The sequence below is a fragment of the Lacinutrix chionoecetis genome (assembly GCF_053604665.1).
Map to the genome: position 1 here is coordinate 230,686 of NZ_JBSHNQ010000084.1, position 57,671 is coordinate 288,356.

The following is a 57,671-nucleotide window of genomic DNA, read 5'->3' on the forward strand; positions in this document are numbered from 1 at the left end:
TTATAATACCTTGCTTTTCAGCTTGCTCAATGATGTATAATGCTATTCTATCTTTTGAAGAGTGCCCTGGATTAAAAGCTTCAACTTTAGCTAAAAAGTTACCTTTAAATTCCGAAGTCATTTTTTTTAGTTTTATCAATGGTGTATTGCCAATGAGGTCTAATACATTATCAAAAACTTGTTTACTTTGTGCCATAAAAAATAATTTGTTATGCTACATGAGATTATTAAATGTAACATAAAACCTCGCAAAAATAAGAAATTTTTATTTAATGAGTAATTCCTTCTAAATCGAGTAAAAAAGCATATTCCAAAGCGACTTCTTTTAAACTTTCAAAACGTCCAGATGCACCACCATGTCCTGCTTCCATATCTATATGAAATAATAATTTATTTGAGTCTGTTTTTAATTCTCGTAATTTGGCTACCCATTTTGCTGGTTCGAAGTATTGTACTTGCGAATCATGCAATCCTGTTGTTACTAATAAATGAGGATAATTTCTCCTTTTTACATTATCGTACGGCGAATACAATTTCATGTAATTATAATATTTTTTATCGTTTGGGTTTCCCCATTCATCATATTCACCTGTTGTTAAAGGAATAGTATCATCTAACATTGTTGTAACGACATCTACAAAAGGTACTGCAGCAATCGCACCATTATAGAGTTCTGGATTTAAATTAATTATAGTGCCTATTAATAAACCTCCAGCGCTTCCTCCCATTGCATACAAATGTTCGGGCGAGGTATAGTTTTGGGCTATTAAAAATTTAGAACAATCTATAAAATCGGTAAACGTGTTCATTTTTTTTAATAATTTACCATGTTCATACCATTCTCGGCCTAAATATTCGCCACCTCTAATATGCGTAATAACGTAAATAAAGCCTCTGTCTAATAAACTTAATCTAATGGTTGAAAAATAAGGGTCCATAGTCGCTCCATAAGATCCGTATGCATATTGTAAAACTGGGTTCTTACCATTTAAAATTATCCCTTTTTTATATACAATAGACATTGGTATTTTTACTCCATCTCTGGCGGTTGCCCAAATACGTTTAGATTCGTAATTATCTTTATTAAATTGTCCACCTAAAACCTCCTGCTCTTTTTTAATAGTTTTAGTTTTCGTTTTAAAGTTATAATCTATTACAGAATTGGGTGTTGTTAGTGAATTGTAGCTATACCTAAGTTCATTACTATTAAAATCTGGATTATTACCCAGACTTGCTGTATAGGTTTCATTATCGAATGGTAAATAATAATCTTCTTGGCCATTCCAACTTATAATCCTTATGTTATTTAATCCGTTTTCACGTTCGTTAACAACCAGATAGTCACTAAAAATTTCGATGTCTTCTAATAAAACGTCATTTCTGTGTGGTATTACATCTTCCCAGTTTTTTATGTCGGTGTTAGTTTCTGGTGTTTTTTGAAGCTTAAAATTAGTCGCTCCATCTTTATTAGTGATAATATAAAAACTCTCTTCATAATGTGCTATAGAATATTCAAGTTCTCTTACTCTTTTCTGAAATATTTTAAACTCTTCATCTGGTGTATTGGCATTTAATATGCGATATTCTGAAGTAAGCGTACTCGAAGAGCCAATAATAATGTACTTTTTTGATTTAGTTTTATAAACAAAAGAATTAAAGGTTTCATCCGTTTCATTATAAACTAACTCATCTTTAACAACATCTGTGTACAGCTTATGTTTATAGATCTTGTTAGAACGTAAGGTCACTTCATCTTTTTTGGTGTAAAACAATGTTTTGTTGTCATTTGCCCAAGTAGAACTCCCAGTTGTATTTTCAATTTTATCTGAAAAGATTTCTCCAGTATTTAGGTTTTTAATTTGAAGTGTATATTGTCTTCTACTTACAGTATCTATGGCAAAACTCGCCATGGTATTATCTGGGCTAACAGAAATACCACCTAATTTAAAATAAGCATGTTCTTTTGCCATTTCGTTACAATCGAATAAAATTTCTTCCTTCGCATTTAACGATGCTTTTTTTCTTGTGTAGATTGGGTAATCTTTGCCTTTCTTGTATTTTGTTACGTACCAATAACCATTTAATTTGTAAGGTACAGAACTATCATCTTCTTTAATTCTACCTTTCATCTCTTCAAACAAATCTTTCTGGAATGCTTCGGTATGTTTTAGTACTGACTTGGTATAAGCATTTTCTGCTTTAAGATGGTCAATCACCTCTTGATCTTCTCTATCATTCATCCAGAAGTAATTATCAACACGTATATCGTTATGCTTGTTTAATTTCCTTTCTATTTTTTTTGCAATTGGAGGACTTACTACTATTGTTGACTCAGACATGTTTTGATTTTATTTTCAATAAAAGACAAAAGTAAAACTTAAAGCTAATATAAATATGAGATTTTTCAATAGATATTAAATTGGTTATTAACTTATCTATTTAATAAATTTGTAGCTTTAACACCTAAAATAATAGTTTATGTTTGGAGATTTAATGGGAAAACTTAAAGAAACCCAAAAAAAAGTAGAAGATACTAAAGAAAGATTACATACTGTTTTAATAGATAAACAAAGTAATGATGGTTTATTAAAAGTAACTGTAACCGCTAATAACACCATAAAATCGATTGTAATGGATGATACTTTATTAGAAGATAAAGATCAACTTGAAGATTATCTTATTTTAACTTTAAATAAAGCTATAGCAGAAGCAACAAAGGTTCATGAAACAGAGGTTGCTGCAGTAGCAAAAGATGGTATGCCAAATATTCCAGGTATGGATATGTTTAAGTAAAAGGTATCTACTGTATCTATTTTATAAAGCCTCGTACAACTTAAATTGTACGAGGCTTTAATTTATATTAATCTCATTCATGACATCATCCACTTTGAGCTTAACATGCTAAACTCAAAATTAAGATTTGGTTTTTGATTTATTCTATTTTAAACAGAAACAAAAAAGAAGCCCGAAGGCTTCTTTTTATATATAAATGAAATAAGAATTACAATTTAATTAGCATTGATAACTCTAAACTGAGTTCTTCTGTTTGCTAAGTGCTCGCTTTCTGTACAAGATACACCATCAGAACATCTGTTAGCTAATCTTGACTCACCATATCCATTAGAAACAATTCTTGAAGAATTAATTCCTTTAGAGATTAAGTAGTTAGTTACAGCTTGTGCTCTTCTTTCAGATAAAGAACGGTTTGAAGCAGCAGAACCTCTTGAATCTGTATGAGAAGCAATTTCTACTGATACACCATCTTGTAATACTGGTAATAATTTAGCATCTATTTCAGCTTTAGCAGCACCAGTTAAAGTTGCAGAACCTAAGTTCCAGTTTATGTTAAGATCGTTATACTCAACAATTTTACAGTCAACTTCTTTCCAAGTCGTTAAACCACCTTTTGTTTGTAAAACTTCTTTAGTAATCGTTTTATTAACTGCTGGTATTGTAACTTCTTCTACTCTAGCATCGCTCGCTAAAACAGTTCTTTTTAAAGATGCTGTTTTTTGCGCAACGTCAATAGCTCTTGTAGTTGGAGGTGCAGTCATTACGGTACGCTTCATCGTTTCTGTTACGGCTGGAATATCTACCACTCTTGTTGTTTCTGGAGAAACAATTGTTTTTCTAATAGTTGTAGTTTTAGCTGGAACATCTATAGCTCTTGTAGTTGGTGGTGTCACCATTACAGTACGCTTCATTGTTTTTGTAACTGCAGGAATTTCTGTAACTCTTGTTGTTGCCGGAGTTTGTAAAACAGTACGCTTCATTGTTTTTGTTACTGCAGGAATCTCTACAACTCTTGTTGTTGGAGGTGTTACCATTACAGTACGCTCAACTTGCTTAGTTACTGCTGGAATATCAACCGCTGTAGTTGTTGGAGGAGTAACCATTACTCTTCTTGTAACTTCTTTAGTAACAGCAGGAATATCTACAACTCTTGTTGTTGCAGGAGAAACCATTACAGTTTTCTTAATTGTTTTAGTAACAGCAGGAATTTCAATCGTTCTTGTTGTTGCTGGTTGCGTCATAACAGTTTTCTTAACTGTTTTAGTTACTGCAGGAATATCTATTACTCTTGTTGTTGCAGGAGTTTGTACAACTCTTCTTGTGTATGTTCCCATACCACAATCATCGCTATTGTTACCAGAGGCTGTATCACAACCTGGCTTTGTTATCACCTGAGCATCTGCTGCTAAAGTAGTAGTATTAACCGTAATGTTTTGAGCTGGTACATTTGTGTAACACCAGTATCTACAATCGTTAGGATCGCTTGATGCACAATCTGCAGCTGGAGTATCACTCATTCCCCATTTAGCCGTTGCAGGCTTAGTTTCAATTACTTGGTAATCTGTAGAAAACTTAGCTGGTACTACAGATAATGTGTTACCATATTCTCTTTTCTTATAAGATAAAGTTTCTGTTCCCCATTGTGCAGGAATAACTTCTAAACGTTGACTTGCTTCTTTAACAACAACTTCTACATTTTCTGTACCATATTGAGCTGGTACAATTTCTAATCTTGTAGATGCAGGCTGAATTACCACTTCTACATTTTCTGTAGCCCATTTTGCTGGTACTACTTCCATACGCTGTCCTGCTTCTGTAACAACAACAGTCTCTGTTCTTGTTTCATATTGAGCTGGAACCGTTCTTAACTCTTGGTAAGCCTGTTGTACAACAACAGTTTCTGTTCTTGTCTCATATTGTGCAGGAACAACCTCTAAACGTTGACTTGCTTCTTTAACAACAACTTCAAAAGTTTCTGTACCTAATTGCGCAGGAACTACAGAAAGTGTTTGTCCACCTTCTGAAGATGTTACTTCAAAATTTTGTGTTTCGTATTGTGCAGGTACAACTGATAATTCCTGGTATCCTGGTTGGATTACCATTTCCTCTGTTGTAGTATCTGTAGAACCAGCAACTTTTTCAAGTCTTTGTCCAGGACCTTGAACAGTAACTTCGAAAGTTTGAGTTTCATATTGTGCAGGTACAACTGTTAATTCTTGACCAGCAGATTGAACAACAACTTCTTCGTTTTCTGTCCTGTACTGTGCAGGAACTACTTGTAATTTTTTGTAAGCTGGTGCCACTTGAATAGTCACATCTTGATTTACCCATACGTCTGGTGTTACACAACGCACATAACATTTTCCTGGTTCAGGATTTGTTGGTAAATCTTGTGCGAATGCTACTGTGCAGACTACAAAAGATAAGATTGTTAGTAATGCTTTTTTCATTTTTTTGAGAATTTTAATGGTTATTTTTAAGATTAATTAACTAAAAAGTTGTTTTTAGTCTGTTCACTAATTTCGTGTAAAATTAACTGTTATCAAATTATAAAGACATATAATTGTTAAAATTTCAGTATTAATTCGACAAACGGCATATAATTTCGTTTAAAAATTATTCGGGTAAATTTGTTATTATAATCTGCTAATTTCAAGCGCTCTACAGATTTAAAATGTTTTTAATCTACTTAAAACCACCTCGTGCATTGTAGAATTATAATCCAAATGTGTTACAATTCTTAGCTTTCCTCCTCCCATATTACTAATATGAATATTCTTACTTTTTAATTTAACTAAAAAGTCTTCGTAGTTAAATTCTTTTTTTAATGTAAAAATTACAATGTTGGTTTCTACAGGTTCTACATTATTTATATACGCTGTATTTTGTAAAACAGATGCTATTTCCTTGGCTTTTTTATGGTCTTCATTTAATTTTTCAATATTATTATCTAAAGCATAAAGTCCTGCTGCTGCTAAAAATCCTACCTGACGCATACCACCGCCAAGTATTTTTCTAATTCTAATTGCATTTTTCATAATATCCTCGTCTCCAATTAACACGGAGCCAGCAGGGCATCCCAGACCTTTACTTAAACAAACAGAAATAGTATCGAACACTTTACCATAATCCTTTGTGGATTCTTCTTTTACAACTAAGGCATTCCATAATCTGGCACCATCTAAATGAAATCCTAAATGATGTGTGTTGCATACCTTTCTAATTTTTAAAATTTCATTATAATCCCAACAAGCGCCTCCTCCTTTATTAGTTGTATTTTCTACAGCGACTAATTTGGTTAAAGGACTGTGGTAAAAATCTGGTGGATTAACCGCTTCCTCAACTTGCTGTGCTGTAAACATGCCACGACTGCCATCAATAAGTTTACATGATATGCCACTATTAAAAGATGCGCCTCCTCCTTCGTAATTGAAGATGTGAGCATACTTATCGCAAATTACTTGGTCTCCAGGATTGGTATGTAATTTAATTGCTGTCTGGTTTGCCATAGTACCACTAGGAAAAAATAAGGCGTGCGATTTACCAAACATGTTTGCAAGACGTTCTTCGAGTATGTTAACAGTTTCATCCTCTTTATATACATCATCCCCAACTTTTGCCTGCATCATGGCATCCAACATTTCTATTGATGGTTTGGTAACTGTATCACTTCGTAAATCTATTTTCATGGGTTGTTTTTATTTCAGCATAAAACTATAAAATATGTAAGTAATAGTTTCAATATCCATGTTATAAATTCTATTTTTGTTTTAAATTAAAATATAATGATAACACAGGATCAAATTAAAGATCTCTCACAACGCCTAACTTTGTTAAGGCAATATCTTTGACATCGATGCTAAATTAATAGAAATTAGCAATGAAGAAGAACAAACTTTTGCTCCCGATTTTTGGAACGACTCTAAAGCCGCAGAATTGGTAATGAAATCGCTTCGTACCAAGAAAAAATGGGTAGAAGATTATAATACTGCAAATACATTTGTTGAAGATTTAGAGGTGATATATGACTTCTATAAAGAGGAAGAAGCTACTGCTCAAGACGTTGAACAGAGATTTGAAAAAGCACAAACACTCATAGAAGATTTAGAGTTTAAAAACATGCTTTCTGAAGAAGGTGACAGCCTTAGTGCTGTGCTTCAAATTACTGCTGGAGCTGGAGGTACAGAGAGTTGCGATTGGGCACAAATGCTTATGCGTATGTATCTCATGTATGCCGAAAAAAATGGATTTAAAGTAAAAGAACTTAATTTTCAAGAAGGTGATGTTGCAGGTATAAAAACAGTAACTTTAGAGATTGAAGGCGATTATGCCTTTGGCTGGCTTAAAGGTGAAAATGGTGTGCACAGATTGGTGCGTATTTCTCCATTTGATAGTAATGCTAAGCGCCACACCAGTTTTGCTTCGGTTTATGTTTATCCATTGGTTGACGACTCTATAGAGATTGAAATAAACCCTGCAGATTTAGATATTACTACCGCACGTTCCAGTGGTGCTGGTGGACAGAATGTAAACAAAGTAGAAACCAAAGTTCAACTAACACACAAACCTTCTGGTATTCAAATTTCATGTAGTGAAACACGCTCGCAACACGACAATAGAGCTAGAGCTTTACAAATGTTAAAGTCTCAACTCTACGAAATTGAACTGCAAAAACAACTGGCGCAGCGCGACGATATTGAAGCTGGCAAAATGAAAATTGAATGGGGAAGCCAAATTAGAAACTATGTTATGCATCCCTATAAATTAGTTAAAGATGTTAGGTCTGCTCATGAAACTGGAAATGTGGAAGCTGTGATGGATGGTGATATTACACCATTTTTAAAGGCATACTTAATGATGATGGGACAGCAAACAACAGACTCTAACGAATTATAAATTGATTAAAACCGTTAATTTCCATTAAATAAATTTTAAAATGATTAAAATATACCACAACCCAAGATGTAGTAAATCCAGAGCTGGCGTGGCGCATTTAGACGCTTCTGGGAAACCATTTGAAATTATTAAGTATTTAGAAGATACGCTTTCGGTTAAAGAATTAACCGATATCATTAAAAAACTTGGTATAGAACCAATAGATTTAGTGCGTAAAAATGAGAAAATCTGGAAAGAGAATTACAAGTCTTTAGCATTATCTAAAAACGAGTTAATAAAATTACTTATTGAACACCCAAAACTAATAGAGAGACCTATTATAATAAATAAAGATAAAGCTGTAATTGGTCGCCCAACAGAACTTATAAATACAATATTATGAAAACAAGAGGTTAGTCCCTTAAACTAACACAACACAATTGATTATTAGCAAATCCCTTTATTCCCTTAAACTAAATATGATAGTAATATATCACAATCCAGAATCGAAGGATTCTAAAAAATGCCTTGAAATATTAGAAACGAGTAAACATGATCATCAGGTAATTAAGTATCGAGACAAACCTCTCGATACCTCTAAACTTAAGAAAATAATAAAAATACTTAACGTATCTCCAATAGAGTTAATTAGAACGAAAGATAGTCTATGGATAGAAAAATTTCAACATCTTTTAGATGGAGAAATGAAGTTTACAGATGACGAATTAATTCAAATCATGATTAAATATCCCGAGCTTATTGAGCGTCCTATTATTATTAATGGTGAGAAAGCTGTTATTGGCAAACCTGCTCGAAAAATATTCGATATCATCCCTCAATCTTTAAGTTAACAGTATCCTTTTTTATTTTAACAAACCTTTAACCAAAGACGATTAAACCTTAGGGTATTTTTGCAATCTTATTCTAAACAAACTTAAATAAGATATGCTTAAAGCCACGATGTCTACGCTTTTTATAATTGCTTTTTCACTATTTGCGTCAGCTCAAAAAGAAGTTACTTTAAAAGGAAAAATTATAGATAGGGAAACCAACACACCATTAGAATGGGCAACTGTAGTTGTCTCAGACCCTACAGATGGCAAAATAATTACTGGTGGTACAGCTAACGAAAATGGCAATTTTAACATTACAACAAAGCCCGGAAATTACACTATTTCGTTCGAATTTATAAGCTTTAAAAAAATTACAATTGAAAATAAAGAAGTAAACGATTCTTTCGATTTTGGAACTATTTTCTTAGAAGAAAACACCACTACATTGAGTGAAGTAGAACTTATAGCAGAAAAAACTACCGTAGAAATTAAACTCGATAAAAAAGTTTATAATATAGGAAAAGACTTAACTACCGCTGGTGGCACCGTTAGCGATGCCTTAAACAATGTTCCCTCTGTTACTGTAGATTTAGAAGGCGCTATAAGCCTTAGAGGAAATGAGAACGTTCGAATTTTAATTAATGGAAAGCCATCTGCTATGGCTGGTTTTGGAGACAGCAATATTTTAAGTCAATTACCTGCAGAAGCTATTGAGCGCGTAGAAGTTATTACTTCACCTTCGGCAAGATACGATGCAGAAGGTACAGCAGGAATATTAAACATTATTTTAAGACAAAAGGAAACCTTAGGATTCAATGGCTCTGTTACACTTACAGCTGGTAATCCTGATAATGTTGGTGTTTCTACTGCATTAAATTTTAGAAGAGAAAAGTATAATATATTTTCAAATTTTGGATGGCGTTATTTCGATGCGCCACGAACCTCTTTTTTAGATGTAAATTATTTTGACACTGTAGATGAGGATGGTTTTCTTAACGAGCCTCAATTTAGAAGAATTATAGAAAATCAAGATGTGGACCGCTTAAATAGAAACTACAATGCTAATGTTGGCATTGAGTATTTTTTAAACGAAACCTCTTCTTTAACTGGTAGCTTATTTTATAATTTTAAAAGCGATGCTGACGTATCTTTAAATTTAAGTGAGCGTTTAAACAATAATGTAATTGTAGAAGAAACTCTAAGAAGGGAAAAGGAAACGGAAGGAGAAAACAGTTATCAAATAGCCCTTAATTATGCGAAACGATTTGGTGAAGATAGAGACCACAAATTAACAGTAGATTTTCAATATGAAAAAGATATAGAAGATGGTTTTACTTTTTTAAATGAAAATTATATAACCACCAATCAAACCAATCCAGAACCATTTCAAATCGAGCAGGAATTTACAAACCAAAAACAAAATGAATTTTTATTTCAAGCAGATTATGTATTACCATTAGGAGAAGACTCCCGCTTTGAGGCTGGTTACCGTGGTAATTTTGAAAACAATATTACCGACTACCAATTAGATCAAGAAAACCTAATGACAGGTAATTTAGAAATTAATGAAACAATATCAAATATTTTTGATTATACCGAAAACGTAAACGCATTATATACGCAATACGGATCTAAGTTAGGGAAGTTTTCGTTTTTATTAGGTTTAAGGTTAGAAAACACGCAATTAAAAGGAAAAATAGAATCACTCTTAACAGAGCAAGAATTAAATGATGCTTTTGGTTTTCCTATCGATACCGACTTTAACAACAATTATTTAGGGTTATTTCCTACTGTAAACCTTATTTATAACTTAAATACTACAGAAGGTGGAGACGAAGAAAGTATTACACTCGGTTATAACCGAAGAATAAATCGTCCTCGTGGTAGATTTATTAACCCTTTTCCTTCACGCTCTAGTAGAACAAATGTATTTCAAGGGAACCCTAATTTAAATCCTGCTTTTTCGAGTACATTCGATTTAGGCTATTTAAAACGTTGGGAAAAACTAACATTAACAACATCTGTTTACTACCAACATGAAAACGATTCTTTCGAACGTGTTCAAGAAAACACAGGCCAACAAACCACAGATGGCATAGATATTATTAGAACCATTCCTATAAATTTATCTACTAACCAACGTACTGGAGCAGAACTTGGATTAATGTATAATCCTAATAAATGGTTGCGTTTAAATTCGAGCGCAAATATCTATCAATTTAAAACTGATGGTGCATTTAACGGCGTAGATTATAGTACAGAAAACACAAGTTGGTTTGCAAGGTTTAGCTCCAAAGTTACTTTACCTTTAGAAATAGATTGGCAAACAAGTGCCTTTTATAGAGGTCCAAGACAAGACGCACAATCTGATACGGATGGTATTTTCTCTTTAGATTTAGCATTTAGCAAGGAAATACTTAATAAAAATGCAACACTATCTGTTAACGTTAGAGATCTTTTAAATTCAAGAAAATACCAATCTACAACAACTACAAATTTCTTTGAGCGTTACAGTGAGTTTCAATGGAGGCAACGCCAAATAAATGTATCGTTTACTTACAGATTTAACCAGAAAAAGAAACCACAAAGAAGCAGTGGTTTCGATGGTGGAGATGATGATTTCGAAGGATAGAAATGAATGCCGTTTGTCGCACTTAATTAAGTGGTTAAATTAAATCAATTTATTATTCGTTGCATAAATAATAGCCTCAGAAATATTTTTAACCTCTAATTTTTCAAATAGTTTTTTTCTGTGAAATTTTACAGTATCCGGAGAAACAAATATTGCTTCAGCTATCTCATTTATTGTGTAGCCTCTTGTAGAATGTTTTAAAATCTCTTTCTCTCTACTGGTTAAATTAATGGCTTCTTTTTCTTTCCAAAAATCACCCTCAATATTATAATTGTATGTTTTTTTATCTTTTCTGTTAGTCACTCTAATGTTTCCTGACTGCTTTTTAGAAGAAAGTGATACCAAAGCTATAGCCTTCCATAATTTCCCTTCGGATGTCATAAATAAAGGTGTCATTTCATGATTTATTAACGTTTTCTCACCTTTTTTATTAACTAAATGAAAATCGTAAGATATCGTATAATTTTTTCGCTCTTCCATGGGCACTCTTTCATAAAACTCAAAACCAATTTTATTAATTTTTAAAAGAAGCTCTAAGTCAGATTCCATTACGTGCTTAAAATAAAACGCATAACCCATTTTTTTTACTTCTTCTGCAGTATTACCGCATAAAAATAACGGGTTCTCAGAAACGTAATCAAACCCTTTCTCTTTATAATCAACCACATATAAACTTTGGTATGTAGTTCGTGCAAGGGCATCGATAGATTCTAAGTAATTAATCGCTTGTAATCTATCTTCTTTCGTAACTTCTTGAATTCTATTTACATAAGAAAAGAAATCTTTTACATCAGACATAAGGTTGGTTTTGTATCAAATATAAATATTATTTAAAATGATATTATTTATTTGCTTAGTTTATTTACTCATTAAGCTTATAGACATATTAAAATCTTATAACTACTCTTTTGTGTAATGGATTAACCATTTTATCTTAATAGATTTGAGTTAAAAATTAGATAATCACGAGATTTGAAAAAACCAATAAGTTAATGAGAAATTATATAACCCTTTATTTTGTATTAAGTATAAGCTTTTTAATTGCACAAACGAACGAAAATGTTTGGAAAAGCAATTTAGATTTTGGAGAAGGTGCAATTTTTTCTACATTTTTAAATATTGAAAATACTAAAAATCAGTACTTGATTACGTCACCTAAAAATGCCGATGCCAGAATATTTGGAGGCTTTAAAGCTAGATTAGGAAGGCTGTTAGGAAAGTCTCCCAAAAAAGGAGTTTTATTAAAAATCGATACAAAAAAAATTGGTGACAGTTTATTTGGAAATACTACGTTGCCAATATTTGGAAAGTTAAAATTTAAAGGCATTTTAACGCAACATACATTAAGTGGTGAGTTTATAAAAAATGACTCGATAGTAATTGGATCGTTAAAAGGCTTAAAATCTAAAGAAACTAGTATAAGTTACGCCAGCCTATATCCTAAAATATTAAATATTACTAAAGATAATATCTACTCAAAACAAGTTTTAGAATCTAAAGACTGGCGGAAATTTCAAAATAATTTAAATAGACTCTGTAAAAAAGCTGAAGATGATATCGAATTTTTTATAGGTTTTAGTATGCTTAATTCATCACTTCCATTTTCTCATTATAATATTTTCATCGAAGATAAATTACAAGAAAAAAATATAGTAAATGAAAGTTTAACTAGAGAATCAACAGTAATCTTTGAAGAAAAAAACCCGAATACAGCCTATATTAAAATTAAAAATTTTAGCACAACTCAAAAAGAGTTATCAATAGTTTTGCCTAAAATAACAGAGAATAAAAATTATAAAAATCTTATAGTTGATTTAAGGAATAATGGTGGTGGTGGAATAGATGCTGCATTCGAACTTGCTAAACACATAGCAGTTAAGGATATTGAGGTTGGTTACTTTATAACCAATAAATTACGGTACTCAGGTTTTCAACCAAAATTATTTGAAACGCTGCCAGAGCTTCATCCTAAATCTACTGAAGAGTTTGGCAATGATTTAAAAACAGGAAGAGGCGCTAAATTAGTATTCCGAAAATCTGACAATAAAATTTATTCTGGAAACTTATATGTTTTAACCAATAATAACACGGGAAGTACTTGTGAACCCATTGTTTATGCTTTAAAAAACACTTTAAATGCAACGGTTATAGGCGAAAAAACAGCCGGAGCCATGTTAGCAGCTACCTGGTTTAATTTAGATAGTAAATACCTTTTAATGCTTCCTATTGCAGATTTTTATACTTACGATGGTGAAAGATTAGATCAAAATGGTGTTAATCCTACTATTGAGATAGCATCAGAAAGAGCATTGGAAAAAGCGTTAGAAATAATAAATAATAACCCGTAAAAATATTAAAACGGGATTTCATTTAATGGAAGTGCAATTGATGCAATCGTATAAAAAATGCTTAAACCACAGTGCCAATAGCTCCCATTAAACCATTAAAAAAACAAAAGGGAACCTTAATTAAGGTTCCCTTTTCTATATCGTTTGTATAATGATTATAAATCCTGAAAATTATCAGTGGTTTATAAATTAGCTTCTCTTTTAGCCTTTCTTTCGTCTCTAATTTCTTTTAAACGTTCAATTAAACTGCCACCAATCCAGTAAGGAACAACAAAAGTTAATAAAAAAATCATTAACCAAAAACCTATGGTTAAAATTGTTAAGAATGCTAAAAAGCCTAAATATTGGTCAAATTCGAACATAATTGAAGTGTCTTGTTTTAAATCTTACGGCAAAGATAAGCCAAACTGTTTTTTTATACAATATAAACCTTGTAATTATTAACAGAGTTGTTAACGGCTAATTTAATTACACATTTAAAGCACTGTTTAAAAACCTGTAACCGCAAATAATCGTAAGTAAAATATGAACAAACCTCTCCTCTATCTTATATTTTCATTTTGCTGTATTACAAGCGTTTATGCGCAAAAGATAGACAACATGGCATCTTTTCGCGATATCGATAGCAATACCTATTTTAGGTTTAATTACGATAACGATTATTTCGCTGCCACAGATGAGAATTACACACAAGGTTATAATTTTGAATTATTTTTAGAAAGTCTCGAAAAAAACCCAATCAATAATTTGTTCATAAAAGCTGAAAACAGCACCAAAAAATATGGCTTATCGATAGAGCATATTGGATTTACACCTAACGACTATGTCAGTGAAGCCATCCAGTTTGGAGATAGACCTTTTGCTGCTGCTATTATGCTTAAAAGCATGCAAATTACCACAAATAGCAATAACAAATCGCGAATAGCATCTTCGTTTAATTTAGGCCTTATAGGTCCAGGTGCTTTTGGTGAAGAAATGCAGGTTGGCATTCACAAAGCCACAGGTAATAAAATCCCAAAAGGTTGGAAAAACCAGATTAAAAACGATGTCGTTATTAATTATGAAATAGGCTACGAAAAACAAATACTTCACTACCTCAATTTGGTATCGCTTCTACTTAACAGTACTGTTAAAGTTGGTACATTATTTACAAATGCTTCTATAGGTTTTAATACTACCTTTGGTATTATAGACACTCCTTTTTCTACAGTTAAAAAATCCGACAAACATTTTAAACTCTACGCCTATTTTCAACCCATAGTTTCTGTAATTGGTTACGATGCTACTTTACAAGGTGGCTTAATAAATACAAAAAGCCCTTATACTATAAGCAATAGCAACATAGAACGCTTTACAGGGCAATACCATTATGGTCTTGTACTAAAAACCAAAACATTATATTTTGAATATTCGCGTGCTGCCATTACACGCGAGTTTAAAACTGGAAATTCTGCCAAATATGGTGGTGTAAAGATTGGGTTTACTTTTTAGGGATATGAAGTTAATTTAATCGCTCGCTGATATAAACTCATTGCAATCTTTTATAGCACACTTTAATTTAAGTTAGTTTTTATAGAATTGATACTCAACAACAACTATCTCAATCCTGTTAAAACTTATCAACATTCATTTAAAAATAATCCTCAAATTTTCGTAAATTCGCCATCCTAAAACAAACCAAAAACACATGGAATATAGAATAGAAAAAGACACAATGGGTGAGGTTAAAGTGCCTGCCAATAAACTTTGGGGAGCACAAACCGAACGTTCAAGAAATAATTTTAAAATTGGTGCTCCTGCTTCAATGCCTTTGGAAATAGTATACGGTTTTGCCTATTTAAAAAAAGCCGCTGCTTATACTAATGCAGAGTTAGGTGTTTTAGATAACGATAAACGCGATTTAATCGCACAGGTTTGCGAAGAAATTTTAGATGGTAAGCACGACGACCAATTTCCTTTAGTAATCTGGCAAACAGGTTCTGGTACACAAAGCAACATGAATGTTAATGAGGTCGTGGCAAACAGAGCGCACCAAATTGCGGGGAAAGTTATTGGCGAAGGCGATAAAACCATTCAGCCAAATGACGACGTTAACAAATCGCAATCGTCTAACGATACCTTTCCAACAGGAATGCACATTGCAGCCTATAAAAAAGTAGTAGAAAATACCATTCCTGGCGTTATAAAACTACGTAACACCTTAAACGATAAAGCACAAGCCTTTAAAGACGTGGTTAAAATAGGGAGAACCCATTTAATGGATGCCACACCGTTAACCTTAGGTCAGGAATTTTCAGGATACGTGTCGCAATTAGACCACGGCTTAAAAGCTTTAGAAAACACCTTGCCGCATTTAGCAGAGTTGGCGCTTGGAGGTACAGCGGTTGGTACAGGTTTAAATACTCCAAAAGGTTACGATGTGTTGGTGGCAAAATACATTGCAAAATTCACCAATTTACCATTTGTAACTGCCGATAATAAATTTGAAGCCTTAGCGGCACATGATGCTATTGTAGAAACACATGGTGCATTAAAGCAATTGGCTGTAGCTCTAAACAAAATTGCTAACGATATCAGGATGATGGCTTCTGGACCACGTTCTGGAATTGGAGAAATAGTTATTCCTGCAAACGAGCCTGGAAGTTCTATTATGCCTGGAAAAGTAAACCCAACACAATGCGAAGCATTAACCATGGTTTGCGCGCAAGTTATGGGTAACGATGTGGCTGTAACGGTTGGTGGTACTCAAGGCCATTACGAACTTAATGTCTTCAAGCCAATGATGGCTGCTAACATTTTACAAAGCGCACAATTAATTGGCGATGCTTGTGTTAGTTTCGAAGAACATTGTGCGGCTGGAATAGAACCTAATCACGATGTTATTAAGCAATTATTAAACAACTCTTTAATGCTTGTAACTGCTTTAAACACCAAAATTGGCTATTATAAAGCTGCCGAAATTGCCAATACGGCTCATAAAAACGGAACGACCTTAAAAACCGAAGCTGTAAATTTAGGCTATGTTACTGCCGAAGAATATGACGAATGGGTTAAACCAGAAGATATGGTTGGTGGCTTAAAATAAGTATTATAAACAACATAAATTGAAAAAACCGATTAGCATTTGCTAATCGGTTTTTTGCTTGTAGTTAGTTATTTATAGGGAAAATTATTTAACAGTTACAAGTTTATAACAATCATTCTGTATAATCATTAACATATGTTAAAAAATGTTAAAGTTTTGCTCTAATTCTACTTAATTGCACAGGTGTTATACCTAAACTCGCTGCAATCTGGTATTGTGGAATATCGTTGTCTATATTTGGTATGCGATCTCTTAATAATAAATAACGCTGTTTAGCATCGTTAGAAGAATATTCAATAAAACGTTCTTCACTCCTTAGAATTATAAACTCTAAAAACTTAACGTAAAGTGCCATTAAATTAATATCCTTTTTACATAAATTGTAAAAGTCGTTGTAATCAATTTCAAAAATATGACAATTGGTAAGTGCTTGGTATATTAAATGCGACGGCTTCTTTTTTAACAGCCCTTTAAATGAAGCAAAAAACATTAATGGGTTAAATAATGTGGTTGTAATTTCTTTTCCGTTTTGTAAAATGAGATAAGACCGTATGACGCCTCTGGTAATAAAAAAAATTTTTTGTGGCACTACTCCCAATTCAAGTATTTTATCTCCTGTTTCAATTTCTCTGTAGGTGGCACTATTGTATAAAGTATCGAAAACAGCATTCGAAATGGGTTGAAACGAATTGATAAAATCATGCGCCTCTTTAAAATATGGTTTCATAATTTTGGTCGAAAATATAATCGTGGTTAGTTAATACATTTATATTTACAAATGGGAAAGTAACCATATTATAGATACAAAAAATTTCTTTTCGTTGTAACCATTGCATTAAACGCTATAAAACATAAACTGAAAAGTTATTCAACTCTATGCATTTTATCTATATTTGAACTATGAATATGCTTGTAAACAACCCTAAAAACAATATTATAGCAGTTATTATTTTCGAAATAATTACACTTGCTATAACCTTTACTGCAGACTATTCCGGAGCCGGAATGGCTAAAGTAATTATTAAATGGATTCCTGCACTAATAGGTGTTAGCACATTAATTATTTACTTTGTATCTCGTTTATTTACTAAAAAATACAACTGGATTATAAGCGTTGTTGGCATAGCTGCAATGCTTTTTGCTGCAATTAAAATTTACTTAACAGATTTTACTCAAACCCTCTAAACATGTCATTATTAATTACAAACATAAAAGAGCTGCTTCAAGTTAGAGAAGATACCATTTTAAAAGTGTCTGGAGAAGAAATGAAAACCCTACCAACCATTAAAAATGCATATCTTTTAATAGAGCATGATACCATTGTCGACTTTGGGAAGATGGAAGACAGCAAAGGCATCGAAGCAGATGAAACCATTGATGCCTCAGGAAAAGTAGTGCTCCCAACTTGGTGCGATTCTCATACACACATTGTTTATGCTGGCAATCGTGAACAGGAATTTGTAGATAGAATTAATGGGTTAACCTACGAAGAAATAGCCAACAGAGGCGGTGGCATTTTAAACAGTGCTAAAACACTTGAAAACACCAGCGAAGAAGATTTATACTCACAATCCATAAGTCGCGTAAAAAACGTAATGCAATTAGGAACTGGTGCTTTAGAAATTAAGTCTGGCTATGGACTATCTACAGAAGCAGAATTAAAAATGTTGCGTGTTATTAGACGCATTAAAAAGGAGTTTCCAATAAAAGTAAAAGCCACCTTTTTAGGTGCTCACGCTTTTCCTAAAGAATTTAAAGACAATAAACAAGGCTATTTAGACCTTATAATTAACGACATGCTTCCCAAAATAGCAGCCAGTAATTTAGCACAATATGTAGATGTTTTTTGTGAAAAGGGCTATTTCTCTTTAGAAGATACAGATCACATTTTAACAGCTGCCAAGAAATATCATCTAACACCAAAAATTCACGTTAATCAATTTAATAGTTTTGGTGGTGTTGCACTTGCTGTGAAACATAATGCATTAAGTGTTGATCATTTAGAAGAATTAACCAATGATGATATTAAAGCATTACAAGGCAGTAACACCATGCCAGTTGCCTTGCCTTCCTGCTCCTATTTTTTAAGTATTCCATATACGCCTGGAAGACGCATTATCGACGCTGGTTTACCACTCGCCTTGGCAACCGATTACAATCCAGGCTCTACGCCTTCGGGAAACATGAATTTTGTAGTAAGCACAGCTTGTATAAAAATGAGATTAACGCCAGAAGAAGCTATAAACGCTGCTACTCTAAATGGTGCCTATGCTATGGGTATTGCTAACCAGTATGGTAGTATTACCAGAGGAAAAAAAGCTAATGTAATGATTACTAAAAAAGTACCAAGCTATAATTTTCTACCTTATGCTTTTGGAGACAACCATATCGAAAAAGTGATAATTAATGGAAAACCAATTTAATTTTATTATTGAAAGTGAATTACCCTATTCTAAACTTTCAAAATCTAAGGGTTTATTAGATTTTAAATCGCTCTGCAATTATATTAAACAATTACCCTACGGAAGGACTAAAAACCGAAGTGCTATTGCTTCAGTATTGATTGAGCATACAGGTACTTGCTCTTCTAAACATGCCTTTTTAAAACAGGTTGCCATTGAGAACAACCAAAACGAGGTACAGCTTTTCATAGGTATTTATAAAATGAATGAAGCCAATACCAAAGGGGTTGGTGTTGTTTTAAAAACAAAGCATCTTAGGTATATTCCAGAAGCGCACACCTATTTAAAAATAAATGGTTTGATAGCAGATGTTACCAGAGAAATGACTTCTTTAAAATCGTTTAAGAATGCCCTTTTATTTGAAGAGGAAATTCTTCCATATCAGGTTATTGATTATAAAGTAAACTTACATAAGCAGTATCTAAAACAATGGATAACCGATACTAAAATCACTGAAAATTTCCTGCAAATATGGACTATTCGGGAACTGTGTATAGCCAGTTTAAGCAAATAAAAAAAGCCCGAAAAGTTTAAACTTTTCGGGCCTTTTTAAATTTCAACAATCGATATTATCTTAAAGTAAATTGCGATGTTGAAACTAACTCTTTACCGTTAAATACGTTTACTTTATATGTTCCTTTTTCAAAATCGGTTTTACGATCTGCTTTGGCAATAAATTCGCAAATAGGTAAACTATTGTTTTCGTAATAAAACTTACTAATTACACTATAATTAAGCGTTTCTTCACCAAAATTAACCTGTTGATTAGCACCCAAAATATTGTTTTTAGGGTCTATTACCTGAACAAACAATTCTTTATCTCCTGGTTCTACCAATTTGTTTTTAGCTACAGTAAAACATACGCTAATTTTATCACTACGTCCTGCACGCTCTGTTGGAATTTGCTTTCCAGACGAACGCTCAATAACACCCATTACTTTCATACTGTTTGTAGATAACACTGCTGCACTTTCAACAACATCTGCTAACGCTGTATTTTGTACTAAAAGCGAATCGGTGAACATTGTACGTTCATTTAATTGTGTCTTTAAACTATCAGAAGATACAGCAAGCATCTGGTTTTCTACTTTAAGCTGGTCGTTTTCAGCTAAAATAAAATCCATTTCTTTCTGTAAAGCTAAATACTTGTTTTTGTATCTCCAAAGGCTCTTTAAATTGTTTTCAGACACTTTTAAAGAATCGATTAAGCCCTGAATACGTTCCCTTGCTTCTACCAGATTTTGGTTTGCAACACTATTTTCACTCATTGCAACATCGTACTGTGCTGCCATTTGATTTAACTCGTTAAGTACTTTTGTTTTTTCGTCTACGAGTACTTGTTCGTTTTCTTTCTTCTCACTATATAACGAAGAAGAAAAAACACCTAATCCAATAAATAATGCTACTGCAATACCTAAAGCAACTTTTAATCCTGTGTTACTGGACTTGTTTGTCATAATTTTTTGTTTTTTTAAAGTTCAAATATATTTCTTTTTTCTTTCTGTTGATAGCTTTAATTTACAATTAAAACAGTAATTTTATTATTTAAACGCAGGAAACCACGTTATGAATAAACTTGTTTTAATGTCCAAATCTAATGCGGAAGCACTAATTACTAAACGCGCAAACGAAACTAAATTTGGAGAGCAAATTATTACTTTGCTATCGCTTACAAACATATACGACGACATAAAAAATTTAGACGTTAAATATGTTTTAGTAGGCTTACCAGAAGATGTCGGTGTCTTTGCAAACTACGGAAAATCAGGCACTTGCAAGGCTTGGGATGCTGCTATTAAAGTTTTGTTAAATACGCAAAGTAACCAATACAACATAGCTGGAAAACTGCTCATTTTAGGGCATTTAGATTTTACCGAAGAACAGGAACAACTTTTACAGTGGGACCAAAATGAACCCAAAGACATTAAAAGAGCCCGAAAACTGGTTGCAGAAATAGATAAAGAAGTTAGCGACCTTATTTATAATATTGTAAAAGCTGGAAAAATTCCTATAATAATTGGTGGCGGACACAACAATGCTTACGGGAACATAAAAGGAACCTCCTTAGCCTTGCATAAAAAAATAAACGTTATTAATCTCGATGCACATACCGATTTTCGTGCCTTAGAAGGCAGACACAGTGGAAATGGTTTTAGTTATGCTTTCGCAGAAGGCTTTTTAAAGCGTTATTTTATTTTCGGGATGCATGAGAATTATACCTCACAAACCGTTTTAGACAGCGCTTCGGACTCTAAAGGAAAGATACAATTTAATACGTTTGAAGACTTAGAAATTAAAAAAACCGTAAAGTTTAAGTCTGAACTAAAAGAGGCTTTAGATTTTGTTTCCAAAGATAATTTTGGAATTGAAATAGATTGCGATGCTATAATTAATATTCCAAGTAGTGCGCAAACGCCTTCTGGTTTCTCGGTAAATCATGCGCGCCAATTTGTGCATTATTTTGGTAGCCATAGCCAAGCAAAGTACTTACATATTTGTGAGGCTGCACCAACTAAAAAGACGATAACTCAAGTAGGTAAATTAATAGCCTATTTAATAACTGATTTTATTAAGGCTAATGACAATTAATATTATTCCCTTTAGCAAAGCTTATTCAGCAGACTTTTATAAATTAAATACAGAATGGCTTAAAACTTTTTTTTACGTAGAGCCTTTTGATGAAGAGGTACTCTCTAATCCCGAAAAATATATTATTAATAAAGGTGGCTACATTTTTTTTGCAAAGTATAATGATACTATTGTTGGTACTTATGCGCTTATGCCTTTACCTGCTCAAGATGCCTTTGAGTTAACTAAAATGGCAGTGTTGCCCGATTTTCGCGGACATAACATTGGACAAAAACTATTACACCATACTATTGATTTTGCAAAATCGAAAAAGTTTAATAGGCTACTACTCTATTCGAGTAGAAAGCTCGAAAACGCCATTTATTTATATAAGAAGTTTGGCTTTAAAGAAATTAACGTCGAGGACAATTGCCCATACAAACGTTGTGATATTAAAATGGAGTATTTTAATCTTTAAACATTCTTAATACCCTTAATAAAAAATAAAACGCAACCCAACTAAGGGTTGCGTTTTTTCATATATGTGTTCAATCTTGTAAGATACTCAGTCGAGCTGATGATAAGCGATTCGCGCACTTTTTTTTTCAAAAAAGTGGCTCTCTGAGTTCCCAAAACAAGTTTGGGATAAGCGATTCACTCAATTTTTGTTTTACAAAAATTGGTTTTCTTCTTACTTGACTTCTTCAAAGTCTATACTTCGACTTCGCTCAGCACAGGCTACTTGACTTCTTCGAAGTCTACGTCTTCAACATCGTCTGTAGCATCTGCAGCTTGTCCTTTAGCTCCCGCTCCTGCATCTGTTGGTCCACCTTCTGGTGCGCCACCTTGTGCTTCTGCTTGCGCTTTGTACATCTCTTCACTTGCTACTTTCCAAGCTTCGTTAATTTTTTCTAACGCTGGCTCGATAACTGCGATATCTTTAGTTTCGTAAGCTGCTTTCAATTCTGTTAAAGCTTCTTCAATTGGTGCTTTTTTATCATCAGATAATTTATCACCAAATTCTTTAAGTTGCTTTTCCGTTTGGAAAATCATAGAATCTGCTTCGTTTAATTTCTTAGCATTTTCTGCTGCTTTCGCATCTGCTTCTGCATTTGCTTCTGCATCAGCTTTCATCTTTTGGATTTCTTCTTCAGTTAAACCTGAAGATGCTTCAATTCTAATATCCTGAGACTTGTTAGTTGCTTTATCTGTAGCAGACACTTTAATAATTCCGTTAGCATCAATATCGAAGGTTACTTCAATTTGAGGTACACCTCTTTGAGCTGGTGGAATACCATCTAAATGAAAACGTCCAATTGTTTTGTTATCTCCTGCCATAGCTCTTTCACCCTGTAATACGTGGATTTCCACTGAAGGTTGATTGTCTGCTGCTGTAGAGAATACTTGCGATTTTTTTGTTGGTATTGTTGTGTTTGCTTCAATAAGTTTTGTCATTACATTACCCATTGTTTCAATACCTAACGATAAAGGTGTTACATCTAAAAGTAAAACATCTTTAACATCACCTGTTAAAACACCACCTTGAATTGCAGCACCTAAAGATACTACTTCATCAGGGTTTACACCTTTACTTGGCGTTTTTCCAAAGAACTTCTCAACGGCTTGTTGCACAGCTGGAATACGTGTAGATCCACCAACAAGAATAATCTCGTCGATATCGCTTTTAGATAATCCTGCTGCTTTTAAAGCGGTTTGGCAAGGTTCTATTGTTCTTTTTACTAAATCGTCTATTAACTGCTCGAATTTAGAACGTGTTAATGTACGTACTAAGTGTTTTGGTCCGCTTGCAGTTGCTGTAATGTATGGTAAATTAATTTCTGTTTGCTCAGACGATGATAATTCAATCTTAGCTTTTTCAGCAGCTTCTTTTAAACGTTGTAAAGACATAGGATCTTTACGTAAATCCATACCTTCATCTGCGTTAAACTCATCTGCCAACCAGTTAATTATTTTTTCATCTACATCATCACCACCTAAGTGCGTGTCTCCATCTGTAGCTAAAACTTCAAATACACCATCTCCTAATTCAAGGATAGATACATCGTGTGTTCCACCACCAAAATCGAAAACAACAATTTTTTGGTCTGTTCCTTTTTTGTCCATACCATAAGCTAACGCTGCTGCTGTTGGCTCGTTAATGATACGACGTACTTTTAGACCTGCAATCTCACCAGCTTCTTTAGTGGCTTGTCGTTGGCTGTCGTTAAAATAAGCTGGTACAGTAATTACTGCTTCACTTACATCTTGTCCTAAATAATCTTCGGCAGTTTTCTTCATTTTTTGAAGAATCATAGCCGATAATTCCTGAGGTGTGTATAAACGACCATCCACATCTACACGTGGTGTATCGTTATCACCTTTTACCACTTTATATGGTACACGTTCTGCTTCTTTTTTAGACTCAGAATATTTATTACCCATAAAACGCTTAATTGAATAAACGGTTTTTGTTGGGTTTGTTACTGCTTGTCTTTTTGCTGGATCTCCAACTTTAATTTCTCCACCTTCTACAAAGGCGATTACTGATGGCGTTGTTCTTTTACCTTCAGCATTAGGGATAACTACTGGCTCGTTACCTTCCATTACAGAAACGCAAGAGTTGGTAGTTCCTAAATCGATTCCAATAATCTTACTCATAGTTTTATATTTGTTTTATGTTTTTTCCGCTTTAACGGAAATATTATTTATTAATTATTTACGATAGCATTAAGTCAATGATTATGCCATTGAAAAAAATATGACAGGTTGTCAGAATTAAATAATTAAAAATAATTTTGCATTCTTGTAGTTTGGTACATACTTTGAAGTTATATTTAAAAAAACAAATAATTATGACACGTATTTTATCCTTTTTTGCAGTATTTGCTTTATTACTAACGTCTTGCGAAGGACCTCAAGGCCCTCCAGGGTTTGATGGATTTGATGGCGCTGATGGCGTCAATATTGTAGCACAATCTTTTGAAAGAACAATAGATTTTACCTCCACAAATAATTACCAGGAAACTGTAGAAGTTCCTCTCGATATTGAATTATTTGAATCTGATATGGTTTTAGTTTACCATTTAAGAGGTCAAGTAGATGGTTTTGATGTTTGGAAAGCACTTCCAGAGACCATATATATTAACGCTGCAGAGGAATTTCAATATAACTTTGAGCACAATTTCGATTTTATTACAATATTCATTGAATCTCATCCTAATTTCGATTTTAATTTGTTAACAGACGATGAAAGGATTAACCAAACGTTTCGAGTTGTAATATTACCTGTCGATTTTGTAAATAGTAAGAATATAGATGTCAACAATTATCAAGACGTTAGACAGTACATTAAATAAATACTAAATACATAGTATGTTAAAACAGCTTCATTTTAAAATTGAAGCTGTTTTTTTATGCTTTCAAACCTAAACAAAAAGCTATATTTGTGTAACAATTATTTTTAATAGTTATGGAATGTATTTCGGTTTTCGATATGCTTAAAATTGGTGTGGGACCATCCAGTTCGCACACGTTAGGACCTTGGCGTGCTGCCGAGAGATGGTTGTATGAATTAAAAGACGAAGACGTTTTTAAAAATGTTACGCGAATTCAGGTAGATTTGTATGGTTCATTGTCACTCACTGGAAAAGGCCATGCTACAGATTTAGCAGTCATGTTGGGTTTAAGTGGTAGCGACCCAGAAACTATACCAACAGAAACTATAGACATTATTATAGCTTCTATAGAAAATACTGAAAAGCTTGTTTTAGGGAATGAAAAAATAATTGATTTCGACAAAAATGCCGAAATTATTTTTAATCGCGTTTTCCTTCCATTTCATTCTAATGGCATCACTTTTACAGCGTTTAATTTCAATACCGAAATCCATCAATCTACCTTTTATTCTATTGGTGGTGGTTTTGTTATTAAAGAGGAACGCACCGTCGATGCAGAAAACAAAGAGTTAAAGAAAGAGTTTCCCTTTCCTGTGGAAAAAGCATCAGAATTATTAGCGTTTTGTATTAATGAAAACAAAAAGATTTCTGAAATTGTTTTAGAAAACGAAAGATCTCTGCGAGACGACGAGATTATAGACTACGAGCTGCAACGCATTTGGCAAACCATGCTAGATTGTATGTTTATTGGCTGCCATACCGAAGGTACTTTACCTGGTGGATTAAATGTGAGACGTCGTGCTTTCGATATGCATAAAAATTTAAATATTGAAATGCCATATGTAACGTCTCAAGATTGGTTACAGAGTATTAGACAAAGTGAAGTAAAATTCAGGCAAATTCTTAAATGGGTAAGTTGCTTTGCATTATCTGTAAATGAAGTAAATGCCTCTCTTGGTCGTGTGGTGACTGCGCCAACTAACGGAAGTGCAGGCGTTATTCCAGCAGTATTAATGTATTATCTTGTTATTGAAAATCACGATGCAGATTTTAAACACATTAAACAGTTTTTATTAGTCGCAGGCGAAATAGGAAGCATTTTTAAAAAAGGTGCCACAATATCTGCTGCTATGGGTGGATGCCAAGCCGAAATTGGTGTTTCGAGTGCTATGGCTGCTGGTGCATTAACAGAGTTACTTGGTGGCTCTCCAGAACAGGTAATGATTGCTGCAGAGATTGCAATGGAACATCATTTGGGACTAACCTGCGACCCTATTGCGGGCTTGGTACAGATTCCATGTATAGAACGTAACTCTATGGGAGCAATTAAAGCCATTAATGCCGCAGAATTAGCTTTGGAAACCGATCCTAAAAATGTAAAAGTCCCTTTAGATAAAGTAGTTGACACCATGTGGGAAACAGCAAAAGATATGAATAATAAGTACAAGGAAACCTCTCAGGGTGGTCTGGCAGTGCGTGTAAATATGTCGGATTGCTAAAGCTTGTGTATTATGAAACATATCCTTTTTATACTTTTTAACTTTTGTGTATTTATTGGAATATCACAAAATAAAATGTTTTTAAATGGCGAAACTCGCTTACTTAAAGACTCTAAACCAGACAGCCAAATCTTAGGCTATTTTAAAACTAATGCGCAAGTAAGCCTCATCTCTGAAGCTACAAACGGTTACATTTTAATAAAAGCAGATAATAATGATGTTGGTTATGTTAAAATTCATTTTTTAACATCAAAATACACCTCTAATCCGCAAACTTTACCAGATAATGAAAACCCTATTTTAAATGCTGACAAATACTATGGCAATAGTCATTTATTTGTTACTGCAGCAAATTTGCGAGCAAGAAGTAAACCTAATATAAATGGCGATATCGTTGGGAAATTAACAACTGGTCAAGCAGTACCTGTGAGATATCTTCCCGTTGATAAAGAAAGTTGGGTAAATATCTCTAACGGAAGATTTGTTCAACGAAAATTTTTAAATGAAAGACCTGGATTTGATGCTTTAGTCATTAGCTATCAAAGTATAAATCTTGATAACAAAAAAGAACGCTTAAAAATAGCCGAGCGTTTGGTGCAATTAGCTTGGAATACACACAGTAATTATTTAAAACCTGCTTACGAAATTCTTTATGCGTTAGCTTTAGATATTGGTGACAAAAAATTAATTCATGAAAGTAAATTGTTTTTAGAATACGGAAAACAACAATTAAAAGTTAAGAACCATACCGAAATTGAAAAGTTTATTGAAAATGCAGATTTTATTATTAAAAACCTTACTGTTAAAAATCAATTTGTGGAATTCTCAGAATTAATTAAGCATTACGGTGAACCAAATAAAACAAATATTATTGGTGATGAATGTGGCGTGTATTACAGTGAAACATTTTATATGTATGATAATATGACACTTACTGTTAATAAAGATGAAAACAAAGCTAATGTAAATTACATTTTACTCAATAACACTAATAAATTTATTCTAAATCAAAATCATATTATAGATGGTAATAGGTCGGAAATTGAATTTATTAAATCTTATGGTAGTTATGTACAATCATCTATTAATTCGCTACACACTTACACTATTTTAAATGATTATGGTGGTTACACCATAAAATTTAAAAAAGGTAAAGCCTACTCTGTATCTGTTTTTAGTTTATGTTAATACTAATGATTTAAAATTATTAAATAATTATTTACAACCTTCACGACGTCTGGTATCCACCAAATAAAATATTTTCCAGGAATCGTTTTCTTTTATTAACTGAAAAGAATTTACACCACAATGGCTAAATTTTCCATTAAACCAAAACTCATAGTCTGTCCAGGCGTTTGCCATGTTCCCATCAATTTTAATATGATAATTAAGAATTTTTTCTTCGAATGTCTGAGTCTTAGATATAGCGATTATCGAGTTAATAAACGCTGAGGCTTCAGTTGTAGTTAACGTTACTACGCCTTCCCTGTTTTTGCCAATAGACTGCAAAATTAAATCTTTATGCATTAAAGGTTTCATGATGGTACTGTCCTGCTTATGAAAACCGCTAAAAAAACGTTCTATAGTTTGTTTAACTTCTGCTTCTTCTATTGACTGTGCATTAATACTCCCTAAAAATAAGAACGTAAATACTATAAATATGTATTTCATAATAATAAGATATAACGCAATGTATTGTTTTTCTGCTAAAAACAAAAATCGTGTAGTATGTAGTAATTTAGTATTTTTACAATCCAATTTAAACTAAAAATAGATGTCTGTAGCTAAAAAAGAATATAAAAGAGTCACCGTAAAATCGCTTGTCGATATGAAAAAGCGAGGAGAGAAAATCTCTATGCTTACAGCATACGATTATACCATGGCAAAAATTGTTGATGGAGCAGGAATAGATGTTATTCTGGTAGGCGACTCTGCAAGTAATGTTATGGCTGGACATGAAACGACTTTACCAATTACTTTAGACCAGATGATCTATCATGCATCGTCTGTTATTCGAGCGATAGAGCGTTCTTTAGTAGTGGTCGATTTACCTTTTGGAAGCTACCAAAGTGACCCAAAAGAAGCTCTGCGTTCTGCAATTAGAATCATGAAAGAATCTGGCGGACACGCTGTTAAAATGGAAGGCGGTAAAGAAGTAAAAGAATCCATTAAACGTATTCTAAATGCAGGAATTCCAGTAATGGGGCATTTGGGCTTAACACCACAATCTATATACAAATTTGGGACCTACACTGTTCGCGCCAAAAAAGAGGAAGAAGCCCTACGCCTTAAAGAAGATGCGTTAATGTTGGAGAAAGCTGGCTGTTTCGGGATAGTTTTAGAAAAAATTCCTGCCAAATTAGCACAGGAAGTGGCCGAAAGTATTTCTATTCCTGTAATTGGTATTGGAGCTGGAGCTGGAGTAGACGGACAAGTTTTGGTAACTCACGATATGATTGGGATGACACATGAGTTTAACCCACGTTTTTTACGTCGTTATATGAACTTGTACGAAGACATGACTAATGCTTTTACGCAATATGGAGAAGACGTTAAACGTGGAGATTTCCCTAATGACGAGGAGCAATATTAATATTTATGCTTTATAAAAATTGGGCTTTTAAATTTTTTATATACACAATAATACTCAATATTATTGTTGCATTTCTTGTTTTTCAATCGACTATCTTTAATGATTATTCTACTCAAATAATAATATGCTCATTGATATGTACGGCAACACTAATTTTAGGAATTATATTTGGTATAATTTCTTATAAAAGGAAAGAGGAAAATGATTTTAAAAAAAAGTTAGGCTTATATGGGAACATTGCAATATTAGTTTTGAGTATTTTACTTCAATTCTTGGGTAATGTCTAAAATACTATCCAACAAATCTAACTTACAAGTTATCTACGAAGACAACCACATTATCGTTGTAAATAAACGTGCTGGAGATATTGTACAAGGCGACAAAACAGGCGACAAACCGCTAAGTGATGTGGTAAAAGAATACTTAGCAGATAAATACAATAAGCCCGGAAATGTTTATTTAGGTACAGTACACAGGCTGGACAGGCCAACAACAGGCCTGGTTATATTTTCTAAAACCAGTAAAGCCTTACCACGTTTAAATAAATTATTTGCTTCAAAAGAAATAAAAAAGACGTATTGGGCTTTAGTAAAGAATAAACCTGAAAAGGAAACAGATAGTTTAATACATTGGCTTAAAAAAAATCCTAAAAACAATAAGTCTAAAGCCTATACTAACGAAGTGCCAGATAGCAAAAAAGCCATACTGCATTACAAACAAATTAAAACTTTAGATAATTATTATTTATTGGAAGTTTCCTTGGAAACTGGCCGTCATCACCAAATACGTGTTCAACTTTCAAGTATTGGCTCTCCCATAAAAGGAGATTTAAAGTACGGTTTCGACCGCAGTAATAAGGATGCGAGTATAAGCCTGCATGCCAGAAATATTAAATTTACACATCCTGTCTCTAAAATTGAATTAGATATTACAGCACCTTTACCAAACGATCCTGTTTGGAATGCCTGTTTATAACACTTCTTTTTAAAGGTATTAGACCTGTTGTGCCATAGAATTTTTAACTTTACGATTATAACTATTTAATTATGATTCCTGAATTACTACAGTCTCAAAAAGATTATTTCAACACTGGTGAAACCAAAAATGTTAAGTTTAGAAAGCAGGTTTTAAAGCGTTTAAAAGAAGAACTTGTAGCACGAGAAAGTCAAATTATTGAAGCTTTAAATAAAGATTTTAAAAAACCCGCTTTCGAATCGGTTTTAACAGAAACTACTGTAGTGCTTTCAGATTTAGACCAAATGATTAAAAATGTTACTAAATGGTCTAAACCAAAACCTGTTCTTCCAGCCTTAATTAATTTTCCATCGACTGATAAATTGTATTCTGAACCTTATGGCCAAACCTTAATAATAGCACCATGGAATTATCCCTATCAACTTGCCATTGCACCAATGGTTGCTGCAATTGCTGCAGGAAATACTGTTATTTTAAAACCGAGTGAGCTTACTAAACATACGTCGGCTCTACTCAATACTATAATTAAAAAAGTTTTTAAGCCAGAACATGTTAGCGTTGTTGAAGGTGGTGTAGACGTATCTACCAAGTTATTAGAACAACGTTGGGATTACATTTTCTTTACAGGAAGCGTTAAAGTTGGTAAAATTGTAGCCAAAGCAGCTGCAAAATACTTAACCCCTTTAACCTTAGAATTAGGTGGGAAAAACCCATGCATTATCGACGAAACTGTAAATATTAATTTAACTGCAAAACGTATTGTTTGGGGCAAGTTTATAAATGCAGGACAAACGTGTATTGCACCAGATTACGTATTGATTCATAATAGTAAAAAAGAGGCTTTTTATAAAGCGATGTCTAACGAAATTGAAAACGCATATACAAACAAACCGAAAGCATCAGCTGATTTTTGCCGTATTGTAAATAAAGATAATTTTAAGCGGTTGGCAGAAATGCTTCCTGGAGAAAATATTGTAATTGGTGGTGAAACCGACGCTGAAACCTTGTACATCTCTCCTACCGTAATTGACGCTCCTAAATTAGACAGCAAGATTATGGAAGATGAAATTTTTGGTCCTATCCTCCCTGTTATTGCTTACAACAACGAGACTGAGATACATACAATTATTTCTAAATATGAAAAACCTTTGTCGCTTTATGTTTTTACTACAAATTCAGCGAAAGCTAAAAAAATAATAGAAACGTTTTCTTTTGGTGGTGGTTGTATTAACGATACGGTAATACATTTTGCAAATCACAGGTTGCCTTTTGGAGGCGTTGGAAATAGTGGTATTGGAGCTTATCATGGTAAACGCTCTTTCGATGCTTTCTCCCATAAAAAAGCTATTGTTAAAAAAGCAAATTGGTTAGATTTACCGTTTCGTTATGCACCTTATAGCGGGAAATTAAAAAAGTTTAAACCTTTTTTAAAATGGTTTTAAATACGCAATTATTCCTTATGATTGTATGGGTATTTTAATTCTAAATGCGTGCCTTCTCCTATTATAGAGCTTAAGTTATACGCAGTGTTAATGAGCTCGGCACGACTTTTCATGTTTAATAAACCCGATCCTTTTTCCACAGTTTCAACATTAAAACCTTTACCGTCGTCACTTGCCGTAATTATAAGTTTATCTTCTAAATAATTAAGTTTTACAGCTAAGTTTTTTGCTTCGGAGTATTTTACTGTGTTCGAGAAAAACTCTTGTAAAATTCTAAAAATTATTATTTCGTGTTTTTTGTTTTTAAAAGGGACAACATCGCCTTTCACTTGTAATTCAGCAGAAGCGAATTTCATCTTTTTCAATCTATTTAATTCGTTTGTAATAGATTGCTCGAAACCAATATTTAAAATAACTTCGTTGTTTAATGAGCGTGACAACAATCTCACTTCCCTAAGGCTTTGCTTTACAGTATCTGAGGCTTCAGAAAAATTCTCTTTTAATTCGTCACTCATCTGCGTTTTTAAAATATTCATTTGCATACTTGCTGCTGCGAGTAATTGCCCTACATTATCATGTAATTCCCAGCCAATATTTTTTAACGTTTGTTCTTGAATTTCGTTTTGAGCATTAGCCAATTCTTCGTCAAAAGCCTGCTGTTGCTTGATTTTATCTATTAAAAGTTTATTTTTTCTTTTTTGAAAAACTATAAAAAACAAAATGACTAAAGTGGTAACAATAACCAAAACGGCAATCATGTATATTAGTAAATAACGCTCTGCTGCCGTAGAAACTTTTGGTTCTTGTAATATTGAAAGGAGAAGAAAAATGTTATTCATTTTTAAATTTATAGTTTAGATATAATGAGACTAATAGCGAAACAAGTATACATAAAATGTTCGACAAGACTATTATTATAATTAATAATAAACCCTTACCAAGATTTTAATCACGTGATCTTTGCTTGTCTTTTTTTTGGTTTAGAGACTATAAAACCAATGGTAAATAAGCTATACATAAACATATTTGCAAAAACAAAAATTCGTCTTTTTAAATTGGCAAAATCCCAATCTGCTTCGGTATTGTATGCATCAAAAAATAAAATTGGTGCAATAACTATCCACCATATTAATAACGCACTCAACGCATAAAAACTAAATGTTGTAGTAGCTTTAGTAATATCATCGGCTTTAATGTATTCTATAAAATATATTGAGCAACACGACAATATTAAAAGAGCACCAGAAATTGAATATAATTGATGATGTTGTTTTAAAAATATTTGAGGAAATAGTATGAAATGGCTAATCATGACTACGACAAAAATTCCAGATAGTATTTTAATTGCAGTTTTACTTTGCCTTTTTTTAAGGACGGAATGGACGTAACCAGCAACAAACAAAATGCTTCCAAACATCCAGAACAGGTTAAACCATGCAGTAGAATGAAACCCTTGGTTTTTTAACAATCGTGTTAAAGGAAAATTATGAAAATTAGTAAATGTCATGCCCATTTGTTCAACAAATACGACATAAAACAGGTAGTATATAAATAATTTTGTAGTAGTATTTTTATACTTTTTGTAGAAAATAATGCCAGTTATTAAGGCTAAAATCTCAAACGCATAGGTTATTAAATGGAAATTTTCTGTTATAAATTTTAGCATTTAGTTGGATTCTTAATGGCACTATTAAATATCTTATTATTTTTTGAGTTTAGTCTAAAGCCTACTTTAAATAAAACGTTACTCTTCTTCTGGTTTAGAAACGATTAAGCCGATAGTGAAAGTTATGTACATAAATATGTTTGCGAATAAGTAAATTTGCCATTTTAACAACACAAAATTCCAATCTTCGTTAGAATTATAAACACCATAAAATATAACAGGTGTTGTTATTAACCACCAAAAAAATATTCCAATGCTAATATAGAAGTTAATAGACTTATAAAATTTTAATATTTTATCACTCTGTAAAACTTCTATAAAATAGAATATAGTGTAAATTAGAATTGATAATGCCGATAAAACACATATTAAAGGTATAAAACCTATAAAAAAATCTTCTATGTTAAACGCTATATATACAATCGAGAAAGCGATGGTAGAAACACATATTAATATGGAAGTTTTTTTAAACGTCTTATTTCTTAGAACTTTATTGTAATAAAAACAATAAAATACCACACAGGCTAAAATATAGAAGATGGAGAAAAACCAATAGTTATATCTAAATTTAGATGCTTTAAGTGCAGACAGCCAATTCCACTTATTATAGAGATTAGGATATTCACCAATAAAATCTACTATAGCTGCGTAAACAAGAAATAAAATAAAATATTTGGCAGCCACGAGTTTATATTTTTTAAAAAAAATAATACCTGTAATGGCTGCCAAAACTTCGACAGAATGCGTTATTAAACTATAATTCTGTCTTAAAAATTCTTCCAAAATAATTTATTAATGTGGATAGTTAGAATTTGGTGGATTTCCACCAGTACCCATATTTAAAGGATCACCACCAGGAATATCTCCACCATGGCCAACGCGAGCTGCAGAGCCTCCTTTTTGATTTTGAAGTTCTTCTATCTGGCTTGAAGTTGGTACCATAAACATAGTAGTGTAACCTACATTTTCTCCATCGTCAGGATAAGCTCCTAAATACACGCGTACACCATCCATGGTGTAGCCTAAGTCTTCACTTTGGTCTTCGGCGTAATCTAAATAATTTTTTATATCCTGTAACGACCACCATGACGAACGATTATCTGGACGTTTAACTATGGAGTCGCTAATAAGTTGGTGTCTGCTATTGTAAGCTCTGTCTAATGTCATAGCTTCAGAGGGTGTAATTACACCATTTGGTTTTGTTATTTCAATAGCACCCATGGTGTCTCTACAACAGTAAAAATACATAATTAGTGCTCCAATAATTAAGCCCAATAAAAGGCTGAGAAAATTTTTCATTTTTGTTTTGTTTTAAGGTTAGAATAATTGTGGTTACATATTTAATAACTTAGCAGTTATTAAATAAATGAATTTTTCAGTTTTAAAAAATATTATTTAATTCGATTAATAGCGATTTAAAAGTACTAAAAAAAATTGATTAAGCACTTTGCTCTGGTTTTGAAACAATTAAACCAATAACAAAGGTGGTGTACATGATGAAATTGGCAAAAAGAAATATTTGCCATTGTAAGAATATAAAATTCCAGTCTGCATTACTAAAATACAAATCGTAAAATGTTAAAGGCGTTATTATAATCCACCATAAAAATATACCAATAGTAATGTAAAAATATAAGGATTTATAAAAGTACATTATACGGTTGTGCAGTAATAATTCAATAAAATAAAGAACAAAACACAGTAATATTATTAGTGCTCCTCCAATTTGAATTACAGGTAACAACTGTATAAATAATGCATCAATATTATGAATAATATAACCTATAGAAAAAACCGTAAACGCTAAAGTAGTTATCTTTAAAATGGTTTTAAATCTTGGAGTAGCAATTATTTTTTGATAAAAAATTGAAAATAATATTACAACAAAAATATCATACGCAATCGTGAACCACCAATAGTTTTTTCTGAATTTTGAATTGTAAACTGGCTCTAAGAAATCAAACTTATCGTAATACAATGTGTAACTACCAATAACTTCTATCATTAATAAGCCAATTAATATTTTAATGAAAAAAGTAGCAGGCGTATTTTTAAATTTTTTAAAGAAAAAAATCCCAGTACACACTGCTACTAAAATAAAAGCTTTTGTTAATACGCTATAGTTATTTATTAAGAAACTTTCCAACGTAATTAATTAGGGTAATCTTGACCAGGTGGCATACCTCCTGCTCCTCTATCCATACCATTTGCTTCTGGTATGTCTTGGTTATTACCACGACCATCATCTTTGGTTGGTACCATAAAAATAGTTGTTAATCCTTTCTCGTCTTCTTCTGAAGTTTCAACACCCAAATAAAATCTAACACCATTAACATCTGGGTTTTCTTCTTTAATCTGGTTTAAAAAATTTTGCATGTCTTCTAATGAATACCAAGACGAGCGATTGTCTGGTTTTCCTGCTGCTGTTTCATTGGCACTGGCTCTTAAATCTGTCCAATTGTCGTTTAATTCTTTAGCTTCTGCAGCTGTAATCATTCCTTTTGGTGTAGGCATAGTTTAGTTATTTGATTATTTATTTTGATTAATTTTTAAATTTAGGAAAAAACCTGTTAAAATGATACTATACATTCATTTTTTGGCAGATTGTTTTTTGATTTTTACCGTTTCTGACATAAGACAGAAGACTGAAGACGGAAGACTGCTGACTGAAGTTGGAGGACCGAAGATGTAAGGTGGAAGACTTATGACCGATGACTGTAAACTGCTGACTGAATACTGAGTACTGCATACTGAAACCCCTATCCCAACCAACCTTCGCGATCTAAACTTCTGTATTGTATAGCCTCGCTAATATGGCTTCCATTTATGCTTTCTGCACCTTCTAAATCGGCAATAGTTCGCGATACTTTTAAAATTCTGTCGTAGGCTCTTGCCGAAAGGTTTAAACGTTCCATAGCTGTTTTCAACAACGCTTTGGATGCATCATCTAATTTACAATGTTGCCTGATTTGTTTTACATTCATCTGTGCATTATAATGCACAGTTTCAGACGCTGCAAAACGTTCGGTTTGTTTTTCTCTTGCTTTGGTTACTCGTTTTCTTATGTCTATTGAAGCTTCACCTTTTCGTTCATCGGATAACTTATCGAAAGGCACAGGAGTCACTTCTATATGTATGTCTATTCTGTCTAATAAAGGTCCAGAGATTTTGCTTAAATACCGTTGCATTTCGGCAGGACTTGAAGTTACAGGCGAATCCGGATCGTTAAAATAACCACTTGGACTCGGATTCATACTCGCAACCAACATAAAAGACGATGGATAAGTAACTGTAAATTTTGCTCTGGAAATAGTTACTTCTCTATCTTCTAAAGGTTGTCGCATGACTTCGAGGACTTCGCGTTTAAATTCGGGTAACTCGTCTAAAAACAAAACACCATTGTGACATAATGAGATTTCTCCTGGTTGTGGATAGCTACCACCTCCTACTAATGCCACATTGGAAATCGTGTGATGCGGACTTCTAAAAGGCCGCTGTGCCATTAATCCAGAATCTGCTTTTACACGACCAACAACCGAGTGTATTTTTGTGGTTTCTAGGGCTTCTTTTAGCGACATTGGTGGTAGAATACTTGGCAAGCGTTTGGCTAACATGGTTTTTCCTGCGCCTGGAGGACCAACCAATATAATATTATGTCCGCCAGCAGCAGCAATTTCCATACAGCGTTTTATACCTTCCTGGCCTTTAACATCGGCAAAGTCGAAATCGGGATAATCTAAATTTTTATAAAATTCTTCTCGTGTGTTAATTATGGTTTGTTCTATGTCTACACCTTTATCAAAAAAATTAATAACTTCCTTGATGGTATCGATACCATAGACTTTTAAGTCGCTTACAATAGCAGCTTCTTTGGCATTTTGTTTTGGTAAAATAAACCCTTTAAAACCTTCTTCTTTTGCTTTAATAGCTATAGGTAACGCTCCTTTTATGGGTTGCAGACTGCCATCGAGAGATAATTCTCCCATTATAAGGTAATCTTCTAAATCTTCGGCTTGAATTTGTTTGGAGGCAGCAAGAATACCAACAGCTAACGTTAAATCGTAGGCAGAGCCTTCCTTACGTAAATCGGCAGGTGCCATATTTATAGTAATTTTTTTTCCTGGAATTTTATAACCATTATTTTGAAGCGCTGCAGCAATACGGTAATTACTTTCTTTAATGGCGTTATCCGGAAGCCCTACAAGATGATACCCAATTCCAGAATCTACATTTACCTCTACAGTAATGGTTGTTGCCTCAACGCCAAAAACGGCACTTCCAAAAACTTTTTTTAGCATACATGGTTGGTTTAAGATTTAAATGTAGGAAAAAGAATAAGATTATTCAACCTTCACACTTACAAACTCGAAATCTACGTTGTTAAACAAGATGCTATTCAGGTTTATTTAAATTATATTTCTCTTTATTTAATAAAATTAAATTACAGAATGAAATAATAAAACAGGCAGTAAAAGTATAAGCTAAGGTGTAAAGAACCATCAATATTATTCTATTATTATTAATGCTGCTTTTTGTCCATATTTTTTCGCTTTCTCCTTGTACATGTTTTAATATATCTTCTCTTCCAAGTAAACTTGACTCCTCAGCTTCCAACTTGGTTATTGGGTCGTTCTCCACTCTAACATTTCCAATAATTACATCATGATTTTCGTATGGTAATGTTTTCGTTTCTAATAAATATGAATACGATATAAAAGAAAAAATGAGTAATATAAATGTAACAATTGACAATAAACTCCAAGTTTTAATTTTCTTATTCTTCAGTGAATAAAGCACTAAAAAGCCAGCTATAACAGTGGCAAAAAGAATAATAAACTTTATATAGGAATCTATGCTCTTGTCACTATTAGTCCATGAAGGAAAGGTAATTATAAAAGTACCAGCAACAGATACAATCCATGCAGTAAGTAATGTAATTTCTTTCCAGATGTTTTTGAATTTGGTAATTGGCATACTTTTTATTATTCGTTAAAGTAAAATATAATGTTTTCTTCAGTACTCGTTACTTCAACCAGCCGTTCCTTGCTTTTATAATCTCCTTTTTCAATCCAAACAATATAATATCCTGGCGCTAAATATCGTTGGGTATTATTTGTTGGGTTATTAAACTCGAAGCGTTTTACGTAAGTATCGTCATAAGAATATTTCATAAACGCAAAATAACCAGTCTCCTTTAGTGTTTGTACTTCAACTTTTACTTTTGCATTAATATTTGTGCTCATACCATAATCTATCGATTTTATTTTAGTTTCATAGTCGCTATTAACTGCCTCAAAAACATTAACCACCTTTTTTGTATTATCAAGTTTATAAATTAAAGTGTCTAAGGCTTTCTGCGAACTACTCAAGCCATCAATATATTCACTATCTATATTATTACTTCCAATAAAATCGTCTAAAATTTTGTATAATTTTTCGTTTGATGCTTCTAGTTTAGTGAAAGGACTTATTAGTTGTTCATTATTATTAGAATGTATAGAATCTGCTAAACGAGATAGAGTTTGTTGAGTTTTAAATGCAACTTTATAGAAATCATTTTTATTTTGTTGTCCAAATGCACTACATACTACAAATAAAAGGAACAGTTTTGTTACAGCTAATTTTTTCATTTATTTAAATTTTAATCATATATATCAATTTCAATTTCCCAAACATAGTTTTTTAGCGTATCACGATAATATCTTTCAAAAAGAACCTCTACAGTCACATCCTGAGAATTATAACTTATATATTTATAATTTTCTTTATCTTCAATGCTTTTTGTATAATCTGGCAGTGCCAAATCTAAAGCATTAATTACATAGTCTAGTTTAGCAGTTGCTTCTTTTTTATTAAAAAAAGAATTGTAAGAGATTTTAATTTCTGTTGCATAATTTTCCTCAACATCAAATAAAGCATCGTTAAATAAAGTTCTATAAATTTCAATTGTCGTTTTCTTGTCGAAAGTAGCTGGGGATTTATAAATTATAAACGATTTTCCAATTTGGTCTGTATATAAATTTCCTATTCCCAAAAACAGATTGTTTTTATCAATTTTAAAATCTCTAATAATTTTTTTAATATTAGCTGCTAGTTTATAAATGGAACCACTTTTGCTGGTTTCTAAAGCAAGAAAATTTATTTTTTGTTTAGATAAGTTAGAATTCTCTTCTGCATCAGCGAAAGAATAACTAGCGATCGAAGCTTGTGAATAAGCATCAGGAAAAACAATGCGTGGCATTTTATCCTCTGTAAGTTCTGTCATACCCAATTCATCATTTTCTGCTCTATTCCATCTTAAACGTCCTTGTAGTACTTTTGTCTCTCTGGGTTCAATTCTAAACTTATGAATGTTTACATTAACTTTAGAATGGTATTTAATCGAGTCTTTTTTCAAGCGGCTTACATGAGATACATAGACCTCCATATTGATGTCTATAGGTTTTTTAGAAATATTAAGATAACTAAGATTATAATCTACAAATGGATACTCCTGTTTTGTATTCCAGTTAACAGTTGAATTATTATTATCTTTTATTAAAACAATGTTTTTTGCAATCTCAGGATTATAATTTATTATTTTCTTGGTGATTTTATAGGTCCAATTAAAAATGTTTTCCTTGTTTATATCGTAGTCCAACGTTTTAAAACTTTCGTTGATTATTTCATTATACGCGTCTAAACTCCCATAATAATTAATTATTCTGTCTTCATTAAGTTTTGCTAATTCTATTCCAGAATTAATAATACCTGCCTCGAGACCTTGTTTAATTAACAGCAACCTATCGATTTTAGAAGGATGTGTACCAAGAGTACCTTCGTCGATACCAATACTAAGCATAAACTGAAATATTGAATAAAAATCTTCAATATCAATATTCGAAGTTTCTAATTGATTGAAGTTTGTTTCTTTTATAAATAAACTACCTAAACAAAATCCCGCAAGCATATCTGCCTGGCCTTCTAATAACATTCTTGATATGGGCTTATCGTTCAACTCTTTTTTTCCCTTATACCAATTAAATTGAAATTGGTGTGCAAGTTCATGCGCCAACAATATTCTAATTAAATATTTTACACCTGTTGCACTAAATCGACTTGATAATTTATTTAGTTGTTCTTTACTAAATATAACTTCTCCATTAGGCTTAGATTTCATTACTCCTTTTTCTACAATTTTTAATTCTGTCGAAAAATTAGGAAGCGATATAGTTTTTAGTTTTAGGAATTCTGATCTAATACTGGCATCTACATTTTGGGAAGGTGAATAAGTATGAAAAAGTAGCAAAAAAGACAATAAAATAGTTGAAAACTTCATCTAATGAAACAATTAATAGCACAAACAAGTTATGAAAATAATATTCATAAAAGAAATAAGCTATAAAATAAACTTTTTAGATAGTTAAACTCGCACGCTCTCGTATGTGAGTGTGCATAGATTAGTCAGTTTTTTGATTAATATATATAAAAGCTGTAAAAACTTAGTTACGGTCTTTTTGTTATGCCGTATTTTTATCTTCACTCGTCACAGACGAGCGTAAGTGAGATGGAAAAAGAATAAGATTATTCAAGCTCCACACTTACAAACTCGAAATCTTTACCACTAAACAACCCTTTATCGCTCAATTTTAACGCAGGAATCACCAACAATGCCATAAAAGATAAAGACATATAAGGCGCGTTAAGTTTGCTTCCCATTTGTTTTGCCATTTTATCAAGTTCGGCGTACTGTTTACCAATTGTTTCTCCGTTTTTATCGCTCATTATTCCAGCAACTGGTAAAGGAACTACTTTTATGAGATCCTGACTTTCGTCAGGACTAAAGGCGCAAATACCACCTTTAGCTTCAATAATAGCATTTACAGCTTTACAAATTGAGGCATCATCTACGCCAACGGCAATAATATTATGAGAATCGTGGCCAACAGAACTGGCAATAGCACCTTCCTTTAAACCAAAGTTTTTTATAAAAGCAATAGCAGGTTTTGCATTGTTATATCTGTTAACCACAGTCATCTTTAGTACATCAGTGTCTGTATTCGAAATCAGATTTCCGTCTTCAATAAGGCTGTCTGCAATAATTTCATTAGTCACTAATTCGCCATCCTTACATTCTATAACACGGATTTTTTTAGCAGAAGATTCAAACTTAAAATCTGAAACTTCCTTTTTATCGCAGTTGAAATTATTAAGATTTTGAAAAGCCACATCGTTAATATTTACTTTCCCAAAGTCGTAAACCAACTCACCATTTATATAAGTTTGAAGCGTTTTAAAATCTTTTAAATCTTCTACAATTATACAATCGGCAGTATCACCAATTTGAAGCATTCCAACATCAAGATTATAGTGATGAATAGGGTTTAAACACGCCACTTGCAACACTTTAAACACATCTATGCCTTTACTAACAGCACGAGCGCATAACTGATTAATATGCCCTAACAATAAATCGTCTGGATGCTTATCGTCGCTACAAAACATCATATATTCAAAATGGTCTGGCAATAAATCGATTAAAGCTTTAAAGTTTTTAGCTGCGCTACCTTCGCGAATAATGACCTTCATCCCTTTTTGGAGCTTTTCCAGTCCTTCCTTGTAAGTAAAACATTCGTGATCTGTAGAAATTCCTGCAGCGATATATTTAGTAATGTCATCGCCTCGTAATCCTGGTGCGTGACCATCAACAGGTTTGTTATTGTGTTTTGCCCAAGCTATTTTTTTAAGCACTTCGTCGTCGTCGAAAAGCACGCCTGGATAATTCATCATTTCGGCAAGGTATTTAATATCTGGGTTTGCCATTAGGGTTTTTATGTCTTCAGCATCTATAATGGCTCCAGCAGATTCAAAACTGGTGGCAGGCACACAACTTGGCGCTCCAAAATTGAATTTAAATGGTGTTTGTTTTCCGTTTTCAATCATAAATTCTACACCTTTTACACCGAGTACATTTGCGATTTCGTGTGGATCGCTAACAGTTGCAACAGTGCCATGTCTTACTGCCAATTTCGCAAACTCATTTGGCACCAACATTGAGCTTTCTATATGGATGTGTGCATCTATAAATCCTGGTAAAATGTAATGATTTACATTATGCTCTTTTTCAATAATAGACGCTATTTTACCAGCTTCAATAGTAATTTCGCCTTTAAAAATGCGCTGGTTTTTAATATCGACAATGTTGCCTTGTAGTTTCATAGTTTTCTTCTTGATGTGTGCTGAATTTTACTGCAGTAAAAAAATTGTTTCAAACTACTCCTTTAAGGTTATTTTTAAAATAGTTTTTGTTTTATCTGAAACTTTAAAACGCTGGTCTGCACGATAATTTATTACCCAAACCACTTGGTTATTGGAGCATAATAATAGACATTTCTCTTTATCTAATAACGAAAATTTTTCGTCTTTAAAATATTTGCTTAGTTTCTTTTTTCCGTTTAAACCTAAAGGATAAAAATAATCGCCTTCCTCCCACTGTCTTACTGTAAGCGGATAATCTAATGTCTCTGCATCAACAAAAATTTCATTTTTTAAAGCTTTTGAAACTGTTTCTACTTCATCAAAAAACAGTATTCCGTTTGGAATGGCTTTGTCTTTATCTTCAGCAGAAATAAAAATCGTTTCAATTTGTTCTTCAACACGTATTGGTGCTAAAATTAAATGTACCCTGTCTTTAATTAGTCTATGCGTTTCAGAAAAAACTTGCTTTCCGCTTTGTGCGTTTAACAACTCGTTTATATCGTTAAACGCACTAAATCCAAAGGGTTTAAAAATTTCTACGAGATAAGGCTTAGGATTTTTCAGTTTTACAAATGCTGAAATATCGTAGGTTATTTCAGCTTCATCTACATTAATTATGGCACGTTTTAAAAGAGCATTTATACTGTCTTCAACTATTGCTGCAGTGTCATTTAAATGCAGTAATGTATTTTCAAAATTTTGAAGTAATTGTGGGTTAGTTTCTTTTAATTTAGGAATAACCTCGTGTCGCAATTTATTCCGCAAATATTTAGTAGAAGCATTACTGCTGTCTTCTCGCCATTTTATTTTTTTATTTTTAGTATAAGCTGCTATGGTTTCTCTCGAAAACTTTAGCAATGGTCTTACAATATTTCCATTAATTGATGGAATGCCAGTTAGGCCATCTAATCCTGTGCCTCGTGTTAAATTAATAAGGAAAGTCTCCAAATTATCGTCTGCATGATGCGCTGTTAAAATGTAATTGAAGCCTAATTGCGAAGCCAGTTCCATAAACCAGTTGTATCGCAATTCGCGAGCTGCCATTTGTATGGAAAGTTTATGTTCTTGGGCATAAACTATAGTGTCGAAATGCTGAATAAAAACTTCAACTTCCAGCTGTTCTGCCAAGTCTAAAACAAAGGCTTCGTCTGCATCACTTTCGGTATCTCGCAAATTAAAATTGCAATGTGCAAGCGAGATGTTAAGATTTGCTGCTTTACACAAATGCGTTAATGCCACACTGTCTAAGCCTCCAGAAATGGCGATTAAAATTTTACTATTTTTAAAAAAATTAAAATTGGTGTTTATATGTGAATTAAAGCTTTCTTGCACGTTGTAAATGTACGTTTTTTATGTGTTTATTTATTTTAAAATAATTACTGATAATTGACAACTGGCAACTACCCTTCCAACACCTCACGCATTGCTTTAGCTTTAATTAAACATTCTTCGTATTCGTTTAATGGGTCGCTCTTGGCCGTTATTGCGCCACCTACGGAATATGAAACATATTTTTTTGCATCATTATACAAAATGCTTCTAATTACCACATTAAAATCGAAGTCGCCTTCTGGTGTAAAATAGCCAATGCTTCCTGAATATAAACCACGCTTCGTTTCCTCTAAATCTTCAATAATTTTCATGGCTGAGATTTTTGGCGCTCCAGTCATGCTTCCCATTGGGAAAGTACTTTTAATAATATCGACAGGATTTGTGCTGCTTTCAACTTGAGAAACCACTGTAGATATCATTTGATGTACTTGATTAAAGCTATACACTTTACAAAGTTCTTCTACTTCCACACTGCCTTTTGTTGCTGTTTGAGACAGGTCGTTACGTACCAAATCGACAATCATAATGTTTTCGCTACGCTCTTTTTCGTCGCTTACCAATTCATTTTTTAAAATGGCATCCATTATATAATCTTCATCTCGTTTTGCGGTACCTTTTATTGGCTGTGAGATGACTTTTGTCCCTGTTTTTTTTATGTAACGCTCTGGAGATGCAGACAATAAGTACTTATCGCTTATTTTTAAAAAGGTTGCAAATGGTGCTTTTGAAATGGTGTTGAGTTTATTATACGTTTCTAAAGGTTGAATGGTGGTATTTTCAGCAAAGAATTCCTGACAAAAATTAGCTTCATATATGTCGCCTCTGCCAATATGAGCCAGCATTTTTGTTACCTTTTCAAAATACTCGTCTTTATGTATTTTTAACTTAATTTTTATTGGGTTGTTAGACTGTTCTGTTGTTGGATTAACAGACTGTTTAATGTCTATTAAATCGATTTCTATTTCATCGTCAACAGCCTTTAAATAAAGGGTTTTAACTTCTTTTCCCTTTATTAAAAAGAGTTTTTTAGGTTGAAAAAAATATAAATCTGGAAACTGCAAACTATCGTCATTATTAGACTTTAGAGCTTCGGTATCGTTTTTTAAATCGTAAGTTAAATACCCAAAAACCCAATCGTTTGTGGAATTGTAATATTCTTTTAATTTATCGAACGCATTAAAATAATCGGTCTGTATAGCTGTAAAGGCATCGACAGCTAAAATAGCATCATAGCTGGAATAATTTTGAAGATAGTTATTAGAGTCTAACCATACCACATCGTCAAATTGCTGGGCCCAAGCAAGTATATTTTGCTTAAAGGCTTCAACGTTTTCTATAGTGTGTTTTTGGTGTGTTCTCAATTGGATAGGATTGATTACAAAGTACCGAAAATTTAATGTTATTAAAAACTATCTGTTGTAATTTGAATAGATTTTTATTTAGAAAAAATATACAAAACAAAAATGATTAGCGAATTCAATAATATCAAAGTAACTTTGCAGCATGACTTTTAGAGATTTAAACTTAAATACACCATTATATAATGCGCTTGACGATTTGGGCTTTACAACGCCTACTCCTATCCAAGCCGAAGCCTTTAGCGTTGTTGCCAGCGGTAGAGATATGGTTGGGATTGCGCAAACTGGTACTGGTAAAACCTTTGCTTATATGTTACCTGTATTAAGAAATCTGCCGTTTTCTAAACAAGATAATCCGCGCGTTTTGGTTTTGGTACCTACTCGTGAACTTGTGGTACAGGTTGTTGAAGAAATTGAAAAGTTAACCAAATACATAAATACACGTGTTTTAGGTGTTTATGGTGGCACCAATATTAACACCCAAAAACAGGCTATTGCACAAGGTATTGACATTCTGGTTGCTACTCCTGGTCGTATGTACGATTTAGCATTGAGCCACGTATTGCAATTAAAATCGATTCAAAAATTAATTATTGACGAAGTCGATGTCATGCTGGATTTAGGCTTTAGACACCAACTCATTAATATTTTCGATTTATTACCAGAACGTCGTCAGAATATTATGTTTTCGGCCACCATGACGAAAGATGTGGACGAATTGATTGTCGATTTCTTTAAATCGCCTGAAAAAGTCTCGATAGCAACCTCTGGAACACCACTTGAAAATATCGAGCAAACACGTTATAAAGTTCCTAATTTTTATACCAAATTAAATTTACTAAAGCATTTACTTAAAGATGAAGAAACCTACAATAAGGTTCTTATTTTCGTCGCCTACAAGAAAATGGCAGACCGCCTTTTTGAAGCTTTAGATGAAGAGTACAACGAGGAACTCTGCGTTATTCACTCTAACAAAACTCAAAATTACAGATTGCGAAGTATTGAGCAATTTCGCGAGGGTGTTAACAGAATTTTAGTCGCTACAGATGTTATGGCTCGTGGTTTGGATATTGAAAATGTCTCGCACGTTATTAATTTTGACACGCCAGAATATCCTGAAAATTACATGCACAGAATTGGTAGAACAGGCCGAGCAGAGCGAGAAGGTCATGCTTTAGTTTTTACAACTGAGGATGAGCAACAAGCCATAGAAGATATTGAGACATTAATGCAAATGACCATTGATGTTGAAACGCTTCCTAAGGAAGTGGAAGTTTCTACCGAACTTATAGAAGAAGAGCGTCCTCAAATTAAAGAACATAACAACCCAAACAAGCGTAGAAAAGATGAAGATGTTCCAGGTCCTGCTTTTCATGAAAAATCTGAAAAAAATTCGAAAGAGAATTTAGGTGGTTCTTACAAATTTAAAATCGCGGCAAAATATAAGAAGCCAAAAACAAGAGGTGATAAAAATTATAACAAACGTAATAAGAAGAAGTAGGAAAAAACGCTTCCGTTTATCGACAATTTTATTCTGTAAATCTCTAAAATAGATACGTTTATCTAAAAAAATACGTTTTGTATTATATATTCAATTCATTTTTTTAGATTTAAGTATGCAAACAGTTCACAATCTGCTAAATAATAATAGTTTTTCTCAGGAAGACTTTAACTTTACTTCGGTTTTAGTAAATAACAATTGGGTGCTTGTAAACGACATTAAAGAGCGTAAAACTATTTATCATTTTCACGAAGATAATGTACTCTCTATTAAAAAAAACGATACTATTTCTAAAGCAAAATGGCACTATGTAAACCCTAATTACATACGTATAACAGGTGAAAACGATATTAATGTAATTAAAATTAATTTTAGAGACCAGGATATTTTAACTTTAGATATTGATAGAAAATCTAACGAATTAGCTGTGTTTATTAATGAAAGTAAGAGCGAGATACCTTTAAATACTTATGATGCCATCACTCAATATTTACACAACAAATACATTAATAAAGCAAAAAATATTATCCACAATCACAAGTATTATTATATTGAGAAATCTGTAGAATATGGCCCTTTTACTGCAAAGGAACTAATGGATAAGGCTAAAAAAGATATTATAAGCCAGTATTGTTTTATTCGTGAAACGAACGATGACAATTATAGTAAACGCTTAAGAATTGTTGACTTAATTAAAGCGATTTAAGATTTTCTATAACTTTCTTAAAAATTTTATTTGATTTAAAAAAAAACGAGCCCTATTAGGCTCGCTTTTTATATACGCAATACTCAAGCAAATTTTGAGCTATGTTTATATTCTATTTTTATATATGCAATGCACGATCATCTACCGCTAAAGCTGCTTCTTTTATAGCCTCTGCAAATGTAGGATGTGCGTGAGACATGCGTGAAATATCTTCTGCGCTTGCTCTAAACTCCATCGCTACAACCGCTTCTGCAATTAAATCGGCACAGCGAGCACCAATCATGTGTACACCTAAAATTTCATCGGTTTTTTCATCGGCTAATATTTTTACAAATCCGTCTATATCCATACTTGCTCTACTTCTCCCTAAAGCACGCATTGGAAAAGATCCTGCTTTATACGCTACTCCAGCTTCTTTTAACTCTTCTTCTGTTTTACCAACTGCAGCAACTTCTGGCCATGTGTAAACAACTCCTGGAATCAAATTATAATCGATATGTGGTTTTTGCCCAGCAATAATTTCGGCAACCATAGTTCCTTCTTCTGATGCTTTATGCGCTAACATAGCACCTTTTACAACATCGCCAATAGCATAAATATTTTTTACATTGGTTTGTAGTTGTTCGTTTGTTTCTATGCGTCCTCTATCGTCTAATTTTACACCAGCAGCTTCAGCATTTAAACCATCGGTATAAGGACGACGTCCTACAGAGACTAAACAATAATCGCCTCTAAACTCTACTTCTTCTCCTTTTTTATTATCTGCTTTTACAACCACTTCGTCGCCTTCGCGTTCCACAGATTTTACTTTGTGAGAGACATTCATTTTAAACTTGGCCTTTTTAAATACTTTGTTTAATTCTTTAGAAAGTGAAGCATCCATAGTTGGTATAATGCGATCCATATATTCCACAACCGTTACCTCAGCTCCTAAACGACGATAAACCTGACCCAATTCTAAACCAATAACACCTCCACCAATAACAATCATGTGTTTTGGTATTTCTTTAAGTTTTAAAGCTTCGGTAGACGTGATAATTCTTTCTTTATCTAATTTAATAAAAGGTAAACTTGATGGCTTAGAACCTGTAGCAATAATGGTGTTTTTTGCTTCAATTTCGCCTTTATCTTTTCCTGTGATAGTAATGTGTGTAGCATCTTTAAAACTACCAACACCTTCGTAAACATCGATTTTGTTTTTTTTCATTAAAAAATCAATGCCATCAGTTGTAGTGTCTACAACAGATTGCTTACGCGCTATCATTTGTTTTAAATTCACTTTAATATCTCCTGGAATATCGATACCATGTTCTTTAAAATGATTAACGGCTTCATCGTAATGATGAGAAGAGTCTAAAAGTGCTTTACTTGGAATACAACCTACATTAAGGCAAGTACCACCAAGTGTAGCGTATTTTTCTATTAACGCCGTTTTCATTCCTAGTTGCGCACAACGTATTGCTGCTACATATCCTCCAGGTCCAGAGCCAATTACGGCTACATCGTATTTACTCATAGTTTATATTTAAGATGAGATTTCCTTAATATGGAAATATTGAATTAAAAATTTTAACAAAAATACAATTTTGAATGACTAATTACGAATGACTATGGGTGAATTTTTTTTACTTGCAACACAAGTTGTAAAATATGAAGTGAAAGATATAAAAACAGCCTATTCACTGAGTTTAAACATAGAATAGGCTTGTTTAATACCTTAAAGATTAATAGCGATGTAAATATGCGCTTATTATATGTGCTTTGCAATACTCAATTTGAGTAAATTAAAGCAAACTTCTATCCATTTTTAGCATGCCAACTAATTCTCCAGTAGAAGATATTTTTAGTTTTTTTAGTATATTTCTTCGATGAGTGTCTACGGTATGCGGACTAATATTTAAACAATCTGATATTTCCTTACTCGATTTATTAAGGACTAACAACCGTATTACATCGCGCTCTCTATTACTAATACCAATTTTTAATAATTTCTGTGAAAAGGTGTTATAGTAAATGGTTTCGTATTCATTTTTACTATTTAATAACTTTGCAGTTGCAGAAACTGGCATTTTAATATTCGCATCTAAAACCGTGTAATGCGCTAAGCCTATAATTGGTTTCATATCATTATCAAAAGCCAACGGCGTTGTGTTTTGAATGATATTTACGTAGTCGTTGTTTGCATTTTTAAACCTATAATTCCATGTGTAATTAGCAGTATCTCTTTGCTTCTCATCAACTTCTGCTAATGTAAATTCCATTAAACTATTAAGTGCAGATAGCCATACTTCTATGTCTTCTGGGTGAATTCTGCTCCAAAAATACCGCATCCCTTTCGTTTCTAAATCCTTGGGATTTAAACCTAAACAAGCATTGAAATTTTTACTTACATATTCGAAAGTTAAATCTTGCGTATTTGTAATACAGAAAAAAGTGGAACTGTATGGCAAATATTCGTCTAGCTCTACCAGTTTTTTGATGTGTGTTTCTAAAGACGGTTTGCCGTAGGATTCAAAAATAGATTTGTAGGTTTCTTTAATGTCGTAGTGTTTCATAGAATAAAAATAGCGACCAACAAAATACTAATTTTACTACAATTTAAAAAATTGCTTTATTAATAAAATATATAACACCTTTGAAATTTAAATTTTATTTAAGTAGGAAAGAAAGTTATTAATGTGTTACAGGACAACAATAAGTGATAATTAATTGTGGTATTAAATTCTCTACAATTGTATTGCTAAAGCTTTTTTTCTAACGAGAGCTAAATCTATATTATTTCTTTCATTTAATTGAGCTATTTTTTTAATTAAATACTTGGCTTCTTTTACTTTACCAATATCAATATAGGCTATTGCCAACCAATATTGATTGTATGGATTGCTAAGGTCTGTGTCCTTAAAAAGCTCTATAGCATTAGAGGCATTCCCTAATGCTTTATGTATTTTTCCACGGATGTTTTTAGATGCATCTGTAATATGCATTTTTTCGTAGTTATCTAAAAAATTAATTGCTTGATTGTATTTACCATCTACGTATGCTGCATAAGCTAAATAGTAATTTTCTAAGTCTAAGACCCTTTTTTTTGTTGCTTCGTTCTTAAAATTTTTCTGTACGTAACTATTCCAATTATAATATTCCTCTAATCCTGCTGCAGACTGATTATTTTCGAAAAATAATCTTGTTTTCCTTAAAAAAGCATAATAAATATGAAATAATGGCTCTCGTTCATTCTTACCATATAAGCTTTCTATTTTTTGGTTTTCTAATGCATTTATGGCTTCTTTATAGTTACCTTGATCGATAAAAGAAACAACCAATGCTCGCCATTTGTGGCGATATTCGTAATCACTAAGAATAGATTCATCAATTTTTTCTAAGAATTTTCTTCCTTGTTCATGTTTGTTTAAAAAATTTAAATTAGCAGTAATTCCCATAATAGCCCAAGGAAATTTGTAATCAATTTTTAATACTTTTTCATAGTTTTCTATAGACTCTTGAAAATCACCACTACGCATAAAAATCTCTGCATAAGTATCTAACGGATTTACATTATCTGGTAAAAGTTGCACGTATTTTTTAGCAATATACTTGGCCTCCACAAAATTAGCATTTGCCATATAAGCATAAGCCAATTCATTATATGGTAAAGTATAATTGGGGTTTATTTCTATCGCTTTTTTATAATGCTTAATTGCTAATTCTGGATTGTTTCCTCCATGATGTAAGTTTACATATCCAAAAAAATAATTAGCAACTTCATCTTCTGGATATAAAGATACCAGTTCTTTAAAATAATTGTATTCTTTAGATCCATCATAGCCTTCCATGTAAAAATCCACCCTTGCTTTTATAAGTAGTTTTTCCCCAATAGAAATGGCATCTATATTTTGCAAGGCATCTTTAAGTTTTTTCTTTCTATAATTATAATTATCTCTAATCATTCCTAATCTTAAATGCCCTAAAGCAAATGTGCTGTCTAACAAAATTGCTTTTTTATACGCTAATTCTGCTTCGTCTATTTTTAAAGTATTTTCTAACTCCCAGCCTTGCTTATAACTTTTAATTGCTTCTTCCGATTTTGATGTAATTGGAATTTTTTGACTGTAAGCAGTGGCATTACACAGTATAAGTAGTAAGACGATATTAAATAAGTGTTTTTTAAACAAAGCTTTTTTCATTTTAAAAATGTTTTAGAGAATTTAATTATGAAGACTTGATTATCTGTAAATGGTTTACGCGGAAGCAAGGCATTTCTATTCGTGTTTGCATTATGATTGTATACTATATATAAATCTGTTCCCTCTATTGGATTGTATCTAAATCGCAAGTTTAAGCCCATTTTATCTATTCGAGAATCGTATTGAAAGTAGGCGTTTAAAATAGATTTTGAGGATAAATTGAATTTCAACCTAGTAAAGTACCTATTCAAGTTTAACTCTGTTGTTGTATTTGTGGTATACATTGTCGGAAATTTTAAATGATTTGTGCTAACACCCAATTCGGCATTAAAAAAACTATTAAAATCGTAGGCAATATTTGTAGAAGTTGTTAGCTGAGTCCCTCCATAAAAGTCACCAAATTCAATCTCAAAAGAATATTGATACGGTTTTGCATTTCCTGAATCTATAGAAGGATTAAATTTCCACATTTTATAATTACCAATTGGTATTGTAACACCTTCTAATATATTCCAGGAAGAATATAAATTATCTTCTTGATAAATTGGTAATAGCGCAGATATTCTAAAACCTTTTTTAGTAATTGCTGTAGCATAAAAATTAGTTTGAAAGACCTCATCCTCTCCTGTCGATGAAATCCAGTACTTAGTAATATAATGACCAATAGAAAGAAATCTTAAAAATTTAGAATCTGTATAGGTTTTACGCCACCCATTATTTAAAGTACCTCTTTTAGTATTTGGCCTTGAAACAAAGCCAAGCTCCGGATTAAAACCTTTTTTATAGTCTCTATAATAATAATCTATACCAAAACCGTTAGGTTTAAATGTATTTACTGCAGCGCCATACATAGCTTTCCAATTCCCAGTTTCTTTATCGAATGTAGAGGCAATAGTAAAACGAGATCTAATTATGTCTGTAAACCTTACGTTAGCATCTATAGCCACTAAATGATTGTTAGATTCTGAATTGATTTTGTTAGTATTAATAACTCCAATATTTGAACCTTTAGTACCGATGGTTTTTCGAACTCTGGCAACACTCATATTATTACTTAAAGTTAAGTCTTCTACTTTATGAGTTTGCATATCTAACAATCCATACTGCCATTTTGAATTATTTCCAGTAAAACGTAACCCTCCAATAATAGGAACAGCTGTACCATTTTCTATACCAATGCTTCTGGAATTAAACAAACGATGATCGAATTGATTAGAATTAAAAAGATCTGCGTTTTCAAGAAAGAACAAACGTTTTTCTGGGAGAAATATAGGAAATCTTGAGATGTTAATTATTCTGTCGTCTGCTTCAACTTCTGCAAAATCCGTATTTAAAGTAAAGTCTATGGCATGATTTGCGTTAGGTCTATACTTAACATCTAATCCTATATTGCTTAAAACTTTATCTAAAGTTTCATTTTTAAAATATTTTTTTCTTTCAAAAATTGTAGTTTCATCATTATAGTTAGTTTCACTCTCATTAAGTAAATTCTGTCTAAGAATATTGCCTTTTACATATGGTGTTATATACATAGGTCTTGCCGATGCTAAATTTTTAAATCTTATTTCTTCCGAATTACTAAAATGATAGGGAGTTGAAACAACTTGTGCATTATTTAATGGTGAAATAATACGCTCATTTTTTTCTTTAAAATTTATTATAGCTTTAATACGCATTATATTTTTATCTGCTTTTTCATAACGTAATGAAGAGAAAGGGATGCGAATTTCTGTACTCCAACCTTTTGAATTTATTTTTGAGGTAGCTGTCCAAAATGTATTCCATGATGTATTAAATGCTTCTCCGTTTCTACTAACTTCAAAGTCTTGCCTTGCACCTAGCGGGTTTGTACGAAAAACAAGCGTGTTCAATTTATCATTATATGTATCTAAGTGAATTTCAATATAATCGTCTTTTAATTGTTCTATATCACGTTCTAAAGTGGTTGCGAAAAGTTGTGACGGATCTTTATAATTACACATACCAGAGATATATAAATAGGTGTCGTCGTACATAACTTTTATTAAGGTAAACTCTGTCGCTTCAGCACCAAGATTAGGTTCTAATTGCTTAAAATTTGAAAGTGTAAAGGCATTGTCCCAATCTTTTTCATCATTAATACCGTCAATATGTATAGTAGTGTTGATTCTATGGATATCTTGTATTTGAGATTGAGCATGAAATCCATATATCATAATAATTAAAAATTTAGTTTTCTTTATAAAATTTAGATATGTAATTTTCATTTTCTAAGGTCAAGCAATTATTGATTAGTATAGGCTTATTTTAGTTTCAGAAGCTCCTAAAAATTTTAAATAATCAACGACTTCTTTAGCTTCCTCTCCTCCACGTTGCGCATGATGTAATAGTGTATAACCGTGTGGTCCTTTTACATTTAAACTATTAGGGAAAAATTTTAACATTGGTTTAATTATATCCAGTCTTCCAAAAAGTGCTGCAGTAAACAAATTTGTTTGTGCTCCTTTATCTATTAGATATTGCGCTAATTCTTTGTAACCTACATGACTTGCTGCACCAAGAGCTGTTTCGAAATCACCTTCTTGCCAATCATGTGCTGCATTAAGCAACGTAGGATACTCTGCAAGTAATTCTTTAATAATTTCGATTTTACTATGTCCTGCTCCAACAAATTTTTCAACTAGCGATTTATCTAATTGCTTTATATTTTGTAACCCATTAGTGCAAAATGTTTGTTGTGGCAGGGTCATTATTACGCCAGTAGTTATTATACCTCTTTTTAGAAATTGTAGTCTGTTCATCTTACCTATAATTTACTTCTATTTCAAAAAAATTGTTATTTGAACTTTGAAGACAGGTAAAAATATTTATAAACAAGATTGTGAAGATTTATTTTATATAAACTATATAATAATGTTTGTGAATTCAATCTTTACTTATGCAAAGCGCTTTTACATAACCAAAAGAGGGTTATACATAAAAACACTTGTTTAAATTGAATCTTAGAGTAAAATCTAATAGTTTAGCGAGAATAACATCAATTAATGAAAAAAAAACATATTATATACCATTCACTTTTTTGGATTACTCTAATGCTAACTTTTGCCATCTCTGAGTGGAGTTATAGAAATACATTTGTAGATGCATTAACATTAGAATTGCTTTTTCTTCCAGCAAAATTAATAGTCGTTTATATAAATTGGTTTATATTATTTCCCTTGTATCTATCTAAAAATAAGCCCTATACTTATGCCTTATTGCTTGTTTTACTATTATTGGTAGTAGGGATTATTCAAAGAGCTTTTGTTTTGTACATTGGCTATCCCATTTTTTTTCCAGAATGGATGGAAGGTGAACATGTGCATATTTTAAAATTACCTAAAATTATACAGAATGTATTAATCATTATTATTCCAGTAGCTTTTACTACAGGGTGGATTTTATTTTCAGACCTCAAGAAAAAGCAGCAACTCGCTAAAGCTTTAGAGCAACAAAAAACAGATGCAGAATTAAATTATCTCAAATCTCAAATTAATCCTCATTTTTTGTTTAACACATTAAATACTATATATGGATTAGCATTAGACAACTCAAAGAAAGCTCCTGAGCTAATATTAAAATTATCAGATTTTTTAAGTTTTTCTTTATATGAAAGTAACCAGAAGCTAATTCCTATAGAGAAAGAAATAAATTTAATTCAAGATTTTATTGCTATCGAAAAATCAAGGTTTGCAGATAAAGTAAGTGTTTCTGTTAGTTTACCTAAAGTGGTGTCTCAAATACAAATTCCACCTCTAATATTGGTACCTTTTATTGAGAACGCATTTAAGCATAGCTTAAAAGATGAAACCGGAATAGCAAATATTATTATTACACTAAATGTTTTAGATAATTATATTCTCTTTACTGTTAAAAACTCAAAATCACACAGTATTAATAAAGTAGTGGATAATAATAGTGGGTTAGGCTTAGCGAATATTAAAAAGAGGCTTGATATTATATATGGACTTAAGTATAATTTAAATATTGAAGAAAGTAAATCTAATTTTTTAATTGAACTGAAAATTGACTTAAAATGATACAGCGTTGTATAATAATTGATGACGAGCAAACCGCCAGACAGATTATTAAAAAATATGTGAGTGATATCTCCTATTTAAATTTAATTGGAGAATTTAAAAACGCTATTGATGCTTTAGAATTTATTCAAAAAGAAACTGTAGATGTTATTTTCTTAGATATTGAAATGCCAAAATTAAGCGGTATTGCTTTAGCAAAAATTTTAAATAATCAAACAAAAGTAATTTTTACAACTGCACATAGAGAATTTGCTGTTGAAGGTTTTGAGCTTGACGCAGTTGACTATTTATTAAAACCTTTTTCTTTTAATCGTTTTCTAAAAGCTACACAACGAGTTATTAAAAACCCAATAACAACTATAACAAGTGTTACGAATACTTTTATATATGTAAAAGTTAATAAGCTAATGGTAAAAATTAATTATGCTGAATTACAATATATTGAAGGACTTAGCAATTATATAAAAATACATACTAGTAAAAGCTCATATGTTGTCTATGAAAAAATGAGTGATATAATAAACCAATTACCTGGTGACCAGTTTATGAGAATTCATAAATCTTATATTATTAATCTCAAAAAAGTAAATGCTTATACAAAAGAATATGTAGAAATTGCTAAAAAACATATTCCTGTAAGCTCCACCTACAGAAATATGTTTATGAATTCTATAAAATAATTTATTTAACAACTAGTTTCTTTGTAACAAAAAAGGTGTCGTCAAATTCTATTCTCAAAAAGTAGACTCCACTATTTAATTTATCTGGATCTACAATATATTTGCCCTCACTCTGCATAACAAATTGAGTTTTATTATTTATAATTTTACCTTGAATATTACTGATTTTTATGTTTTGAATCCTATTGGATAGCGCACTTTTTATATGCATATATCCTGAGTTTTCATATGGATTAGGATGAATTGAAATATTTCTATTTTGAAAGCTGTATTCTTCAACACTTAGTAAAGTAGGAATGCATGAACCTTCAGTCATTTTAATACTTCCAACAGGAAGATTTGCGCACATATCAAGAGCACCAGAAGGCCATTTTACAATTAACGAATCTATTATTGTAGCATCACCTAATCCAAAGTGTGCCATTTGCTCTTCTTGCATTCCAAAGCTTTCAACACCACCATTAATTCTTCGTGTCTGCCAATAGCTATCTCCATTAATAGTTGCTTTCAATTGTAATTCAGCTCCAATTCCCTTTTTATTTGATTGAACGCCCTCTAAATAGATTTTAGAAAAATTATTATTATGGCCAACATTATTTTCAAATATAATATTAGCAAGAGATGCACCATTAGGAAATGTTGTACAACAAGTAATAATAGTTAAATCCATATCTCCATCATTATCATAATCAATCCATCCACCGCCTTGTGGTGATATCACAGAATTGCTAATATCACCTGCAATACTAGAGCTTACTAAACTAAATTGTCCAGTACCATCATTATTGTATAAATATCCAATAGTCCCAGTCCCACTTTGTTCATTTTTATAAAAATCTAAATCACCATCATTATCATAATCTGCCCAAGAATTAATTGTAGTCCAGGCACTATTCTGTAACATTGGTTGACCTATAACCTCTGTAAATGTCATATCTCCATTATTTGCATAAAGTTGATCCTGTCCATTAAAAGTATTTAAAAAAAGATCTAAATCTAAATCGTTATCATAATCTACCCAATTACAACCAATATTATTTCCAGCATTATTTGTAATACCATCAACAACTGACTCTAAAAAGTTGTCAGGATTTCCAGTTTCTATAAACTGGCTTAAATAAAGTCTATTATTATTATTTTGAAAATTAGCAAAATAAACATCTAAATCACCATCAAAATCAAACCATGTATCCGTAACTATTGGCCAAGGCCTAGATTGAAAAAATGCTAAGCCAAATATTTGTGTAAAACTTCCACCATCATTTCTATAAAATAAATCTGAAGAGCCTCCAGCTCCAGTAGAATATAAATCTAAGTCACCATCTAAGTCATAATCAACCCATGTTCCAGAATCACTTTTATTTTCTTCACCTGTGTTTCCTACTAAAGTAGTTTGAGTTAATTCAAAATTAGTTTCACCAGAATTTTCATATAAAACATTATTAATTGGGC

The 57,671-nt window shown here is 32.3% G+C and carries 52 protein-coding genes (2 of these 52 only partly in view); 23 read left to right on the top strand and 29 right to left on the bottom strand.

Annotated features, from left to right (window positions below; all coding sequences use genetic code 11):
- A protein-coding gene (locus tag ACVC43_RS10930) for a PLP-dependent cysteine synthase family protein (protein WP_452224558.1) crosses the window boundary here: on the bottom strand, positions 1-196 show its beginning. 845 nt of this gene lie to the left of the window's left edge; only the first 196 of its 1,041 coding nucleotides appear in the window; it begins with the start codon at positions 194-196; its stop codon lies beyond the left edge, outside the window.
- A 73-nt stretch (positions 197-269) separates the two neighbouring features.
- Positions 270-2,339 carry a S9 family peptidase gene (locus ACVC43_RS10935; RefSeq protein ID WP_452224559.1) on the bottom strand — a complete coding sequence of 690 codons (2,070 nt, stop codon included), beginning with the start codon at positions 2,337-2,339 and terminating at the stop codon, positions 270-272.
- A 139-nt stretch (positions 2,340-2,478) separates the two neighbouring features.
- On the opposite strand from ACVC43_RS10935, the gene ACVC43_RS10940 reads away from it, so the two are divergent.
- Positions 2,479-2,793 carry a YbaB/EbfC family nucleoid-associated protein gene (locus tag ACVC43_RS10940; protein WP_452224560.1) on the top strand — a complete coding sequence of 105 codons (315 nt, stop codon included), beginning with the start codon at positions 2,479-2,481 and terminating at the stop codon, positions 2,791-2,793.
- Between the two features lie 215 nt (positions 2,794-3,008).
- On the opposite strand, the gene ACVC43_RS10945 is transcribed toward ACVC43_RS10940, so the two are convergent.
- Both ACVC43_RS10945 and ACVC43_RS10950 read right to left on the bottom strand, forming a co-directional pair.
- Entirely contained in the window at positions 3,009-5,243 is a 2,235-nt protein-coding gene (locus tag ACVC43_RS10945; RefSeq protein WP_452224561.1) for an OmpA family protein, read from the bottom strand.
- Positions 5,244-5,462: 219 nt separating this feature from the next.
- Complete coding sequence (locus ACVC43_RS10950) at positions 5,463-6,482, bottom strand: threonine aldolase family protein (protein ID WP_452224562.1); 1,020 nt, start codon at positions 6,480-6,482, stop codon at positions 5,463-5,465.
- Positions 6,483-6,578: 96 nt separating this feature from the next.
- On the opposite strand from ACVC43_RS10950, the gene prfB reads away from it, so the two are divergent.
- The 4 genes from prfB to ACVC43_RS10970 all read left to right on the top strand — a co-directional run bounded on the left by prfB (position 6,579) and on the right by ACVC43_RS10970 (position 11,133).
- Positions 6,579-7,689 (top strand): peptide chain release factor 2 gene (prfB, locus tag ACVC43_RS10955; protein WP_452224563.1). Its coding sequence is split into 2 segments (ribosomal slippage): positions 6,579-6,641 and positions 6,643-7,689, totalling 1,110 coding nucleotides; the frame shifts between segments, so codons are not numbered across the junction.
- A gap of 40 nt (positions 7,690-7,729) precedes the next feature.
- Positions 7,730-8,071 (top strand): arsenate reductase (glutaredoxin), encoded by a 342-nt coding sequence (gene arsC, locus ACVC43_RS10960; RefSeq protein WP_452224564.1) that lies wholly within the window; start codon positions 7,730-7,732, stop codon positions 8,069-8,071.
- Between the two features lie 76 nt (positions 8,072-8,147).
- Positions 8,148-8,519 (top strand): ArsC/Spx/MgsR family protein, encoded by a 372-nt coding sequence (locus tag ACVC43_RS10965; protein WP_452224565.1) that lies wholly within the window; start codon positions 8,148-8,150, stop codon positions 8,517-8,519.
- Positions 8,520-8,613: 94 nt separating this feature from the next.
- A complete protein-coding gene (locus tag ACVC43_RS10970; protein ID WP_452224566.1) occupies positions 8,614-11,133 on the top strand; it encodes a TonB-dependent receptor domain-containing protein in 2,520 nt (839 codons plus the stop codon).
- A 39-nt stretch (positions 11,134-11,172) separates the two neighbouring features.
- Here the strand turns inward: ACVC43_RS10970 and ACVC43_RS10975 are convergent, their stop codons facing one another.
- Positions 11,173-11,931, bottom strand: coding sequence for a response regulator transcription factor (locus ACVC43_RS10975; protein WP_452224567.1), 759 nt, complete (start codon positions 11,929-11,931; stop codon positions 11,173-11,175).
- A 194-nt stretch (positions 11,932-12,125) separates the two neighbouring features.
- Between ACVC43_RS10975 and ACVC43_RS10980 the strand changes: the two genes are divergently transcribed.
- Entirely contained in the window at positions 12,126-13,481 is a 1,356-nt protein-coding gene (locus ACVC43_RS10980; protein WP_452224568.1) for a S41 family peptidase, read from the top strand.
- A gap of 182 nt (positions 13,482-13,663) precedes the next feature.
- On the opposite strand, the gene ACVC43_RS10985 is transcribed toward ACVC43_RS10980, so the two are convergent.
- Positions 13,664-13,843, bottom strand: coding sequence for a hypothetical protein (locus tag ACVC43_RS10985; RefSeq protein ID WP_452224569.1), 180 nt, complete (start codon positions 13,841-13,843; stop codon positions 13,664-13,666).
- A gap of 163 nt (positions 13,844-14,006) precedes the next feature.
- Between ACVC43_RS10985 and ACVC43_RS10990 the strand changes: the two genes are divergently transcribed.
- Positions 14,007-14,972 carry a lipid A deacylase LpxR family protein gene (locus ACVC43_RS10990; protein ID WP_452224570.1) on the top strand — a complete coding sequence of 322 codons (966 nt, stop codon included), beginning with the start codon at positions 14,007-14,009 and terminating at the stop codon, positions 14,970-14,972.
- 196 nt (positions 14,973-15,168) lie between these two features.
- Complete coding sequence (fumC, locus tag ACVC43_RS10995) at positions 15,169-16,566, top strand: class II fumarate hydratase (RefSeq protein ID WP_452224571.1); 1,398 nt, start codon at positions 15,169-15,171, stop codon at positions 16,564-16,566.
- Positions 16,567-16,714: 148 nt separating this feature from the next.
- Here fumC and ACVC43_RS11000 read toward each other — a convergent pair whose 3' ends face one another.
- A complete protein-coding gene (locus ACVC43_RS11000; protein WP_452224572.1) occupies positions 16,715-17,293 on the bottom strand; it encodes a Crp/Fnr family transcriptional regulator in 579 nt (192 codons plus the stop codon).
- Positions 17,294-17,466: 173 nt separating this feature from the next.
- Between ACVC43_RS11000 and ACVC43_RS11005 the strand changes: the two genes are divergently transcribed.
- Genes ACVC43_RS11005 through ACVC43_RS11015 form a run of 3 tightly spaced genes read left to right on the top strand, consistent with a single transcriptional unit; the run spans position 17,467 to position 19,542 of the window.
- Positions 17,467-17,751, top strand: a complete 285-nt coding sequence (locus tag ACVC43_RS11005; protein ID WP_452224573.1) for a hypothetical protein — start codon at positions 17,467-17,469, stop codon at positions 17,749-17,751.
- 2 nt (positions 17,752-17,753) lie between these two features.
- Positions 17,754-18,989 (top strand): imidazolonepropionase, encoded by a 1,236-nt coding sequence (hutI, locus tag ACVC43_RS11010; RefSeq protein ID WP_452224574.1) that lies wholly within the window; start codon positions 17,754-17,756, stop codon positions 18,987-18,989.
- Positions 18,973-19,542 (top strand): hypothetical protein, encoded by a 570-nt coding sequence (locus tag ACVC43_RS11015; RefSeq protein ID WP_452224575.1) that lies wholly within the window; start codon positions 18,973-18,975, stop codon positions 19,540-19,542. The genes hutI and ACVC43_RS11015 overlap by 17 nt, the downstream gene beginning before the upstream one ends.
- A gap of 55 nt (positions 19,543-19,597) precedes the next feature.
- On the opposite strand, the gene ACVC43_RS11020 is transcribed toward ACVC43_RS11015, so the two are convergent.
- The gene (locus tag ACVC43_RS11020; RefSeq protein WP_452224576.1) at positions 19,598-20,485 is read right to left on the bottom strand and encodes a chromosome partitioning protein ParA; all 888 of its coding nucleotides are present in this window, start codon (positions 20,483-20,485) and stop codon (positions 19,598-19,600) included.
- 127 nt (positions 20,486-20,612) lie between these two features.
- Between ACVC43_RS11020 and ACVC43_RS11025 the strand changes: the two genes are divergently transcribed.
- Positions 20,613-21,617 carry a formimidoylglutamase gene (locus ACVC43_RS11025; protein ID WP_452224577.1) on the top strand — a complete coding sequence of 335 codons (1,005 nt, stop codon included), beginning with the start codon at positions 20,613-20,615 and terminating at the stop codon, positions 21,615-21,617.
- Complete coding sequence (locus ACVC43_RS11030) at positions 21,607-22,074, top strand: GNAT family N-acetyltransferase (RefSeq protein WP_452224578.1); 468 nt, start codon at positions 21,607-21,609, stop codon at positions 22,072-22,074. The genes ACVC43_RS11025 and ACVC43_RS11030 overlap by 11 nt, the downstream gene beginning before the upstream one ends.
- Positions 22,075-22,334: 260 nt before the next feature.
- On the opposite strand, the gene dnaK is transcribed toward ACVC43_RS11030, so the two are convergent.
- Complete coding sequence (dnaK, locus tag ACVC43_RS11035) at positions 22,335-24,254, bottom strand: molecular chaperone DnaK (RefSeq protein WP_452224579.1); 1,920 nt, start codon at positions 24,252-24,254, stop codon at positions 22,335-22,337.
- A 194-nt stretch (positions 24,255-24,448) separates the two neighbouring features.
- On the opposite strand from dnaK, the gene ACVC43_RS11040 reads away from it, so the two are divergent.
- From ACVC43_RS11040 to ACVC43_RS11050, 3 genes are all read left to right on the top strand, one after another.
- On the top strand, positions 24,449-24,952 hold the full coding sequence (locus ACVC43_RS11040; RefSeq protein ID WP_452224580.1) for a dihydrolipoamide dehydrogenase: 504 nt from the start codon (positions 24,449-24,451) through the stop codon (positions 24,950-24,952).
- A gap of 113 nt (positions 24,953-25,065) precedes the next feature.
- On the top strand, positions 25,066-26,490 hold the full coding sequence (locus ACVC43_RS11045; protein ID WP_452224581.1) for an L-serine ammonia-lyase: 1,425 nt from the start codon (positions 25,066-25,068) through the stop codon (positions 26,488-26,490).
- A gap of 12 nt (positions 26,491-26,502) precedes the next feature.
- The gene (locus ACVC43_RS11050) at positions 26,503-27,678 is read left to right on the top strand and encodes a hypothetical protein (protein ID WP_452224582.1); all 1,176 of its coding nucleotides are present in this window, start codon (positions 26,503-26,505) and stop codon (positions 27,676-27,678) included.
- 27 nt (positions 27,679-27,705) lie between these two features.
- Here ACVC43_RS11050 and ACVC43_RS11055 read toward each other — a convergent pair whose 3' ends face one another.
- The gene (locus ACVC43_RS11055) at positions 27,706-28,161 is read right to left on the bottom strand and encodes a nuclear transport factor 2 family protein (RefSeq protein WP_452224583.1); all 456 of its coding nucleotides are present in this window, start codon (positions 28,159-28,161) and stop codon (positions 27,706-27,708) included.
- 103 nt (positions 28,162-28,264) lie between these two features.
- Between ACVC43_RS11055 and panB the strand changes: the two genes are divergently transcribed.
- The 3 genes from panB to ACVC43_RS11070 all read left to right on the top strand — a co-directional run bounded on the left by panB (position 28,265) and on the right by ACVC43_RS11070 (position 31,500).
- Complete coding sequence (gene panB / locus ACVC43_RS11060) at positions 28,265-29,083, top strand: 3-methyl-2-oxobutanoate hydroxymethyltransferase (protein WP_452224584.1); 819 nt, start codon at positions 28,265-28,267, stop codon at positions 29,081-29,083.
- A gap of 279 nt (positions 29,084-29,362) precedes the next feature.
- Positions 29,363-30,058 carry an RluA family pseudouridine synthase gene (locus tag ACVC43_RS11065; RefSeq protein ID WP_452224585.1) on the top strand — a complete coding sequence of 232 codons (696 nt, stop codon included), beginning with the start codon at positions 29,363-29,365 and terminating at the stop codon, positions 30,056-30,058.
- A gap of 71 nt (positions 30,059-30,129) precedes the next feature.
- Positions 30,130-31,500 (top strand): aldehyde dehydrogenase, encoded by a 1,371-nt coding sequence (locus tag ACVC43_RS11070; protein ID WP_452224586.1) that lies wholly within the window; start codon positions 30,130-30,132, stop codon positions 31,498-31,500.
- A gap of 8 nt (positions 31,501-31,508) precedes the next feature.
- Here the strand turns inward: ACVC43_RS11070 and ACVC43_RS11075 are convergent, their stop codons facing one another.
- The 13 genes from ACVC43_RS11075 to ACVC43_RS11135 all read right to left on the bottom strand — a co-directional run bounded on the left by ACVC43_RS11075 (position 31,509) and on the right by ACVC43_RS11135 (position 45,096).
- Positions 31,509-32,339 (bottom strand): sensor histidine kinase, encoded by an 831-nt coding sequence (locus ACVC43_RS11075; protein WP_452224587.1) that lies wholly within the window; start codon positions 32,337-32,339, stop codon positions 31,509-31,511.
- Between the two features lie 110 nt (positions 32,340-32,449).
- A complete protein-coding gene (locus tag ACVC43_RS11080; RefSeq protein WP_452224588.1) occupies positions 32,450-33,166 on the bottom strand; it encodes a hypothetical protein in 717 nt (238 codons plus the stop codon).
- 78 nt (positions 33,167-33,244) lie between these two features.
- On the bottom strand, positions 33,245-33,949 hold the full coding sequence (locus ACVC43_RS11085) for a hypothetical protein (protein ID WP_452224589.1): 705 nt from the start codon (positions 33,947-33,949) through the stop codon (positions 33,245-33,247).
- Positions 33,950-33,958: 9 nt separating this feature from the next.
- A complete protein-coding gene (locus ACVC43_RS11090) occupies positions 33,959-34,465 on the bottom strand; it encodes a hypothetical protein (RefSeq protein WP_452224590.1) in 507 nt (168 codons plus the stop codon).
- A 139-nt stretch (positions 34,466-34,604) separates the two neighbouring features.
- Entirely contained in the window at positions 34,605-35,171 is a 567-nt protein-coding gene (locus ACVC43_RS11095; RefSeq protein ID WP_452224591.1) for a hypothetical protein, read from the bottom strand.
- Positions 35,172-35,317: 146 nt separating this feature from the next.
- Positions 35,318-35,680, bottom strand: coding sequence for a hypothetical protein (locus tag ACVC43_RS11100; RefSeq protein WP_452224592.1), 363 nt, complete (start codon positions 35,678-35,680; stop codon positions 35,318-35,320).
- A gap of 245 nt (positions 35,681-35,925) precedes the next feature.
- Positions 35,926-37,464, bottom strand: coding sequence for a YifB family Mg chelatase-like AAA ATPase (locus tag ACVC43_RS11105; RefSeq protein ID WP_452224593.1), 1,539 nt, complete (start codon positions 37,462-37,464; stop codon positions 35,926-35,928).
- A 94-nt stretch (positions 37,465-37,558) separates the two neighbouring features.
- Entirely contained in the window at positions 37,559-38,140 is a 582-nt protein-coding gene (locus ACVC43_RS11110; RefSeq protein ID WP_452224594.1) for a hypothetical protein, read from the bottom strand.
- An 8-nt stretch (positions 38,141-38,148) separates the two neighbouring features.
- Positions 38,149-38,796 carry a hypothetical protein gene (locus ACVC43_RS11115; RefSeq protein ID WP_452224595.1) on the bottom strand — a complete coding sequence of 216 codons (648 nt, stop codon included), beginning with the start codon at positions 38,794-38,796 and terminating at the stop codon, positions 38,149-38,151.
- Positions 38,797-38,807: 11 nt separating this feature from the next.
- Positions 38,808-40,484 carry a hypothetical protein gene (locus tag ACVC43_RS11120; RefSeq protein WP_452224596.1) on the bottom strand — a complete coding sequence of 559 codons (1,677 nt, stop codon included), beginning with the start codon at positions 40,482-40,484 and terminating at the stop codon, positions 38,808-38,810.
- 245 nt (positions 40,485-40,729) lie between these two features.
- Positions 40,730-42,364, bottom strand: coding sequence for an adenine deaminase (ade, locus tag ACVC43_RS11125; RefSeq protein WP_452224597.1), 1,635 nt, complete (start codon positions 42,362-42,364; stop codon positions 40,730-40,732).
- Between the two features lie 54 nt (positions 42,365-42,418).
- Positions 42,419-43,735, bottom strand: coding sequence for a tRNA lysidine(34) synthetase TilS (tilS, locus tag ACVC43_RS11130; RefSeq protein WP_452224598.1), 1,317 nt, complete (start codon positions 43,733-43,735; stop codon positions 42,419-42,421).
- Between the two features lie 68 nt (positions 43,736-43,803).
- Positions 43,804-45,096, bottom strand: coding sequence for an anthranilate synthase component I family protein (locus tag ACVC43_RS11135; RefSeq protein ID WP_452224599.1), 1,293 nt, complete (start codon positions 45,094-45,096; stop codon positions 43,804-43,806).
- Between the two features lie 142 nt (positions 45,097-45,238).
- On the opposite strand from ACVC43_RS11135, the gene ACVC43_RS11140 reads away from it, so the two are divergent.
- Positions 45,239-46,594: a DEAD/DEAH box helicase gene (locus tag ACVC43_RS11140; protein WP_452224600.1), complete on the top strand. Its 1,356-nt coding sequence runs from the start codon at positions 45,239-45,241 to the stop codon at positions 46,592-46,594.
- A 115-nt stretch (positions 46,595-46,709) separates the two neighbouring features.
- Entirely contained in the window at positions 46,710-47,300 is a 591-nt protein-coding gene (locus ACVC43_RS11145; RefSeq protein WP_452224601.1) for a hypothetical protein, read from the top strand.
- A 118-nt stretch (positions 47,301-47,418) separates the two neighbouring features.
- On the opposite strand, the gene lpdA is transcribed toward ACVC43_RS11145, so the two are convergent.
- From lpdA to ACVC43_RS11170, 5 genes are all read right to left on the bottom strand, one after another.
- A complete protein-coding gene (gene lpdA, locus ACVC43_RS11150) occupies positions 47,419-48,816 on the bottom strand; it encodes a dihydrolipoyl dehydrogenase (RefSeq protein WP_452224602.1) in 1,398 nt (465 codons plus the stop codon).
- Between the two features lie 268 nt (positions 48,817-49,084).
- Complete coding sequence (locus tag ACVC43_RS11155; RefSeq protein ID WP_452224603.1) at positions 49,085-49,855, bottom strand: LuxR C-terminal-related transcriptional regulator; 771 nt, start codon at positions 49,853-49,855, stop codon at positions 49,085-49,087.
- Between the two features lie 171 nt (positions 49,856-50,026).
- A complete protein-coding gene (locus ACVC43_RS11160; RefSeq protein WP_452224604.1) occupies positions 50,027-51,481 on the bottom strand; it encodes a tetratricopeptide repeat protein in 1,455 nt (484 codons plus the stop codon).
- Positions 51,478-53,676 (bottom strand): DUF5916 domain-containing protein, encoded by a 2,199-nt coding sequence (locus ACVC43_RS11165; protein ID WP_452224605.1) that lies wholly within the window; start codon positions 53,674-53,676, stop codon positions 51,478-51,480. The genes ACVC43_RS11160 and ACVC43_RS11165 overlap by 4 nt, the downstream gene beginning before the upstream one ends.
- Before the next feature lie 75 nt (positions 53,677-53,751).
- Positions 53,752-54,261, bottom strand: a complete 510-nt coding sequence (locus ACVC43_RS11170) for a hypothetical protein (RefSeq protein WP_452224606.1) — start codon at positions 54,259-54,261, stop codon at positions 53,752-53,754.
- A gap of 243 nt (positions 54,262-54,504) precedes the next feature.
- On the opposite strand from ACVC43_RS11170, the gene ACVC43_RS11175 reads away from it, so the two are divergent.
- Both ACVC43_RS11175 and ACVC43_RS11180 read left to right on the top strand, forming a co-directional pair.
- Positions 54,505-55,539: a sensor histidine kinase gene (locus ACVC43_RS11175; RefSeq protein WP_452224607.1), complete on the top strand. Its 1,035-nt coding sequence runs from the start codon at positions 54,505-54,507 to the stop codon at positions 55,537-55,539.
- Positions 55,536-56,219 (top strand): LytR/AlgR family response regulator transcription factor, encoded by a 684-nt coding sequence (locus ACVC43_RS11180; protein WP_452224608.1) that lies wholly within the window; start codon positions 55,536-55,538, stop codon positions 56,217-56,219. Before ACVC43_RS11175 ends, ACVC43_RS11180 begins: the two co-directional genes overlap by 4 nt.
- A 1-nt stretch (position 56,220) precedes the next feature.
- On the opposite strand, the gene ACVC43_RS11185 is transcribed toward ACVC43_RS11180, so the two are convergent.
- Positions 56,221-57,671, bottom strand: the 3' portion of a protein-coding gene (locus tag ACVC43_RS11185; protein ID WP_452224609.1) for an FG-GAP-like repeat-containing protein. Its footprint extends 358 nt past the window's final position; the window shows 1,451 of its 1,809 coding nt (coding positions 359-1,809); its start codon lies beyond the right edge, outside the window; it ends in the stop codon at positions 56,221-56,223.

What these genes read in the sequence shown, in the direction of transcription:
- ACVC43_RS11080 (WP_452224588.1), bottom strand. Translation starts at nt 33,166, where the DNA reads ATGCTAAAATTTATAACAGAAAATTTCCATTTAATAACCTATGCGTTT.
- ACVC43_RS11165 (WP_452224605.1), bottom strand. Translation starts at nt 53,676, where the DNA reads ATGATATATGGATTTCATGCTCAATCTCAAATACAAGATATCCATAGA.
- ACVC43_RS10965 (WP_452224565.1), top strand. Translation starts at nt 8,148, where the DNA reads ATGATAGTAATATATCACAATCCAGAATCGAAGGATTCTAAAAAATGC.
- ACVC43_RS11045 (WP_452224581.1), top strand. Translation starts at nt 25,066, where the DNA reads ATGGAATGTATTTCGGTTTTCGATATGCTTAAAATTGGTGTGGGACCA.
- ACVC43_RS11095 (WP_452224591.1), bottom strand. Translation starts at nt 35,171, where the DNA reads ATGATAGAAGTTATTGGTAGTTACACATTGTATTACGATAAGTTTGAT.
- ACVC43_RS11105 (WP_452224593.1), bottom strand. Translation starts at nt 37,464, where the DNA reads ATGCTAAAAAAAGTTTTTGGAAGTGCCGTTTTTGGCGTTGAGGCAACA.
- ACVC43_RS11065 (WP_452224585.1), top strand. Translation starts at nt 29,363, where the DNA reads ATGTCTAAAATACTATCCAACAAATCTAACTTACAAGTTATCTACGAA.
- dnaK (WP_452224579.1), bottom strand. Translation starts at nt 24,254, where the DNA reads ATGAGTAAGATTATTGGAATCGATTTAGGAACTACCAACTCTTGCGTT.
- ACVC43_RS11100 (WP_452224592.1), bottom strand. Translation starts at nt 35,680, where the DNA reads ATGCCTACACCAAAAGGAATGATTACAGCTGCAGAAGCTAAAGAATTA.
- ACVC43_RS10950 (WP_452224562.1), bottom strand. Translation starts at nt 6,482, where the DNA reads ATGAAAATAGATTTACGAAGTGATACAGTTACCAAACCATCAATAGAA.
- ACVC43_RS11115 (WP_452224595.1), bottom strand. Translation starts at nt 38,796, where the DNA reads ATGAAAAAATTAGCTGTAACAAAACTGTTCCTTTTATTTGTAGTATGT.
- ACVC43_RS11175 (WP_452224607.1), top strand. Translation starts at nt 54,505, where the DNA reads ATGAAAAAAAAACATATTATATACCATTCACTTTTTTGGATTACTCTA.
- ACVC43_RS10980 (WP_452224568.1), top strand. Translation starts at nt 12,126, where the DNA reads ATGAGAAATTATATAACCCTTTATTTTGTATTAAGTATAAGCTTTTTA.
- lpdA (WP_452224602.1), bottom strand. Translation starts at nt 48,816, where the DNA reads ATGAGTAAATACGATGTAGCCGTAATTGGCTCTGGACCTGGAGGATAT.
- ade (WP_452224597.1), bottom strand. Translation starts at nt 42,364, where the DNA reads ATGAAACTACAAGGCAACATTGTCGATATTAAAAACCAGCGCATTTTT.
- ACVC43_RS11055 (WP_452224583.1), bottom strand. Translation starts at nt 28,161, where the DNA reads ATGAAATACATATTTATAGTATTTACGTTCTTATTTTTAGGGAGTATT.
- ACVC43_RS11005 (WP_452224573.1), top strand. Translation starts at nt 17,467, where the DNA reads ATGAATATGCTTGTAAACAACCCTAAAAACAATATTATAGCAGTTATT.
- ACVC43_RS11000 (WP_452224572.1), bottom strand. Translation starts at nt 17,293, where the DNA reads ATGAAACCATATTTTAAAGAGGCGCATGATTTTATCAATTCGTTTCAA.
- ACVC43_RS11070 (WP_452224586.1), top strand. Translation starts at nt 30,130, where the DNA reads ATGATTCCTGAATTACTACAGTCTCAAAAAGATTATTTCAACACTGGT.
- ACVC43_RS10935 (WP_452224559.1), bottom strand. Translation starts at nt 2,339, where the DNA reads ATGTCTGAGTCAACAATAGTAGTAAGTCCTCCAATTGCAAAAAAAATA.
- ACVC43_RS11075 (WP_452224587.1), bottom strand. Translation starts at nt 32,339, where the DNA reads ATGAATAACATTTTTCTTCTCCTTTCAATATTACAAGAACCAAAAGTT.
- ACVC43_RS11180 (WP_452224608.1), top strand. Translation starts at nt 55,536, where the DNA reads ATGATACAGCGTTGTATAATAATTGATGACGAGCAAACCGCCAGACAG.
- ACVC43_RS10990 (WP_452224570.1), top strand. Translation starts at nt 14,007, where the DNA reads ATGAACAAACCTCTCCTCTATCTTATATTTTCATTTTGCTGTATTACA.
- ACVC43_RS10985 (WP_452224569.1), bottom strand. Translation starts at nt 13,843, where the DNA reads ATGTTCGAATTTGACCAATATTTAGGCTTTTTAGCATTCTTAACAATT.
- ACVC43_RS11120 (WP_452224596.1), bottom strand. Translation starts at nt 40,484, where the DNA reads ATGAAGTTTTCAACTATTTTATTGTCTTTTTTGCTACTTTTTCATACT.
- panB (WP_452224584.1), top strand. Translation starts at nt 28,265, where the DNA reads ATGTCTGTAGCTAAAAAAGAATATAAAAGAGTCACCGTAAAATCGCTT.
- ACVC43_RS11090 (WP_452224590.1), bottom strand. Translation starts at nt 34,465, where the DNA reads ATGAAAAATTTTCTCAGCCTTTTATTGGGCTTAATTATTGGAGCACTA.
- fumC (WP_452224571.1), top strand. Translation starts at nt 15,169, where the DNA reads ATGGAATATAGAATAGAAAAAGACACAATGGGTGAGGTTAAAGTGCCT.
- ACVC43_RS11110 (WP_452224594.1), bottom strand. Translation starts at nt 38,140, where the DNA reads ATGCCAATTACCAAATTCAAAAACATCTGGAAAGAAATTACATTACTT.
- ACVC43_RS11020 (WP_452224576.1), bottom strand. Translation starts at nt 20,485, where the DNA reads ATGACAAACAAGTCCAGTAACACAGGATTAAAAGTTGCTTTAGGTATT.
- ACVC43_RS11040 (WP_452224580.1), top strand. Translation starts at nt 24,449, where the DNA reads ATGACACGTATTTTATCCTTTTTTGCAGTATTTGCTTTATTACTAACG.
- ACVC43_RS10970 (WP_452224566.1), top strand. Translation starts at nt 8,614, where the DNA reads ATGCTTAAAGCCACGATGTCTACGCTTTTTATAATTGCTTTTTCACTA.
- ACVC43_RS11050 (WP_452224582.1), top strand. Translation starts at nt 26,503, where the DNA reads ATGAAACATATCCTTTTTATACTTTTTAACTTTTGTGTATTTATTGGA.
- hutI (WP_452224574.1), top strand. Translation starts at nt 17,754, where the DNA reads ATGTCATTATTAATTACAAACATAAAAGAGCTGCTTCAAGTTAGAGAA.
- ACVC43_RS11160 (WP_452224604.1), bottom strand. Translation starts at nt 51,481, where the DNA reads ATGAAAAAAGCTTTGTTTAAAAAACACTTATTTAATATCGTCTTACTA.
- arsC (WP_452224564.1), top strand. Translation starts at nt 7,730, where the DNA reads ATGATTAAAATATACCACAACCCAAGATGTAGTAAATCCAGAGCTGGC.
- ACVC43_RS11145 (WP_452224601.1), top strand. Translation starts at nt 46,710, where the DNA reads ATGCAAACAGTTCACAATCTGCTAAATAATAATAGTTTTTCTCAGGAA.
- ACVC43_RS10945 (WP_452224561.1), bottom strand. Translation starts at nt 5,243, where the DNA reads ATGAAAAAAGCATTACTAACAATCTTATCTTTTGTAGTCTGCACAGTA.
- ACVC43_RS11140 (WP_452224600.1), top strand. Translation starts at nt 45,239, where the DNA reads ATGACTTTTAGAGATTTAAACTTAAATACACCATTATATAATGCGCTT.
- ACVC43_RS11155 (WP_452224603.1), bottom strand. Translation starts at nt 49,855, where the DNA reads ATGAAACACTACGACATTAAAGAAACCTACAAATCTATTTTTGAATCC.
- ACVC43_RS10975 (WP_452224567.1), bottom strand. Translation starts at nt 11,931, where the DNA reads ATGTCTGATGTAAAAGATTTCTTTTCTTATGTAAATAGAATTCAAGAA.
- ACVC43_RS11030 (WP_452224578.1), top strand. Translation starts at nt 21,607, where the DNA reads ATGACAATTAATATTATTCCCTTTAGCAAAGCTTATTCAGCAGACTTT.
- ACVC43_RS11170 (WP_452224606.1), bottom strand. Translation starts at nt 54,261, where the DNA reads ATGAACAGACTACAATTTCTAAAAAGAGGTATAATAACTACTGGCGTA.
- ACVC43_RS11015 (WP_452224575.1), top strand. Translation starts at nt 18,973, where the DNA reads ATGGAAAACCAATTTAATTTTATTATTGAAAGTGAATTACCCTATTCT.
- ACVC43_RS10940 (WP_452224560.1), top strand. Translation starts at nt 2,479, where the DNA reads ATGTTTGGAGATTTAATGGGAAAACTTAAAGAAACCCAAAAAAAAGTA.
- ACVC43_RS11025 (WP_452224577.1), top strand. Translation starts at nt 20,613, where the DNA reads ATGTCCAAATCTAATGCGGAAGCACTAATTACTAAACGCGCAAACGAA.